This is a genomic window from Xanthomonas campestris pv. asclepiadis (genome assembly GCF_020784175.1).
GTDB classification, from domain to species: domain Bacteria; phylum Pseudomonadota; class Gammaproteobacteria; order Xanthomonadales; family Xanthomonadaceae; genus Xanthomonas; species Xanthomonas campestris_D.
Genome location: NZ_JAJGQM010000042.1, coordinates 1 through 42,493 on the forward strand (window position 1 = coordinate 1; position 42,493 = coordinate 42,493).

At 66.0% G+C, this 42,493-nt stretch carries 40 protein-coding genes, 1 other RNA gene and 1 pseudogene; 23 read left to right on the plus strand and 19 right to left on the minus strand.

Going from position 1 to position 42,493, the window contains the following annotated elements:
• Nucleotides 1–508 precede the first annotated feature (508 nt).
• Nucleotides 509–1,132: a thiamine phosphate synthase gene (thiE, locus tag LL972_RS16580; RefSeq protein ID WP_228328529.1), complete on the minus strand. Its 624-nt coding sequence runs from the start codon at nt 1,130–1,132 to the stop codon at nt 509–511.
• Between the two features lie 23 nt (nt 1,133–1,155).
• On the opposite strand from thiE, the gene LL972_RS16585 reads away from it, so the two are divergent.
• The gene (locus LL972_RS16585) at nt 1,156–1,395 is read left to right on the plus strand and encodes a rubredoxin (protein WP_228328530.1); all 240 of its coding nucleotides are present in this window, start codon (nt 1,156–1,158) and stop codon (nt 1,393–1,395) included.
• 98 nt (nt 1,396–1,493) lie between these two features.
• Here LL972_RS16585 and LL972_RS16590 read toward each other — a convergent pair whose 3' ends face one another.
• The 8 genes from LL972_RS16590 to LL972_RS16625 all read right to left on the minus strand — a co-directional run bounded on the left by LL972_RS16590 (nt 1,494) and on the right by LL972_RS16625 (nt 5,979).
• Nucleotides 1,494–2,375, minus strand: coding sequence for a SirB1 family protein (locus tag LL972_RS16590; protein ID WP_046344164.1), 882 nt, complete (start codon nt 2,373–2,375; stop codon nt 1,494–1,496).
• A gap of 40 nt (nt 2,376–2,415) precedes the next feature.
• The gene (locus LL972_RS16595) at nt 2,416–2,865 is read right to left on the minus strand and encodes a DUF192 domain-containing protein (protein ID WP_104555318.1); all 450 of its coding nucleotides are present in this window, start codon (nt 2,863–2,865) and stop codon (nt 2,416–2,418) included.
• Between the two features lie 163 nt (nt 2,866–3,028).
• The gene (gene rpiA / locus LL972_RS16600) at nt 3,029–3,676 is read right to left on the minus strand and encodes a ribose-5-phosphate isomerase RpiA (protein WP_228328531.1); all 648 of its coding nucleotides are present in this window, start codon (nt 3,674–3,676) and stop codon (nt 3,029–3,031) included.
• 176 nt (nt 3,677–3,852) lie between these two features.
• The gene (locus tag LL972_RS16605) at nt 3,853–4,323 is read right to left on the minus strand and encodes an EVE domain-containing protein (protein ID WP_016903558.1); all 471 of its coding nucleotides are present in this window, start codon (nt 4,321–4,323) and stop codon (nt 3,853–3,855) included.
• Nucleotides 4,320–4,910: a 5-formyltetrahydrofolate cyclo-ligase gene (locus LL972_RS16610; protein ID WP_047127172.1), complete on the minus strand. Its 591-nt coding sequence runs from the start codon at nt 4,908–4,910 to the stop codon at nt 4,320–4,322. The genes LL972_RS16605 and LL972_RS16610 overlap by 4 nt, the downstream gene beginning before the upstream one ends.
• 270 nt (nt 4,911–5,180) lie before the next feature.
• A non-coding RNA gene (gene ssrS, locus LL972_RS16615) (6S RNA) lies at nt 5,181–5,365 on the minus strand.
• Nucleotides 5,366–5,461: 96 nt separating this feature from the next.
• The gene (locus LL972_RS16620) at nt 5,462–5,761 is read right to left on the minus strand and encodes a cell division protein ZapA (protein ID WP_228328532.1); all 300 of its coding nucleotides are present in this window, start codon (nt 5,759–5,761) and stop codon (nt 5,462–5,464) included.
• Nucleotides 5,758–5,979: a TIGR02449 family protein gene (locus tag LL972_RS16625; RefSeq protein WP_024938110.1), complete on the minus strand. Its 222-nt coding sequence runs from the start codon at nt 5,977–5,979 to the stop codon at nt 5,758–5,760. The genes LL972_RS16620 and LL972_RS16625 overlap by 4 nt, the downstream gene beginning before the upstream one ends.
• Before the next feature lie 236 nt (nt 5,980–6,215).
• On the opposite strand from LL972_RS16625, the gene LL972_RS16630 reads away from it, so the two are divergent.
• Nucleotides 6,216–6,758, plus strand: coding sequence for a YecA family protein (locus tag LL972_RS16630; RefSeq protein ID WP_024938111.1), 543 nt, complete (start codon nt 6,216–6,218; stop codon nt 6,756–6,758).
• Between the two features lie 13 nt (nt 6,759–6,771).
• Entirely contained in the window at nt 6,772–8,112 is a 1,341-nt protein-coding gene (locus tag LL972_RS16635) for an aminopeptidase P N-terminal domain-containing protein (protein ID WP_228328533.1), read from the plus strand.
• A gap of 185 nt (nt 8,113–8,297) precedes the next feature.
• On the opposite strand, the gene LL972_RS16640 is transcribed toward LL972_RS16635, so the two are convergent.
• From LL972_RS16640 to rph, 8 genes and pseudogenes are all read right to left on the minus strand, one after another.
• Entirely contained in the window at nt 8,298–8,696 is a 399-nt protein-coding gene (locus LL972_RS16640) for an XVIPCD domain-containing protein (protein WP_228328557.1), read from the minus strand.
• A 33-nt stretch (nt 8,697–8,729) separates the two neighbouring features.
• Nucleotides 8,730–10,049, minus strand: a pseudogene (gene pepQ, locus LL972_RS16645) (Xaa-Pro dipeptidase); the annotation flags it as partial.
• A 65-nt stretch (nt 10,050–10,114) separates the two neighbouring features.
• Nucleotides 10,115–10,462 carry a PilZ domain-containing protein gene (locus LL972_RS16650; RefSeq protein WP_228328534.1) on the minus strand — a complete coding sequence of 116 codons (348 nt, stop codon included), beginning with the start codon at nt 10,460–10,462 and terminating at the stop codon, nt 10,115–10,117.
• Nucleotides 10,459–12,885 (minus strand): DUF1631 domain-containing protein, encoded by a 2,427-nt coding sequence (locus LL972_RS16655; RefSeq protein ID WP_228328535.1) that lies wholly within the window; start codon nt 12,883–12,885, stop codon nt 10,459–10,461. The genes LL972_RS16650 and LL972_RS16655 overlap by 4 nt, the downstream gene beginning before the upstream one ends.
• Nucleotides 12,886–13,109: 224 nt before the next feature.
• Complete coding sequence (hemW, locus tag LL972_RS16660; protein ID WP_228328536.1) at nt 13,110–14,267, minus strand: radical SAM family heme chaperone HemW; 1,158 nt, start codon at nt 14,265–14,267, stop codon at nt 13,110–13,112.
• 16 nt (nt 14,268–14,283) lie between these two features.
• A complete protein-coding gene (gene rdgB / locus LL972_RS16665; RefSeq protein ID WP_228328537.1) occupies nt 14,284–14,883 on the minus strand; it encodes an RdgB/HAM1 family non-canonical purine NTP pyrophosphatase in 600 nt (199 codons plus the stop codon).
• Entirely contained in the window at nt 14,880–15,272 is a 393-nt protein-coding gene (locus LL972_RS16670) for a VOC family protein (protein ID WP_228328538.1), read from the minus strand. The genes rdgB and LL972_RS16670 overlap by 4 nt, the downstream gene beginning before the upstream one ends.
• Nucleotides 15,269–15,994 carry a ribonuclease PH gene (rph, locus tag LL972_RS16675; RefSeq protein WP_228328539.1) on the minus strand — a complete coding sequence of 242 codons (726 nt, stop codon included), beginning with the start codon at nt 15,992–15,994 and terminating at the stop codon, nt 15,269–15,271. The genes LL972_RS16670 and rph overlap by 4 nt, the downstream gene beginning before the upstream one ends.
• 109 nt (nt 15,995–16,103) lie before the next feature.
• Between rph and LL972_RS16680 the strand changes: the two genes are divergently transcribed.
• The 9 genes from LL972_RS16680 to LL972_RS16720 all read left to right on the plus strand — a co-directional run bounded on the left by LL972_RS16680 (nt 16,104) and on the right by LL972_RS16720 (nt 26,164).
• On the plus strand, nt 16,104–16,964 hold the full coding sequence (locus LL972_RS16680; protein ID WP_228328540.1) for a YicC/YloC family endoribonuclease: 861 nt from the start codon (nt 16,104–16,106) through the stop codon (nt 16,962–16,964).
• Between the two features lie 112 nt (nt 16,965–17,076).
• Nucleotides 17,077–17,688, plus strand: a complete 612-nt coding sequence (gene gmk, locus LL972_RS16685; protein ID WP_039525672.1) for a guanylate kinase — start codon at nt 17,077–17,079, stop codon at nt 17,686–17,688.
• Between the two features lie 127 nt (nt 17,689–17,815).
• Entirely contained in the window at nt 17,816–18,115 is a 300-nt protein-coding gene (gene rpoZ, locus LL972_RS16690) for a DNA-directed RNA polymerase subunit omega (protein WP_002812428.1), read from the plus strand.
• Between the two features lie 127 nt (nt 18,116–18,242).
• Nucleotides 18,243–20,414 (plus strand): RelA/SpoT family protein, encoded by a 2,172-nt coding sequence (locus tag LL972_RS16695; protein WP_228328541.1) that lies wholly within the window; start codon nt 18,243–18,245, stop codon nt 20,412–20,414.
• 277 nt (nt 20,415–20,691) lie between these two features.
• Nucleotides 20,692–21,072 carry a RidA family protein gene (locus LL972_RS16700; protein WP_228328542.1) on the plus strand — a complete coding sequence of 127 codons (381 nt, stop codon included), beginning with the start codon at nt 20,692–20,694 and terminating at the stop codon, nt 21,070–21,072.
• 29 nt (nt 21,073–21,101) lie between these two features.
• Nucleotides 21,102–23,246: an ATP-dependent DNA helicase RecG gene (recG, locus tag LL972_RS16705; RefSeq protein WP_228328543.1), complete on the plus strand. Its 2,145-nt coding sequence runs from the start codon at nt 21,102–21,104 to the stop codon at nt 23,244–23,246.
• A gap of 145 nt (nt 23,247–23,391) precedes the next feature.
• Nucleotides 23,392–24,330, plus strand: coding sequence for a nucleoside hydrolase (locus LL972_RS16710; RefSeq protein ID WP_228328544.1), 939 nt, complete (start codon nt 23,392–23,394; stop codon nt 24,328–24,330).
• Between the two features lie 71 nt (nt 24,331–24,401).
• Complete coding sequence (locus LL972_RS16715) at nt 24,402–24,644, plus strand: type B 50S ribosomal protein L31 (RefSeq protein ID WP_024938126.1); 243 nt, start codon at nt 24,402–24,404, stop codon at nt 24,642–24,644.
• Between the two features lie 230 nt (nt 24,645–24,874).
• Entirely contained in the window at nt 24,875–26,164 is a 1,290-nt protein-coding gene (locus LL972_RS16720; RefSeq protein ID WP_039409911.1) for a citrate synthase, read from the plus strand.
• Between the two features lie 102 nt (nt 26,165–26,266).
• Here the strand turns inward: LL972_RS16720 and LL972_RS16725 are convergent, their stop codons facing one another.
• Nucleotides 26,267–26,917, minus strand: coding sequence for a hypothetical protein (locus tag LL972_RS16725; protein ID WP_228328545.1), 651 nt, complete (start codon nt 26,915–26,917; stop codon nt 26,267–26,269).
• A gap of 207 nt (nt 26,918–27,124) precedes the next feature.
• Nucleotides 27,125–29,551, minus strand: a complete 2,427-nt coding sequence (locus tag LL972_RS16730; RefSeq protein WP_228328546.1) for a penicillin-binding protein 1A — start codon at nt 29,549–29,551, stop codon at nt 27,125–27,127.
• Between the two features lie 215 nt (nt 29,552–29,766).
• Here LL972_RS16730 and LL972_RS16735 point away from each other — a divergent pair, with 215 nt between their 5' ends.
• The 11 genes from LL972_RS16735 (at nt 29,767) to LL972_RS16785 (ending at nt 42,046) form a co-directional block, all read left to right on the plus strand.
• The gene (locus LL972_RS16735; protein WP_343236566.1) at nt 29,767–30,825 is read left to right on the plus strand and encodes a pilus assembly protein PilM; all 1,059 of its coding nucleotides are present in this window, start codon (nt 29,767–29,769) and stop codon (nt 30,823–30,825) included.
• Nucleotides 30,825–31,598 carry a PilN domain-containing protein gene (locus LL972_RS16740; protein WP_228328548.1) on the plus strand — a complete coding sequence of 258 codons (774 nt, stop codon included), beginning with the start codon at nt 30,825–30,827 and terminating at the stop codon, nt 31,596–31,598. The genes LL972_RS16735 and LL972_RS16740 overlap by 1 nt, the downstream gene beginning before the upstream one ends.
• Nucleotides 31,595–32,260: a type 4a pilus biogenesis protein PilO gene (locus LL972_RS16745; RefSeq protein ID WP_228328549.1), complete on the plus strand. Its 666-nt coding sequence runs from the start codon at nt 31,595–31,597 to the stop codon at nt 32,258–32,260. Before LL972_RS16740 ends, LL972_RS16745 begins: the two co-directional genes overlap by 4 nt.
• A complete protein-coding gene (locus tag LL972_RS16750; protein WP_104584778.1) occupies nt 32,257–32,790 on the plus strand; it encodes a pilus assembly protein PilP in 534 nt (177 codons plus the stop codon). The genes LL972_RS16745 and LL972_RS16750 overlap by 4 nt, the downstream gene beginning before the upstream one ends.
• A 19-nt stretch (nt 32,791–32,809) precedes the next feature.
• Nucleotides 32,810–34,750, plus strand: coding sequence for a type IV pilus secretin PilQ (locus LL972_RS16755; RefSeq protein WP_228328550.1), 1,941 nt, complete (start codon nt 32,810–32,812; stop codon nt 34,748–34,750).
• 237 nt (nt 34,751–34,987) lie between these two features.
• Nucleotides 34,988–36,007 (plus strand): AAA family ATPase, encoded by a 1,020-nt coding sequence (locus LL972_RS16760; protein WP_228328551.1) that lies wholly within the window; start codon nt 34,988–34,990, stop codon nt 36,005–36,007.
• A 22-nt stretch (nt 36,008–36,029) separates the two neighbouring features.
• Nucleotides 36,030–36,992, plus strand: coding sequence for a DUF58 domain-containing protein (locus LL972_RS16765; RefSeq protein ID WP_228328552.1), 963 nt, complete (start codon nt 36,030–36,032; stop codon nt 36,990–36,992).
• Nucleotides 36,993–36,994: 2 nt separating this feature from the next.
• On the plus strand, nt 36,995–37,456 hold the full coding sequence (locus LL972_RS16770) for a DUF4381 domain-containing protein (protein WP_228328553.1): 462 nt from the start codon (nt 36,995–36,997) through the stop codon (nt 37,454–37,456).
• Entirely contained in the window at nt 37,453–38,460 is a 1,008-nt protein-coding gene (locus tag LL972_RS16775; protein ID WP_228328554.1) for a vWA domain-containing protein, read from the plus strand. The genes LL972_RS16770 and LL972_RS16775 overlap by 4 nt, the downstream gene beginning before the upstream one ends.
• Nucleotides 38,457–40,310, plus strand: coding sequence for a tetratricopeptide repeat protein (locus LL972_RS16780; protein WP_228328555.1), 1,854 nt, complete (start codon nt 38,457–38,459; stop codon nt 40,308–40,310). The genes LL972_RS16775 and LL972_RS16780 overlap by 4 nt, the downstream gene beginning before the upstream one ends.
• Entirely contained in the window at nt 40,307–42,046 is a 1,740-nt protein-coding gene (locus LL972_RS16785; RefSeq protein WP_228328556.1) for a BatD family protein, read from the plus strand. The genes LL972_RS16780 and LL972_RS16785 overlap by 4 nt, the downstream gene beginning before the upstream one ends.
• Nucleotides 42,047–42,493 lie beyond the last annotated feature (447 nt).

Consider the following 42,493-nt stretch of genomic DNA (forward strand, 5'->3'; position numbering starts at 1 on the left):
CCGCAAGTACGTCCTTGTAGGCTCTTACGCGGCATCCATGCCGCGTAAGGTCCCGCGACGGTGGGCGGGCAAGGACCGGTCAAGATGGTCGGTGTGCGTGGTTGCAAGCATGGCATGGCGGGCGCTGGTCGAATCACTATGCGTCAACCAGCTTCCCGCCACCTTCCTATCGCAAGCCGGGCAAGTGGAAAGGCTTTCAACACGCGACCTGCAAACGTCTGATCTGCCACCGCAAGCCGAGTAACAAGCTCTCAAGAAAACAGCCGGCAAATTTCCTGGTGCGGTGTCCTTGCCAATTGCGGGACCCTCGGCTGCAAGGATGCCGCCAAGGAGCCTCCACGGACGGATTCACGGCGTGTCCCGCGAGCGGTGAGGGCAATGCGTCCTCGACCCAACGAGCTTTTGACTGCATCTAATAAACGACGCAACGATGCTTCGACTCGAGTATCGGTCTCTTGCGTCTTCGCTTGCGCGTGTCGCCGGTAACTTCTGTCGTCTGTCAGCCACGCTAGCGTGCAAACCCGGCCCGATATGCCTGTACTGCTGCGAGCGGGTCCGGCGCGGCGTACACGCCGCTGACCACCGCAATCAATTCGGCACCTGCAGCCACCAAGCCAGGCACCTGCGCAGCCGCGATGCCACCGATCGCCACGCGCGGCACTCCCAGCGCTGCGGCTTGCTGCAGCAACGCCGACGTTGCGCGACGTGTCGTCACCTTGGTGGTGGTCGGGAAGAACGCACCGAAGGCCACATAGCTGGCACCGGCCGCGACCGCTGTGCGCGCGCGCGCGATCTCGTCGTAGCACGACACCCCGATGATGGCCTGTTCGCCCAATAGTTCACGCGCCACTGCCGCCTCGCCATCGTCTTCGCCCAGGTGCACGCCCTGCGCGCCCACCTGCAACGCCAGTTGCGCATCGTCGTTGATGATCAACGGCACGGCGTGCGCTGCGCAGGCCTCGTGCAGCGCGCCAGCCTGCTCCAGTCGCAGCGCCGCGGTGGCCTGCTTGTTGCGGTACTGCAGCCAGGCGACAGCGGGCAGCAGCGGCAAGGTGCGCGCGATCAGGCGGGCGGTGTCGGGCTCGTCGGGTGTGATGAGGTAGACGCCGCGGGCGTTGTGCAGGTCGGGCATGGCAGCGCTTCCGGAAGCGGTGGGTGGGATGGGACAATGCAGTCCCACCGTTGCGTGACCGCGATTATCCGATGAGCGAGACATCCACGACCACCTACCGCACCTGGATGTGCGTCGTCTGCAAGTTTCTCTACCACGAGGCCGACGGCATCCCCGAAGAAGGCATCGCCCCGGGCACCGCCTGGCAGGACGTTCCCGAGACCTGGACCTGCCCCGATTGCGGCGTGACCAAGGACGATTTCGAGATGGTCGAGATCGACTGAGGCCCTGGTTGCTCAGCTGTGTTGCTGCGTTTTTCGCGCCACAACATCGCCTGCGTCCGTTCGGGCGGGCGCTGATGACGAAGCGGCAAGCTGTGGTTTCAGTGTGCGCGCGCGCGCTGACTGTTCAGCTCGACCAGATGCTCATGTAGATTGGCCGCATCCTGCGCACTGGGGTTGAGCTGCAGGTAGCGCGACAGATCGTGGCGGGCACCGTTGCGGTGACCCAGATGCAGATAGGCCATGCCGCGATCGCGTAGTGCCTCGGGCTGGTCCGGCACCAGCTTCAGGATGCGGTCGGCACTGCGCGCGGCGCGGTCCCAGTGCTCGGCATCGGCGTAGACGCCGTGCAGATTGCGCAGGATGCGGATCAGGATCGCGCGGTGCGGCGCGGGGTCGAGGATCTGCGCCAGGGCGCGGTCGTCGGGGATCTCGCCACCCAGGTGCGGACGCGCGCGCTCGCGCAGCTCGTCCACGCCCAGCGGGCGGCCGCCGTTGAACGGATCCATGACCAGCACGCCGTCGTCCACTGGCAAACGCACCAGGAAATGCCCGGGAAACGACACGCCCGCCAGTGGAATGCCCAACCGGCGCGCAACTTCGATCTGCACCATCGCTAGCGAGATCGGGTTGCCCAGCCGGCGCTCGAAGACCTGGTTGAGGTAGCTGTTGCGCGGGTCGTAGTACTCGTCGTGATTGCCCGAATAGCCCAGCTCGTCGAACAGGTAGCGATTGACCGCGGCCATCTTCAGCGGCCACAGGTCGATCGCCTCCACCTCGCGGCGCAGGTGCTCGACGTGGCTTTGCACCAGCGTGTCGTACAGCTCGGCGTCCAGCTGCGGATACTCGTCACGCGCGATCAGCAGCGCGGTGGACATCAACGGCACTGCGTCGTCGTCCAGGCTGGCGAGCGCGGTCCAATGGGGAAGTGGGAGCATGTCGACCATGCTGCCAAGAGTGTCGGCAAGCGGCGCGTGGTTCAAGTCCGGTACTTCCTGACAGGCACGGCCTGTCGCGTGAGATTCACTTGAGCTTTGGGATGTCCGGGCTCAGGGTCAGGCTGGCGCCGTCCTGCAGGTTGAGCCTGGCGGCCTGGCCGGCATTGAGTTCCAGCACGTAACGGGCCGGGCGCTTGCTGGGGTAGGGCGGGCAGGCGTCGCCGGCCGAACACGGCGGCACGTCGCGCTGCTGCGAGACCAGCCGGCGCTCATTGTCGAAATACAGGATATCCAGCGCGATCTTGGTGTTCTTCATCCAGTACGCCAGCGGTTCCTGGCGGTCGTGGACGAACAGCATGCCGTGATCGTCGGCCATGGCATCGCGAAACATCAGGCCTTTGGCGCGGTCGGCATCGTTCTGCGCCAGCTCCACCTGGTAGCGCGTGCCGGCCAGTTCCACCCATGTGCCGCCGCCGCTGGCGCAGCCGCTGAGCAGGATCAACAACGCAAGGGCGAGGAGGCAAAGACGGCGCATGCGGCATACCAGTGGGCGGGGATGCCGCACCATCTGCCAAGCGGCCGCGTGCGTCAAGCCGCTGTGGTGCGGCGTACCGTCATCGCAGGTGACGGGAGTCCGGCCCGCTGTCGCTTCGCAACGCGGGCCGCAACTGCGTATGCGCGTGCTTGCACGCGATCGCTCAGATCACCCGCGGCGGCTCGCCACCGACGATCACCACATCGGCCGGGCGACGCGCGAACAGGCCCACGCAGACCACGCCGGGAATCTGGTTCAAGCTGCGCTCCAGCGCCACCGGGTCGGTGATCTGCAGGTTGTGCACGTCCAGCACCACGTTGCCGTTGTCGGTGACCACGCCATCGCGCCATACCGGCTGACCACCGGTGAGCGCCAGGATCTGGCGGGCCACCAGGCTGCGCGCCATCGGAATCACTTCCACCGGCAGCGGGAAATTGCCTAGCACCGGCACCTGCTTGCTCGGGTCGACGATGCAGATGAAGCGCTCGCTGGCCTCGACAATGATCTTCTCGCGCGTCAACGCCGCGCCGCCGCCCTTGATCAGGCAACGGTTCGGGTCGCACTCGTCGGCGCCATCCACGTACAGCGACAGATTGCCGGTGTGGTTGAGATCCAGCACCTCGATGCCGTGGCGCCTGAGCTGCGCGCTGCTCTGCTCGGAGCTGGACACCGCCCCCTTGATGCGGTGGCTGATGCGGCCCAAGGCATCGATGAAGTAGGCCACCGTCGAACCGGTACCGACCCCGACGATCATGCCGTCTTCCACGTAATCGATCGCTTTCTCGGCGGCCAGGCGTTTTGCTTCGGACATTTGGGGGCTCGGGATTGGGGAATCAGGAATCAGGAATCAGGAATCAGGAATCAGGAATCAGGAATCAGGAATCAGGAATCAGGAATCAGGAATCAGGAATCGGGATTGGGGAATCGCAAGAGCGGCTGGGCTGAGTGGGGATTTGCAAATCTCAAATCCCGAATCTCTACTCCCGGCTATTCCATCGCCAGCAACAATTTCCACTGCGCGGCGGTCACCGGCAGGATCGACAGGCGGTTGCCGCGGGCGATCAGTGGGAAGCCTTCGCCCAGGGCGTCGGCCTGCTGCTTGATTTCGTCCAGTGCGATCGTGCGCGTGAGTTTGCGCTCGAAGGCCACGTCCACCAGCATCCAGCGCGGATCTTCGCGGGTGGCCTTGGGGTCGTGGTAGTCGGACTTGGGATCGAACTGGGTGTCGTCCGGATATGCCGCGCTGGCGACCTTGGCGATGCCGACAATGCCGGGCACCTTGCAGTTGGAGTGGTAGAACAACACCCCATCGCCGACATGCATGCCGTCGCGCATGAAGTTGCGCGCCTGGTAGTTGCGCACGCCGTTCCACGGTTCGGTGCCGACCCGCTCCAGATCATCGATGGAAAACGTGTCCGGCTCGGACTTCATCAACCAGTAGCGCTTGCGGGCAGTCATACGGAAACGGCGTCGTCTTTCAGGAAGGTGGCGTGTTCGGTGCAGATCGCATCCACCGCCACGTCCCAGGATTCGGTGGGCAGGGCGGGTAGCTGCTGCGCGGCGAAGCCGACGCCGACCAGCCAGGGCGGCGGCGTCTGGCGGTGCCGGAACGCGAAGCTGCGATCATACCAGCCGCCCCCCATGCCCAGCCGCCGGCACTGCGCGTCGAAGCCGGTCAACGGCGTCACCACCAGCGTCATCTCCTCGGGTGCAAGCAGCTCGGCGCGCGCCACGTCCGGCTCGGGGATGCCGTAGCGGTTGCTGACCAGCCCCTGGCCCGGCCGCCACGGCGCAAAGCGCAGGACGCGCCCGTCCAGCACCGGCAGGCAATAGCGCACGCCGGCCGGCAGGCTCAGTTGCCAGCGGTGCAGCGCGATTTCGCCATCCATTGCCCAGTACCCGGCCACCGCACCGGTCTGCGGCGCGAACGGCAGCGCCAGCAGGCGCTCGGCCAGCGCATCGGCGGCTGCCAGGCGCTGCGCTGCGGGCAGGCTGCGGCGCAGCGCACGCAACTGCTGGCGCAAGGCGTCTCGGTCGTCGGTCATGGCGTCTCGCAGCGATAGGCAGGCCGGTATTGTCGATGGCGTGGATGCGCCTGCCTAGTGCGTGTGTATCGACGGATTTCCAGCTCCTGCACGGCTCTGGCCTGTCGCTGGGCGCATGTGCGTGAAGCGGTGGCCGGGTTGCGCGTCGCGCATGCGCGCATCATGTCCGGGCGCAGTGATCGCAGCAGTGGCGCAGCCACGCTGCGTGCACATGCCGGATGTTTCAGGCACACAAAAAGAAACGGCGCCCGAAGGCGCCGTTTCAGATTTGCATTCTCCGCCGTGAACGATGCGGGCGAAACGACCTTGAACCCGGGGTTCAAGTGGGGACGTTGTGAGGCCATCGGGCTTCCCGCTACAAGGCGGACTTGCACTCCCGGCTTCGTCGCGCCCCCGTGGTCGTAATTAAGGGACAAGGCGAATGTTTTGCACGCTGTCGTTTACAGCAGAGAACGCAGGTGAAGTATAGACCTCTGCTGCGCGATGGCTAGCCCATTCGTCGGCCGGCGCAATTGAAAGTTCATATTTGCGACGACAGTGCGAACTGCACCTCAACGCGGCGTGTCGGGCACGCTGTCCAGGCGGCGATTCAAGCTGTCTAGCGTGTTGGCCAATTCACGGTCGTATAGCGCTTGCTGATCGCGCAGCTGCTGCAATTCGTGCGCCAGGTTGAGTGCGGCCAGCACCGCAACGCGGTCCACTGCCGCCATGCGATTGCTGCCGCGAATCTCGCGCATGCGCAGGTCCAGCAGGCGCGCCGCAGCGGTGAGGCTCTCGCGTTCGTCGGCGGTGACGCCAACGGTGTATTCACGATCCAGAATACGCACGCTGACCGGCTCGTTGTTGCTCACGTGTGCTGCTCCAGGGATTTCAACCGCACGATCATCGCTTCCACGCGCGAGCGCGCCTGTTCGTTCTTGGTCAGCAATTGCGCGCGCTCGCCGATCAACTGCTCCTGCTGGTGACGCAGGCTGCGGTTCTCGTCGGTCAACCGCTGGCTGCGCTCGACCAGGGCCTCCACACGGGCGGCAAGTGCGCGGATCTGGGCGAGGGCAGCGGCGTTGTCCATGCGCTCACGATAGGGGCGCGTGCGCGCGGCGGTCAAGCGCCCGATCGCAGCCCGCTTACCCGCCGTCAGGCCAATCCCGACAAGGGCTTGCACCGCGCCCGGCGCGGCCGGCGTCACACGCGTGGAACCCGTATGAAACGCGCCGCTGGCGGCCGACGCGGGGTGCCTTGATACACTGGGAAGTCAAATCGTCGGCCCATGTGCCGGCACCTCCTGTTCCCAGCCTGGATGACCCGATGGATCTGCCTGATGTAACCGCGGTGCAAAACGAAAGTCGCCAGCTGGAGTTGGCTTCCTCCGCAGCGGAGTTGCATGGCGGGCTGTGCGGGTGGCTCTCCGGTGGCGGTGCCGACAGCGGCGACTGGCTGGCGCGCATTTTGGCCGACACCGCGCAGGTGGCGCCCAGGCAGGGCGGGGCGCTGGACCAGATGCGGCAGGCCACGGTGGCGCAGCTGGAAGACCGCGATTTCGCCTTCGAACTACTGCTGATCGACGACGGCGCACCGCTGGCGGCGCGCACCGATGCCTTGTTCGACTGGTGCCGCGCCTTTCTGGGCGGCTTCGGCCTGGCGGCGCAGCAGCGCCCGGCGCTGACCGAAGAGGGCGAAGAGGCGCTGCAGGACCTGGCGCGGCTGGCGCAGGCGTCCAGCGACGATTTCGATGCGGCCGACGAAGACGACACTGCCCTGGCGGAGATCGAGGAGTTTGTGCGCGTGGCAGTGCTGTTGCTGCATGGCGACTGCGTGATGGGGCCGCGCTTCCGCCAACGTCTGAACTGACCGCACGACCGCCATGAAGAAACTCACCGGGATCGGCGCGGCCGAGTACGCGCGTCGGCGCAAGCAGCTGATGCAGATGGCCGGCGATCAGGCCATCCTGATCCTGCCGGCCGCGCCCGAGCGGGTGCGTAGCCACGACACCCACTACCCGTACCGGCAGGATTCGGATTTCTGGTATCTGAGCGGCTTCCCCGAGCCGGAAGCGGTGCTGGTGCTGGTGCCGGGTCGCAAGCATGGCGAGGCGATCCTGTTCTGCCGCGAGCGCGATGCCGAGCGTGAGGCCTGGGATGGCCCGCGCGAGGGCCAGGAAGGCGCGGTGGAGCGCTACGGCATGGACGATGCCTATCCCATCGACGATGTCGACGAGATCCTGCCGGGCCTGCTGGAAGGGCGCAGCCGCGTCTATTACCACTTCGGGCGCGATGTCGATTTCGACCTCAAGCTGATCGGCTGGCTCAAGCGCGTGCGCGAGCAGGTGCGCCACGGCGCGCAGCCGCCGCACGAATTCCTCGAGCTCGGGCATCTGCTGCACGAGCAGCGGCTGTTCAAGTCGCGCGACGAAATCGCCTTGATGCAGCACGCCGCCGACGTCAGCGTGCGCGCGCATCGTGCCGCCATGCGGCTGGCGCGGCCGGGTGTGCACGAGTACGAACTGCAGGCCGAGGTGGAGTGCGCGTTCCGCGCCGCCGATGCGTGGCCGGCGTACGGCAGCATCGTCGGCACCGGCAGTAATGCCTGCGTGCTGCACTACCGCGCCAACAATGCGCGCAGCCGCGATGGCGAACTGGTGCTGATCGATGCCGGCGCCGAGTACCGCGGTTACGCGGCCGATATCACCCGCACCTTTCCGGTCAACGGCCATTTCACCCCGGCGCAGCGTGCGCTGCACGATCTGGTCGGCGCTGCGCAGGCTGCCGCGCTGGCGCAGGCGCGCCCCGGCGTGCCCTACGAAGCCGGCCATCTGGCCGCGGTGCAGACCCTGACCGAAGGACTGCTGCAGCTCGGCCTGCTCAAGGGCAAGCTGGAGCGCAATATCGCCGACGGTCATTACAAGCGTTTCTATCGGCACAAGACCGGCCACTGGCTGGGGCTGGATGTGCACGATGTGGGCGACTACCGGTTGGCTGGCGACTCGCGTCTGCTCGAGCCCGGCATGGTGTTCACCATCGAGCCGGGGCTCTACATCTCCGCCGACGACACCACGGTGGAGGCCAGGTGGCGCGGCATCGGCATCCGCACCGAAGACAATGTGCTGATCACCGCCGACGGCCATCGGGTGCTGACCGATGCGCTGGCGCGCAGCGCAGACGAGATCGAAGCGGAGATGGCGGACCGCGACGCGTTGCGCGCATAGCGCGGTCATGCCGCGATGAGCCGTCCTGGTCTGGATCGGTGCATTGCCCTGCACGCGACCCGCGCACGGCCGGTTTGGTTGGGATTGCGCGGCGTATTCGGCTGAGGGCGGCGGCGTCGCTCGACGCGCGCTTCGCCGGGCGCCTTGCAAACATGAGGCGCCCGGCCGCTGTGCTGCGGGCCGTTCTACTGGCCCAGTTGTGGTGTCTGGGTGCGTTCGGGCTGCTGGACCTGTTCGCCTGGCGTCACCAGTTGCTGCGCGCGTGCGAACGACTGCGCTTCCGGCGTGTTCAATGCCTGTTCGGTCTTCATGTGCGCGCGCAGATGCGCTGGGTTGGCCGGGTCGCCCTGCACCACGAACACGTTTTCGCCACCGTGCACGCCGCGATGGTTGGCCTCGCTCATCAGCACGTGGTCCACGCGCGACAGGCCGCCTTCCTTGGCCAGCGGCAACAGCGCCGCGCTGAGCCGGTCGCTGGTCTGGTCGGGTGCGCGTCCATGTGCCGCATCGATTGCATGCACGCCGCGCTGGATCTGTTGATACATCGGATGGTCGGGATGCGAGGGTTGGCGTGGATCGTGCATGGCAATGCTCCGTGCTGTGCAAAATGACTCAGGGGCGGCAAACACCGGGCGGGTCAGGTTTTCGGGCGCGCCATCGGTGCACACCACCTCGTCTTCGATACGGATGCCGCCGTAGGGTTTGAACTGCGCAATGCGTGCCCAGTCGACGCTGGCGGCGTGGCCGTTCTTCTTCACTTCGTCCAGCAACATGTCGATGAAGTACACGCCCGGTTCGATGGTGACCACCATGCCCGCTTCCAGCACGCGGGTCAGGCGCAGATACGGGTGGCCGGCGGGGCGTTCGATGCGGCCGCCGCGGTCGCTGGCCGCAAAGCCTGCCACGTCGTGCACCTGCAGGCCGATCAGATGGCCCAGCCCGTGCGGGAAGAATGCCGCGCTGACGCCGGTGGCGAGCGCGGCTTCCGGCGACACGGTGAGGATGCCGAAGTCCTTGAGGATGCCCATCAGGGCCAGATGGGCATCCACGTGCAACTGCTTGTAATCCAACCCGGCGCGCACGCTCTGGCCCATGCGCACCTGTGCGGCATCCACTGCATCGATCAGGGCCTGGAATTCGCTGCCGGGGTCGGCGGCATAGGTGCGGGTGATGTCGCTGGCATAGCCGTAGGCCGAAGCACCGGCATCGATCAGGAAGCTGCGCAGCGGCTGCGGCGGCTGCTGGCCGAGTTCGGTGTAGTGCAGCACCGCGCCGTGCTCGTTGAGCGCGATGATGTTGCCGTAGGGCAGCTCGTTGGCGTCCTGGCCGACGGCGGCGCAATAGGCCATGTGGATGCCGAATTCGCTCTGGCCGGCGCGGAAAGCCGCTTCGGCGGCGCGATGGCCGCGTACCGCCAGTTGCTGGGCGATGCGCAGCAAGGTCAGTTCGTAGGGCGTCTTGAAGGCGCGCTGATACTCCAGGTAATCGAGCGCCGGCTGCGGATTGTTCGGCACATAGGCACCGAGCGCGCTCTGCGCCTCGCCCAGGATGGCGCAACGTTCGATCTGCCTGGGCAGCAGCGCCAGGGCCTGGTCCGGGGTGCGGATGATGTGGATGTCGCAGTGTTCGACCCACCAGCCACTGGGGGCGTCGGGCACCACATGCCAATAGTCCAATGGCTGGCAGAAGATCAGCGTCGGGCGCTTGCCCGGTGTGTAGACCAGCCAGCTGTCGGGCACCCGCGTCAGCGGCACCCAGGCCTTGAACTGCGGATTGACCGCGTACGGGTAATCGCGGTCGTCAAACACCTGGTAATGCAGGCTGCCGCTGGGCACGACCAGGTGGTCGAAGCCACCGCGTTGCAGCGCCTCATCGGCGCGCGCGGTCAGCGTGCGCAGGTGGTCGGAATACATGTGGCTCAAGGACGGCTGGGGCATGCGGGACTCGATCGGCAATGCAAAGACAGGACGCAATTTTGCCGTAATCGTGGTGAAGCTGTCCCTCAGCTCAGCATGTGTTCCTCGGCGATCCAGGCGCGCAGGCGTTGGCGATGCGGCTCGGACATGGTCAGGAAGCGGAAGCCAGCCCAGGCCTGTCCGGGTGCGTGCGCGGCTTCGGTCCACAACAGATGCACGCCGACGTCGATCTCGGTTGCACGGCCGATGCGCTCGGGCAGGCTGAAGCGCAATTGATACAGGGCATCGTCCTGCAGCGGAACCGAGGCCAATAGCAGCATGCCGGTTTCCGAGACATTGCCGACCCGGCCGATCTGCGCCTCGCTGAGCATGTCGGTCACCGGTACCAGGTCAGAAGGCTGGCGGCGTGGTGCGCGGCGGGTGTCCTGGATCATGGCTTGACCTCCGTAGCGGGTGCCTGGCCAGCCAGGCTGCGCAGCGTGCGCACGGTGGCATGCCAGGCGCGGTCGATCAGGCGCGACTTCTCTTCGATCAGCAGGCGCGCCTGGCCGCCGGCCATCAGCCGCGCCAGGCCATCCAGCGATTGCTCGCCGACCTTTTGCCCACGCTGATTGACGAACAGTGCGTTGCCGGTCATCGGGCTGTACCAGGACAGCCGTTGCCGGCGCAGGTCGCCCTGCTGGTTGATCACGAACTCGAACCAGCTGCCGAACGGCAGGCTGCGTAGCTGCGTGTAGCACGCCTCCTCGGCCGGCGCGCGCGCGGTGGCGATGTCGCTGCGCGATGCGCTATCGCCTTGGTCGCCCAGCCGCGTGCGCGCCTTGAGCCTGGCGGTGAGCTCGGTGCGCGAGGTCATCTCGTCCTCGCCGCCCGGCGTGGACAGGCGCCGCGCGATCGCCGCCGCTTCGTCGTGGTGATAGCCGACCTGCAGCAGCGCGGTTTCGACCTCGCCACCGAGCGCGGTGTCGGTGGGTTGCCCCTTGCTGAGGCAGGTGACTTCGGCGATGCGCGCGGTCAGCGCCTGGCGCTCGTCCCATTCGGGCGATTGCTCGCCTTGGCGCAGCAGCGTCAGCGTGAGCACGTCCGACCACGCCTGACGCAGCAGCGCCTGCACGAAGCGCGGCGGGGCGCTGTGCTCGCACAGGTCCTCGATACGCGCCTCCGCCTGCTGCTTGGCCGACTCCAGCCGCTCCTTGCCGCGCGCGGCATCCACATGGCGCCGCTCGGCGACCTCGGCCTTGCGCGCCAGCGTGCGCAGATGCGTCTGGATCTCGTCGTTGGCTGCGGCGAAGACGGCCTCGTCGCCCTGATAGTCGTTGACGATCCTGTCTACCGCGCTGCCCAGCTTGAGCAGCAGCTGCGGGTCGACGTCGTCTTCGCCCAGCCATACCGCGCCGGACTCGGCCACGGTGTTGAGCAATTCGCGCACCGGGTGCTGGTCGCGCACGAAGAAATGCGTATCGGCCAACGCCGCGCGCACCACCGGGACCTGCAATTTGGCGAGCAGGGCCTGCGCCGGGGTCTGCGGGCGGACCTCGCATTGCATCTGCGCGTAGAGCAGGCCGAGCAGATCGAAGGTGTCGGTGTCCTGCGGCGACAGCGCGGCGTCGGGGCCGTGTTGGGCCCGCAGCAACGCCAGCACCTGGCGCTGCACCGCATCGATGCCGGTGGGCTGCGTCGATGCCGCTGCCTGCGCCGCCAGCGCGCCCTGCAGGCTGGCCAGTGCGTCGCCGAGGGCGGCTTTGGGCACGGCCGTGGAGGCACGCTGGGGAGATGCTTTTTCAGGTGTTGCCTGCGTGCTAGCCGCAGGCGCTGCGCCGTGATCTGCAGAGCTTTGATTCGCAGCTGCGCCAACGTTGCCCGCCGCCTGCGACTGCCGCGCCGACAACATCAGGCCGCCCAGCGCCTGTACTGCATCGCTCAGTGCAGGTGTCGCCTGCTCACCGTAGGTCGCCGTTGCCAGTGTCATCGGAACAGCGGGCGGATCCAGCAAGGCGCTCTGCCACGGTGTCGGTGCGGACTGCCCGCTCCAGCCGGTTGCTGGTCGCCCGTTGCGCGGCGGCGTCGCGCGCCCACTGGTGGCCGCAGCATCCTTCGCTGCGGTGGCTGATGCAGGCGTGGCGCGCCGGGTCTGCACCTGGGTGGGTTTGACCAGATACGGGTGATAGATCAGTCCCGGCAGGATGCCTTCCTGCGCCAGTGCGCCGTTGGCACGCTCGTACAGATCGTTCAAACGCTCGATCACCTGACGCTCGAACACGCGGTAGAGCGTCAGCTGCCCATCCAGGCTCAGTCCCAGCGTTTGGCCGCACTGGCGCAGCAAGCGGCACAAGGCGTACGGGCCCAGCGGCACTGCTTCCAGTTCGAATTCGGGCACCGCGCCGATCACCGCCAATCGCTGTGCCAGCAATTGCAGCGCATCGGCGCGGCGGGAGGTCTCGCGACGCGCAATCTCGTTGAGCACGATATCGCGATCGATATCGGTGTCTTCCACCAGGGTGAGCATCTGCGGATGCGCCGATGCATCGGCTGCTGGTGTCAGCGACGGGCGATCGCGCAACGCGGCCAGGTCCTGCGCCAGCTGCTGCAGGAACGCCTGCGGAAATCGATCGATGTGATCGCGCAGGCCGCGCATCTGCGCATAGGTCTCGCTCTGGATCTGGCTGTTGCGTGCATGCTCGGCCTGCTGCAGCAGCTCGCGTTCCAGCTCGACGATGGTCAGCCGTAGCGGCCCGCTGAGCGCTTGCATGCAGTGCGCGTGCAGTGCGGCAAGCAGGCGTCGCCCGCGCACGGAAACCGGCGCATCGGCGATCGGACCGCTGGGCGTGTGCTGCAGGGAAAAGGCGGGAGTGGACATCCGGGGAGGCGGGCTCGGTGCGAGGCGTGCGTTATTTAGCATGTTTTTCCATCGGTCAGCGACTGCGCGGCCGCAAGAAGCGCGTTGCCGGATGCGGTCGCCGCCCTGATGCGGGAGACGCGCGTGGCGCTAGATCGATGAATCTACGCGCCAGGGCGTCGCGTGCGCTACCGAATCATGGTGCGGCGTGACGGCTATGTAGTGCAGCCATGCGATTGCCGCGGTCAGGCCAGGAACAGCTCGACCACGTCATTGGTGAAGCGGCGGCCCAGCTCGGTCGGCACTACGCGTCCGTCCTGCTTGGTCATCCAGCCCCGCGCAATCGCGCGCGCCACGGGCAGGTCGATGACCGACGCCGCCAGCCCGGTGGAGACTTCGAAGTCGCGCAGAGCGAAGCCCTCGTGCAGGCGCAACAGGTTGAGCATGTATTCGAACGGCAGTCGCTCGCGCGGCACGATCTCGTCGCCGCCGATCGACGCCGCACTGCCGGCGCTGGCCAGGTAACTCTGCGGATGTTTGTGCTTCCAGCGTCGCAAGACGTGCTGTTCGGCGCCGGAACTGATCTTGCCGTGCGCCCCGGCGCCGATGCCCAGGTAATCGCCGAAGCGCCAGTAATTGAGGTTGTGCGCGCATTGCCGCCCGGGCCTGGCGTAGGCGCTCACCTCGTACTGCGCGTAGCCGGCCTCGGCCAGCAGACGCTGGCAATGTTCCTGCATGTCCCAGGCCGCATCGTCGTCGGGAATGCCCTTGGGCGGCCGCGCAAAGAACACCGTGTTCGGCTCCAGCGTGAGCTGGTAATGCGACATGTGGGTGGGCTGCAGCGCGAAGGCGCGTTCGAGATCGCGCTCGGCCTGCGCCAGGGTCTGCTCGGGCAGTGCATACATCAGGTCGATGTTGAAATTATCGTAGCCGGCATCCTGCGCCAGCTTGATCGCACGCTCGGCCTCGGCACTGTCGTGGATGCGACCCAGCCGCTGCAGCGCTACATCGTCGAAGGTCTGCACACCGAAGCTCAGGCGGTTCACGCCGGCGGCGCGATAGCCGTCGAAGCGGCCATGCTCGGCGGTGCCTGGATTGGTTTCCAGGGTGATCTCCAGATTCGGTGCGAAGCGCAGTCGCGCAGCAGCCGCCTGCAGAAACCGGTCGATCGCCTGGGGCGGAAACAGGCTCGGCGTGCCGCCACCGAAGAACACCGAATGCACCACACGTCCCCACACCAGGGGCAGATCCGCATCCAGATCGCGGATCAACGCATCCACATAGTCTTCGAACGGCAGCACGCCCTTGGCTGCATGCGAATTGAAGTCGCAGTACGGGCATTTGCGCACGCACCAGGGCAGGTGCACGTACAGCGACAGCGGCGGTGGAATCAGGTCGGGCACTGCATCAGGCCATCGTTCACAGCGACAGGGCGTGCAGCTTGTGCTGCAACGTGGCCAATGCCACCGCACGGTGACTCAGCCGGTTCTTCAACGCGGTATCCATTTCCGCAGCGGTCAGGCCATGCACCGGATCCAGGAACACCGGGTTGTAGCCGAAGCCGCCATCGCCACGCGGTTCGGTGGTGATCACCCCTTCCCAGCTGCCTTCGGCGATCAGCGGCTGCGGATCTTCCGGGTGACGCAGCAGCACGATCACCGCGTAGAACCGCGCGCTGCGGCGCTCGGCCGGCACTGCGCGCATGGCATCGAGCAACTTGGCGTTGTTGGCCTGCGCATCGGTCGGGCTGCCAGCGTAGCGCGCGCTGTACAGGCCGGGTGCGCCGCCGAGCGCATCGACGATCAGGCCGGAGTCGTCGGCCAGTGCCGGCAGGCCGGTGACCGCGCTGGCATGGCGCGCCTTGATCAGGGCGTTCTCGACGAAGGTCAGGCCGGTTTCCGGCACATCGTCCACGCCGAGCTCGCCTTGCGCCACGATGCGCAGCGGCAGGTCGGCGAGCATGGCGCGCAGTTCTTCCAGCTTGCCGGCGTTGCCGCTGGCCAGGACCAGTTGTTTCATTGCTTGGGCTCCAGCAGGTCCCACTTGGTGCCGTACAGATCGCGGAACACCACGACCGTGCCGTACGGTTCCTCGCGCGGGGGTTCCAGGAATTCCACCCCGAACGCCTGCATCGTCGCGTGGTCGCGCCAGAAGTCGTCGGTGTAGAGAAAATGATCCACCCGCCCACCGGTCTGGTCGCCGATGCGCGCGCGCTGAGCGGCGTCGGCCGGCTGCGCGAGCAGCAAGCCGGCGTCCTGCGCGCTGCCCGGGCCGATCACCACCCAACGCTTGCCGTCGCCAAGTGCGCGATCCTCCAGTATTTGGAACCCCAGCGCACCGGTGTACCAGGCGATCGCCGCATCGTAATCGGCGACCAGCAAGGTGGTCAGGGCGATGCGCCGGCTCATCCGGCCAGCGCAGCGCGTTGCAGCGCGAACAGTTCGCTCATGCCTTGTTCGGCGAGTGCGAGCAGCGCGTTGAGTTCGTCGCGGCTGAAGGCGTGGCCTTCGGCGGTGCCCTGCAGCTCGATGAAGCCGCCGCCGTCGTTCATCACCACATTCATGTCGGTGTCGCAGTCGCTGTCTTCGGGGTAGTCCAGATCCAGCACCGGCTCGCCGCGATAGATGCCCACCGACACCGCGGCCACGGCGCCGATCAGCGGATGCTTCTTGATGTCGCCACGCTTGAGCAGCAGGTTCACCGCATCGGCCAGCGCCACGTAGGCGCCGGTGATTGCGGCGGTGCGGGTGCCGCCATCGGCCTGCAGCACGTCGCAGTCCAGGGTGATGGTGCGCTCGCCCAGGGCATTGCGATCCACGCAGGCGCGCAGTGCGCGGCCGATCAGGCGCTGGATTTCCAGCGTGCGGCCACCCTGCTTGCCGCGCGCGGCTTCGCGATCGGACCGGGTGTGGGTGGAGCGCGGCAGCATGCCGTATTCGGCGGTCACCCAGCCTTCGCCCTTGCCGCGCAGGAATCCGGGTACGCGGTTTTCCACGCTGGCGGTGCACAGCACGCGGGTGTCGCCGAAGCTGACCAGCACCGAGCCTTCGGCGTGACGGGTGAAGGCGCGTTCGATGCGCACCGGGCGCAGCTGGTCGGCCGTGCGGCCGCTGGGACGGGAAAAGGTCATGCGATGAGTCCGGAAGTCGGGAGGTGGGTCTGGGGCGGCGCGTGGCGGGGCGGTCAGCCAGCGCGGGCCGCTAGGGTACCATTCGCGCTTTGAAGGTACGGGACTGACGATGATTCGAAGCATGACCGCGTTTGCTGGTGGCGAACGCATCACGCCCTGGGGCACGCTCGGCTGCGAGCTGCGCTCGGTCAACCATCGGTTTCTGGAAGTGGGCGTGCGCCTGCCCGAAGAACTGCGCGCGCTGGAGCCGCTGCTGCGCGAGCGCGTGGCGGCGAAAAACAGCCGCGGCAAGCTGGATCTGGCGTTGCGCCTGCGCGCGCCGGACAACGCGCAGACCCTGGCCGTCAACGAATCGCTGCTGCAGGAACTGGGCGCACTGGCCACCCGCCTTGACGGCATGTTCCCCAAGCTGCAGGTCGGCTTCACCGATCTGCTGCAGCTGCCCGGCGTGCTGCAGGTGCAGGACGTGGACGCACCGGCGTTGCAGGCGCAGGCCCTGGCATTGCTGGACGAGGTGGTGGACAGTTTCGTCGCCGCGCGCGAGCGCGAAGGCGGCAAGCTGGCCGAGGCGATCAGCGAGCGGGTCGATGCGATCGAACGCATCGCCGCCGAGGTGCGCACGCTGATTCCCGTCATCCGCGAAGGGCAGCGTGCCAAGCTGGCCGCCCGTCTGGCCGATCTGCCGCATCCGGTCGATCCCGGTCGCGCCGAACAGGAACTGGTGCTGTGGCTGCAGAAGCTGGACGTGGACGAAGAGCTCGACCGCCTGTCCAGCCACATCGCCGAGATCCGCCGCGTGCTCAGGCAGCGCGAGCCGGTCGGCCGTCGCCTGGACTTCCTGCTGCAGGAATTCAACCGCGAAGCCAACACGCTCGGCTCCAAGTCGGTGGACAGCCGCACCTCCAACGCCGCCGTGGATCTGAAGGTGCTGATCGACCAGATCCGCGAGCAGGTGCAGAACATCGAGTAGCCGGGAATAGGCAATCGGGAATGGGGAATCGTCAAAGCAGGTACGATTCACCCCTGGCCTGCTTGCTTGGCGCGGTGCCCCATTCTCAATTTCCGACTCTCTATTCCCTAAAATGCGCGGCACCCTCTATATCGTTGCGGCCCCTTCCGGCGCCGGCAAGAGCAGCATCGTCAACGCCACCCTGGCGCGTGATCCCAAGATCGCCTTGTCGATCTCGTTCACCTCGCGCGCGCCGCGGCCGGGCGAGCGGCATGCCGAGCACTACCATTTCGTCTCCGCCGACGAGTTCCAGGGCATGATCGAGGCGGGCGACTTCTTCGAATACGCGTTGGTGCATGGCGACTGGAAGGGCACCGCGCGGCAGTCGGTGGAGCCGCAGCTGGCCGCCGGTCACGACGTGCTGCTGGAGATCGACTGGCAGGGCGCGCGCCAGGTGCGCCAGAAAGTGCCTGACGCGGTCAGCGTGTTCATCCTGCCGCCGTCGCGCCAGGCGCTGGACGAGCGCATGCGCAAGCGCGGGCAGGACAGCGAGGACGTGATGGCGCAGCGTCTGGCCGCCGCCCGCGAAGAGATGCTGCACTTCGAGGAATTCGATTACGTGATCATCAACGAGACCTTCGACACGGCTGTCTCGGAGATGTGCGCGATCTTCACCGCCAGCCGGCTGCGCCGGCAGGCGCAACAGCAGCGACATGCGGAGTTGATCCGGGCGCTGCTGGACTGATCGGCTCAAATCCCTGATTCCAAAGGAAACTGAATAGGCCCAGGTTGCCGTGACAGCGGCCCGGGCGTACACTCCGCCCCCTTTCCCTCATTCGATGCGCGGCCGTTGCTGGTCGCCGGGAGCCCGCATGGCCCGCATTACCGTAGAAGATTGCCTGGAAGTCGTGAACAACCGTTTCGAGCTGGTCATGATGGCGTCCAAGCGCGCCCGTCAGCTCGCCAACGGCGTGCAGCCGTTGATCGAAAATGCCGACGCCAGCGACAAGCCCACCGTGATGGCACTGCGCGAGATCGCCGCACGCCGGATCGACAACGCGCTGATCGACGAAGTCGAGAAGGCCGAGCGCGAGCGCGCCGAACGCGAAGCGCTGGAATGGGCCGCTGCCGAAGTCGTCGCCGACGAAGACATGTCCAAGAACGACGATTGATCGTCCGCATCGCTGCGATCGATCTGAACAGCCCGCCGCGTGCGGGCTGTTTCCGTTTCAGGCCCGCTTTGCTGCGTGCAGCGTGCAAACGTTTGCCGTGACTGCGTTGCTGGCATAGTCTTCCGGCATGAACCCAGGCCCCACTGCCCAGGCGACCGTCGTGACGTCTCCGTCTTCCGACCAGGCCATCCCCGACTACGTCCTGCACCTCGAACGCGCGGCCAGCTACCTTCCCAAGGAGCAGCTGCCGATCCTGCGCCGTGCCTGGGAAGTGGGCGCCACCGCGCATGCCGGCCAGACCCGCAAGTCGGGCGAGCCGTACATTACCCATCCGGTTGCGGTGGCCGGCGTGCTCGCCGAGCTCGGCCTGGACATGGAATCGCTGATCGCCGCGATCCTGCACGACACCATCGAAGACACCCCGCTGACCCGCGAGGAGCTGGCGTCGGAATTTGGCGAAGCGGTGGCCGAGCTGGTCGATGGCGTCACCAAGCTGGACAAGCTCAAGTTCCGCGACCGCCAGGAAGCGGCGGCGGAAAGCTTCCGCAAGATGCTGCTGGCGATGTCGCGCGACCTGCGCGTGATAATGATCAAGCTGGCCGATCGCCTGCACAACATGCGCACGCTGGGCGCGCAGAGCAGCGAAGCGCGTAGCCGCATCGCGCGCGAAACGCTGGATATCTACGCGCCGATCGCCCAGCGCCTGGGCATGAGCCTGATCAAGTCCGAGCTGCAGAACCTGGGCTTCCGCGCGCTGTATCCGTGGCGTCACGCCATCATCGAAAAACATATCCGCAGCCAGCCGGTGGTGCGGCGCGAATCGATGGCGCAGGTGGAGGTGCAGCTGTCGCAGCGGCTGGCCAAGGAAGGGCTGGAACATCGCCTGGTCAGCCGCATCAAGACGCCCTGGAGCATCTATTCCAAGATGCACGAAGAGAACAAGTCCTTCGACCAGGTGATGGATGTGTTCGGCTTCCGGCTGGTGGTGCGCTCGGTGGCCGATTGCTATCACGCGCTGGGCGCGGTGCACGCCACCTTCAAGCCGCTGGACGGTCGCTTCCGCGATTTCATCGCCATCCCCAAGGCCAACGGCTATCAGTCGCTGCACACCGTGTTGTTCGGCCCGTACGGCTCGCCGATCGAGGTGCAGATCCGCACCGAGGAGATGGACCTGATCGCCGAACGCGGCGTGGCCGCGCACTGGACCTACAAGGTCGGCTCGGCCTCGCCCAATAGCGCGCAGAGCCGTGCGCACGACTGGATCGTGGAGCTGATCGATTCGCAGCGCGCGGCAGGCTCGTCGCTGGAGTTCCTGGACAACGTCAAGGTCGACCTGTTCCCGGACGAGGTCTACCTGTTCACGCCCAAGGGCAAGATCCTGGCGTTGCCGCGCAACTCCACCGCACTGGATTTCGCCTACGCGGTGCACACCGACGTGGGCAACCGTGCGGTCGCCTCGCGGGTGGACAAGAAACTGGTGCCGCTGCGCACCAAGCTGGTCAGCGGCCAGGCGGTGGAGATCATCACCGCGCGCTCGGCCACGCCCAAGCCGCAGTGGCTGGAGTTCGTGGTCAGCAGCAAGGCGCGTACCGCGATCCGCCACCAGCTCAAGCAGCTCGAACACGAAGATGCCGTGCAGCTCGGCCACCGCATGCTCGATCGCGCGCTGGAAGCGATGGACAGCTCGCTGGAACGCTTGCCCAAGGGGCGCCTGGATGCCTTCCTCACCGAGCATCGCTATCCACGCCTGGAAGCGCTGCTGGCCGATGTGGCGCTGGGCAACTGGATGCCGACCCAGGCCGCGCAGGCACTGATGGCCTACGCCGAATTGCGCGGTGGCGGCCACTCCAAGCATTCGCACGAAAAGATCCTGATCGACGGCAGCGAGCGTGGCGTGATCAGCTTCGCCAACTGTTGCCAGCCGATTCCCGGCGACGAAATCATGGGCTACCACACCGCCGGCAAGGGCATCGTGGTGCACCGCCTGGATTGCCCGAACCTGGCCGAGCTGCGCAAGTCGCCCGAGCGCTGGGTGCCGATCGACTGGGATTCCAGCGTCAGTGGCGACTACGACACCGCCCTGATCGTCGAGGTGGAAAACCGCACCGGCGTGCTGGCCCAGTTGGCCGCGGCAATCGCGCAAAGCCAGTCCAATATCGAACGCGTGGATTACCTGGACCGTGATTTCAATGCCGCAGTGCTGCGCTTCAACATCCAGGTGCGCGACCGCCGCCATCTGGCCGAGGTGATGCGCCGGCTGCGGCGCCTGCATGTGGTGCAGAGCGTGGGGCGGCAGTAAGGACTCCATATCCTGCCGACAGGCAGCACCGAGGCCGCGCCAGGGAAGGGCGTGCGTTGAGAGTCGCCCCCCTCACGTCCGGTGCGACAGCACGTGGCATGCGTCGTGCGCGTGCATGGTCCGGCTCCACGCCGCCATTGCCGCGCAATCTGTTTGACACGGCAGCACGGTGTCCAGCGAGCTTTGCAAGACGCGCCGCAACAAGATCGTGCGCAACAGTCGAGCAAATCCGCACAAACGCCTAAACTGCTGCACACACCTTTGCAGTGGAGTTCCCATGTCCCAGATCATCCATACCGATCAGGCGCCTGCCGCCATCGGTCCGTATTCCCAGGCCGTGCGCGCCGGCAACACCGTGTATTTCTCCGGGCAGATCCCGCTGGACCCGGCCACCGGCGAGATCGTGCCCGGCGACATCGGCGCGCAGGCACGCCGCGCGTTCGACAACCTCAAGGCAGTTGCGGAGGCGGCCGGCGGCTCGCTCGACAGGATCGTGCGACTGGGCCTGTACCTCACCGATCTGGGCCAGTTCGCCGCCGTCAATGCGGTGATGCAGGAGTATTTCCAGGCGCCGTTCCCCGCGCGTTCGACCATCGAGGTCTCCAGCCTGCCCAAGGGCGCCGGCTTCGAGGTCGATGCGGTGATGGTGCTCGACTGATCCAGCTCGGCTGATCCGAGCGCCCTGCCGTGCCGCGCGCAGCGACCGTCACCCCACGCCTGGCCGTCGCAGGCCAGGCCTCGCTTGCCAGCCTGCCCGGCGTCGGCCCGAGAGTGGCCGAGAAATTCGCTGCGCGCGGCATTTTGACGCTGCAGGATCTGTGGTTGCATCTGCCGTTGCGCTACGAAGACCGCACGCGGCTGACCACGATCGCGCAGCTGCAAGGCGGTGTGCCGGCGCAGATCGAAGGGCGTGTGGACGCGGTGGAGCGCGGCTTCCGTTACCGGCCGATGTTGCGGGTGGCGGTCTCGGACGAGTCGCATGGCAGCGTGGTGCTGCGCTTCTTCCATTTCCGCGCGGCGCAGGTCGCGCAGTTCGTACCGGGCGCGCGGTTGCGGGTGTTCGGCACGCCCAAACCGGGGCAGAACGGCTGGGAAATCGTGCATCCCAGTTACCGCGTGCTGGCACCGGGCGAGGATGCCGGGCTGGGCGACAGCCTGGACCCGGTCTATCCGGTCCTGGAAGGCGTGGGCCCGGCCACGCTGCGCAAGCTCATCGGCCAGGCGCTGGAGCGGTTGCCGGAAGAGGCCGCGCTAGAACTGCTGCCGCCGCACTGGTTGCAGGACCAACAACTGCCCTCGCTGCGCGCCGCGCTGCTGACCATGCATCGCCCGCCGGTGAACACCGACCCGCAGCAGTTGCTCGCCGGTGGGCATCCGGCCCAGCAGCGTCTGGCGATCGAAGAACTGCTGGCGCATCAGCTCAGCCTGCGCCGCCAGCGCATCGCCCTGCAGCGCTTCCGCGCGCCGCTGCTGCCGGGCAACGGCACCCTGGTGCAGCAACTGCGTGCGGCATTGCCGTTCCAGCTCACCGGCGCGCAGCAGCGCGTGTTCGCACAGATTGCCCGCGACCTGGCCAAGCCGTCGCCGATGCTGCGGCTGGTGCAGGGCGATGTCGGCAGCGGCAAGACCGTGGTTGCCGCATTGGCGGCGATGCTGGCGGTGGAGCAGGGCAAGCAGGTCGCACTGGCCGCGCCGACCGAGCTGCTGGCCGAGCAGCACCTCACCAATCTGCGCGGCTGGCTGGAACCGCTGGGCGTGCGCATTGTCTGGCTGGCCGGCAAGGTCACCGGCAAGGCGCGCGCCGCGGCGATGGCCGAGGTGGCCTCCGGCCAGGCGCAGGTGGTGGTCGGCACGCACGCCTTGATGCAGGAGGCGGTGGTCTTCCACGATCTCGCGCTGGCCATCATCGATGAGCAGCACCGCTTCGGCGTACATCAGCGCCTGGCCTTGCGCGACAAGGGTGCGGCCGCCGGCAGCGTGCCGCATCAGTTGGTGATGACCGCCACGCCGATCCCGCGCACCCTGGCGATGTCCACCTATGCGGATCTGGATGTCTCGGCCATCGACGAACTCCCGCCCGGGCGCACGCCGGTGCAGACCATCGTGCTCAGTGCCGAGCGTCGGCCGGAGCTGGTCGAGCGCATCCGCGCGGCTTGCGCCGAAGGGCGCCAGGCCTACTGGGTGTGCACCTTGATCGAAGAAAGCGAGGAGCCCGGCAAGGGCGCGCCCAGTGGCCCGCCAAGGATCGAAGCGCAGGCGGCGGAGGTCACCTTCGAAGCCCTATCCGCGCAATTGCCCGGGGTGCGTGTGGCGCTGGTGCACGGGCGCATGAAAGCGGCCGAAAAACAGAAGGCCATGCTGGATTTCAAGCAAGGCCGCACCGATCTGCTGGTGGCCACCACGGTGATCGAGGTCGGCGTGGACGTGCCCAATGCCTCGCTGATGATCATCGAGAATGCCGAGCGCCTGGGTCTGGCGCAGTTGCACCAGTTGCGCGGCCGGGTCGGCCGCGGCGCGGCCGCGTCCAGTTGCGTGCTGCTGTATCAGGCCCCGCTATCGATGATGGCGCGGCAACGCCTGGAAACCATGCGCCAGACCAACGACGGCTTCGTGATCGCGGAAAAGGATCTGGAGTTGCGCGGCCCCGGCGAATTGCTGGGCACCCGCCAGACCGGCCTGGCCAGTTTCCGCATCGCCGATCTCAGCCGCGATGCCGGGCTGCTGCCGCGCGTGCAGGTGCTTGCCGAGCGGCTGCTGGCCGAAGCGCCGGAGATTGCCGACCGTGTGGTCGCGCGCTGGATCGGCAGTGCGGTGCGTTATGCCGCTGCTTGAGCGGCGGGGATTGGGGAATCGGGAATCGGGAATCGGGAATCGTAAAGGCAGGGCTGCTGCGTCCTGGGCGTCCCGGTGATTCGCTTGGCCGGCTGATCCTTGCGAAGATGCGGCAACGAATCCCGAATGCCCAATCTTCAATCCCATGACAAAAAAGATACCGCTGCTGATCGACACCGACCCGGGCGTGGACGACGCGCTGGCCTTGCTGATGGCCTTCAACGACCCCCGGCATGACGTCGTTGGCCTGACCATCGCTGCCGGCAACGTCGGCCTGGAGCACACCGTGCGCAATGCCTTGAAGGTTTGCGAGATTGCCGGGCGTGAGGATGTGCCGGTCTACGCGGGTTGCCCGCAGCCGCTGCTGCACCCGTCGGTAGACGCGGCGCATGTGCATGGTGTCGACGGCTTTGGCGATGTCGGCCTGGCGCCGGCCAGGCGTACTGCCGAGACGGAGCACGCCGCGCTGGCCATCCTGCGCCTGTCGCACGAATACGCCGGCGAACTGCTGCTGGTGGCACTCGGTCCGCTGACCAATCTGGCGCTGGCGCTGACGCTGGATCCGACCCTGCCGCAGCGGGTGGCGCGGCTGGTGGTGATGGGCGGGGCGCTGACCGGGCACGGCAACATCACCGCGGCGGCCGAATTCAACATCGGCTTCGACCCGGAAGCGGCGCATATCGTGTTCCGCGGCTTTCCGCGTTTCGACGTGGCCGACTGGGAAGCCACCATCGCGCACGGCCTGCTGCATCGCGATGTCGAACAATGGCTGGCGGCCGACTCGGCGCAGGCACGGTTCTACGAGGAAATCTCGCGCAAGACCCGCCTGTGGTCCGAAGACAGCCGCGGCGAGTACTGGTACGCCGCCGACGCACTGGCGATGGCGTTTGCGCTGCACCCGGAAGGTGCCCAGCGGCTGGAGCAGCGCCCGGTCCATGTCGAGTTGACCGGTACGCATACCCGCGGGATGACCCTGGTGGACTGGAACCGGCAGGGTGGCACGCCCGACAATGCCAACCTGCTGCTGGAATACGACCGCCGGCAGTTCTACGGTCTGGTCGGGGCGGCGCTGGCGGCGGGTTAGGGTGATCTTGCGCCGGGCGTCTGGAGGCCGCTATAATGCCGGGCTTATCCAGGCAGCCCGGCGCCAAGTCCATGAAAGATAACGTTCATCCCAGCTACAACGACGTCGTCTTCCACGACGTGACGTCCGATTTCAAGATTCTGACCCGTTCCACCATGAGCTCGAAAGAGACCGTGAAGTGGGAAGACGGCCAGGAATACCCGCTGATCAAGGTGGATATCTCCTCGGCCTCGCACCCGTTCTATACCGGCAAGCACAAGGTGATCGACACCGGCGGCCGGATCGACAAGTTCCAGAAGCGCTACGCGCGCTGAGCTTGCAGGACGGGCTGTACCGGCAGCGGCCGCGCATTGCGCGGCCGTTGTTTTTTGGGGCGTTGGCAACTTCGTTTTCACGCCTCCGATAGGGGCGTCTACGACTTCTGTCCAAGCGACGGCCAAAATGCTGCTGTGCGATAATGACGTGATCCGGGGCGATGCCCTGGACTTCCATCACGTGCCTGCCCATCCGGTGACAGGCGCCTTCCACTGAAGGAGCGTACACAGTGTCCGATCTTGATCAGGTCACGCTCAACGCCGGCGACAAGTCGGTCGTTCTGCCGGTTCTCAAGCCCACGCTTGGCAATGATTGCGTCGATATCTCAAAGCTGACCAAAGAAACCGGTCTGTTCACCTACGACTCGGGCTTCACCGCCACCGCCAGCTGCAAGTCGGCCATCACCTACATTGATGGCGACAACGGCGTGTTGCTGTATCGCGGCTACCCGATCGAACAGTTGGCCGAGAAGTCCAGCTTCCTCGAAGTCTCGTACCTGCTGATGAACGGTGAGCTGCCGACCGCGGACGAGTTCAAGAAGTTCGACCACGAAGTCACGCATCACACGATGATGCACGAGTCGCTGAAGAACTTCCTCGGTGGCTTCCGTCATGACGCCCATCCGATGGCCATGCTGGCCGGTTCGGTCGCCTCGCTGTCGGCGTTCTATCACGACACCCTGGACCTCAACGATCCGGAGCAGCGCCGTCAGGCCGCCATCCGTCTGATCGCCAAGGTGCCGACCCTGGCTGCTGCCGCGTACCGCTATTCGATCGGCTGGCCGATCCGCTACCCGCGCAACAACCTCAACTACGTCGACCGCTTCCTGCACATGATGTTCGAAGTGCCGAGCGAGCCGCTGGAGATCAATCCGGTGGTGGCCAAGGCGCTGGATCTGCTGTTCATCCTGCATGCCGATCACGAGCAGAATGCTTCGACCTCGACCGTGCGTCTGGTTGGTTCGACCGGTGCCAATCCGTACGCCTCGGTCGCAGCGGGCATCACCGCGCTGTGGGGCCCGGCACACGGCGGCGCCAACGAAGCCGTGCTGAAGATGCTGGAAGAGATTGGCACCGCCGACAACGTCGAGTCCGCCGTGGCCAAGGCCAAGGACAAGAACTCCTCGTTCCGTTTGATGGGCTTCGGTCACCGCGTCTACAAGAACTTCGACCCACGCGCCAAGATCATCCGCGAGATGACCCACAAGGTGCTGGGCGAGCTGGGCGTCAACGATCCGCTGCTGGAAGTGGCGTTGAAGCTGGAAGAAGCCGCGCTGAAGGACGACTATTTCGTGCAGCGCAAGCTGTACCCGAACGTCGACTTCTATTCCGGCCTGATCTACAAGGCGCTGAATATTCCGGTGGAGATGTTCACCGTGATGTTCGCCATTGCACGCACCGCCGGCTGGGTGTCGCATTGGCTGGAGCAGCAGGTCGACCCGGAAATGAAGATCGGCCGTCCGCGCCAGATCTACACCGGCTACGACAAGCGCGACTACACCGACAGCGCCAAGCGCTAAACGCTTGCGGTTTTCTGCTTGAACGAACGCCCCGCATTGCGGGGCGTTTGCTTTTACGGGGCGGGCGTCATGCCCACGGTCGCGCGTACTGTCGTATGGCGATCAGCGCGCGTGTCGCGGGGCGTGGCCACCGTCGTCTTCTGCCAACAGCTGACGCAGCTGGGCGGCCGAGGCGCGCTGCATCGGTTTTTCGTCCAGCTGCGACAACGGCGCCTGGCGCAGGGCGTCGTACGGCAGCACGGTCAGGTCGAAGGTCAGGTCCTCGGCACTGAACAACCACACCGGGAACTCGGCAGTCCGCTCGCGGTCCAGGCGCAGCCGGCGCGTCCGCAATTCGGCAGGGATGCGGTGTTCTTCCAGAAACCGCTGCACGGCATCGGCATCGTCGCTGTGCAGCTGCAATTGCACCGGGGCATTGGCATCGGCCGTGCCATCGAGCACCGGGCCGGTCAGGCGCGGCTGGAACCGGCTGAGAAACTCCAGCGCGCGCAAGGCGGCTTCGCGGCGCTGGCGCAGCCGCAGCCCGTGCGCAGGTCCGGCAAACAGGCTTTGATGTTCGCGCAGTGCATCTTCGATCTCGCGATTGCGCGGTAGCGATGCGTCGTCGTGGATGCCCAGCCGGCTGGCTGCCTTGAGCTTGGCCTGATGGAAATCGCGGATGCCACCTTCGGCCATCAGTCGGGCTGCTTCATGCGCCAGACGGTGGCGACGTTCTCGGGTTCGCGTATCGGCGTGTTCGCGCGCGTGATGCATGACCGGGCTCCCCTCATGAACCTGGTTCGACTCTACAACAGCGGCATGACGGCGTGGCGAAAGTCACACGGCGCAGGCCCGACGGACAGTGTCCGATCACAGCAACCACGCCATGGCATGCGTTGCACCATCGCTACCGCTACGTGTCGAACCCAGGGAATCGGCCGGCCTGCGCCGTTCCGATTCCCCATTCCCAAATCCCGGCACTCAGAAAATATCGAACGCCTTCTCGTCCTGCTGCTCCTGCAGGCCGTAGTCGTAATCCTGCAGGCGATCCAGGTCCTCGTTCTTCACCCATTCCACCGCGCCATTGATGGTGGCCTGGGTCATGCCGTCGGGCGGGTCGTTGGCGGCGATCGGCTTGTCCTTCAAGGCCACGCGCATGTAGTCGATCCAGATCGGCAGTGCGGCCTTGCCGCCGTACTCGCGATAGCCCAGCGAACGGAAGTCGTCGCGGCCCACCCATACCGTAGTGGCGTAGGGGCCGCCGAAACCGGAGAACCAGGCGTCACGGTGATCATTGGTCGAGCCGGTCTTGCCGCCGACGTCCTCGCGCCCCAGTACCTTGGCTGCGGTGCCGGTGCCGCGCTGAACCACGTCGCGCATCATCGACACCAGCTGGTAGGCAGTGCGCTCGTCGATGGCGCGCGGCGCGATCTTGGTTTCGACAGTGGCCGCCGGGGCGGTCTCCGCTGGCGTGGCCGGCGTCGCCGTGGTGGGCTCGATCGACTTGGGCAGCGCCGGGGCGCCGAAGTTGAAACCGTCCACCACCTGGCTTACCGGTGCGACATTGCCGCCCTGCAACGCGCAGGTACGGCAGGCCACTGCCGGCACTTCCTTGAAGACGACATTGCCGTCGCGGTCCTTGACCTCGTCCACGATCCAGGTGTCCACACGCGAACCGCCGTTGGCGAACACCGCATAGCCACGCGCGACCGACAATGGCGTCAGCGACGCGGTACCCAGTGACATCGACAGATTGGGCGGCAGCTCGGCTTCCTGGAAGCCGAACTGGCTGATGTATTTACGTGCGAAATCCACGCTGATCGCGTCCAGCAAGCGGACCGACACCAGGTTGCGCGATTGCACCAAGGCCTCGCGCAGCCGCATCGGGCCGCGGAAGCCGCCGCCGTCGTTCTGCGGCGACCAGGTCTTGCCGCGACGGTCGCGGAACACGACCGGCGCATCGAGCACGATCGAGGCGGGATTGAAGCCCTTTTCGAACGCAGCCGCATACACGAACGGCTTGAAGCTCGAGCCCGGCTGGCGGCGCGCCTGGGTGGCACGGTTGAACTTGTTGCCGGCAAAGCTGAAACCGCCGACCAGCGCGCGCAGCGCGCCGCTATTGGCGTCCAGCGAGACCAGTGCGGCCTGGCCGCGCGGCAACTGGTCGATGATCCATTCGCCGTCTTTCTCGCCGGCGCGGATGCGGGTCAGGTCGCCGCGCGTCAGCAACTTGGCCGGCGTCTTGTTGGTCCAGCGGCTGGCGCTGGCCGGCAAGGTCAGCTCGGTCTTGTCACTCTGCACGATGGTCACGCCGCCGTCGGCATTAGTGCGCGCCACGATCACCGCGCGCAGGCCGCCCTGGGTGAATACGCCCGACAGATGCTTGGCCAGTGCCGCTGCATCCGCATCGGCGGCGACATCGAAATGCTGCTCCACGCCATGCCAGCCATGCCGGTGGTCGTACAGGCGCAGGCCTTCGGCAACCGCCGCATCAGCGCCGGTCTGCAGGGTGGCATCGATGGTGGTGGTGACGTGGTAACCCTTGTTGAGCACATCGCCGCCGTACTTGGCGATCATTTCCTGACGTACCAGCTCGGCCACGTACGGGGCGTAGACCTCGACCGGTGGCTCGTGCGGCTTTGCGTGCATCGGCACCGCCTTGGCGGCATCGGCTTCAGCCTGGCTGACAAAGCCCAGGTCGGCCATGCGTTGCAGCACGTAGTAATCGCGACGTTCCTGCGCACGCTCCGGGTTGCTGATCGGGTTGCCGCTGGACGGGAACTTGGGGATGCCGGCCAGCGAGGCTATCTCGTCCAGGCTCAGTTCGCTCATCTTCTTGCCGTAGTAGTACTCGGCCGCTGCACCCACGCCGTAGGCGCGGTTGCCGAAGAAGCTCTTGTTGAGATACAGCTCGAAGATCTCGTCCTTGCTCAGCTCACTTTCGATCTTGCGCGCCAGCAGGATCTCGGCGAGCTTGCGGGTGTAGCTGTACTCGGAACTGAGGAAGAATTGCCGCGCCACCTGCTGGGTGATGGTCGAACCACCCGGCACCCGCTTGGCGTCGGTGCTGGTCAGCAGCCACACCGCGCGGGCGATGCCCTTGTAATCCACGCCGCCGTGCTCGTAGAAGCGCGCATCCTCGGTCGCCAGGAAGGCCTGCTTCAGGCGCAGCGGCACGTCCTTCATCTGGATGGGGTAGCGCCGGGTCTCGCCATAGACGGCCATCAGGCGACCGTCGCTGGAATAGACGTACATCGGCTCCTGCAGCTCGACCTGCTTGAGCGACTGCACGTCCGGCAACTTGGAGGAAACGGCGTAATACAGGCCGCCGGCAGCAATAGCGCCAAGCAGGGCGAGCACTACGAACGCGGCCAGGATCCAGCCCAGCCAACGACGAATACGGGGCATGTTAAAAGAGATTCCGATTGCAGATTTCTTGGTCACAGAGTATAGATGACGCCGGGTTTGGCTGGGGCCGAACTCTGGGGATCGCAGCAGACAGCGCTGGGGATCACGTCGCGGGGCCATTGCCTTGCGCGTGAAGGGCTTGTCAACTGTTAAAATTTGATTATTAATACGAGGGCGCAGACAGCGTCCAAGTGCCCATCGGCAGGGGAGTTTCCGTGGGGCTTCTACCCAAGAGTCAGTCGCCACTTATCGGTGTCGATATCAGTTCCACTGCGGTCAAGCTCTTGCAGCTGTCGCGCAGCGGGAACCGCTTCCGCGTGGAACATTACGCGGTAGAACCGTTGCCGCCGAATGCGGTCGTGGAAAAGAACATCGTCGAAGTGGAGGCGGTGGGCGAAGCCATTCGTCGCGCCGTCAACCGTTCCGGCAGCAAGGCCAAGAATGCCGCAGCGGCAGTGGCCGGGTCGGCGGTGATCACCAAGTTGATCCCGATGCCGGCCGATCTGGACGACAGCGATCTGGAAGCCCAGGTCGAACTGGAGGCCACCAATTACATCCCGTACCCGATCGAGGAAGTGAATCTCGACTTCGAGGTGCTCGGCCCGATGCCCAACAGCCCGGACATGGTCCAGGTGCTGCTGGCCGCCTCGCGTTCGGAAAATGTGGAACTGCGCCAGTCTGCGCTGGAACTGGGTGGCCTGACCGCCAAGGTCATGGACGTGGAGGCCTTCGCGGTCGAAAACGCCTTCGCGCTGGTCGCCAGCGAGCTGCCAGTGGCTGCCGATGGGGTGGTTGCGCTGGTGGACATCGGCGCGACCATGACCACGTTGAGCGTGCTGCGTGCCGGTCGCAGTCTGTATAGCCGCGAGCAGGTCTTCGGCGGCAAGCAGCTCACCGACGAGGTGATGCGCCGGTACGGGCTGACCTACGAAGAAGCCGGCCTGGCCAAGCGTCAGGGCGGTTTGCCGGAAAGCTACGAGGTTGAAGTGCTGGAGCCGTTCAAGGAGGCGACGGTGCAGCAGATCAGCCGTTTGCTGCAGTTCTTCTACGCGGGCAGCGAATTCAATCGCGTCGACTGCATCGTGCTGGCCGGTGGTTGCGCGGCGCTGTCGCGCCTGCCGGAAATGGTGGAAGAGCAGCTCGGCGTGACCACCGTGGTCGCCAACCCGCTTGCGCAGATGACGCTGGGCCCGAAGGTCCAGGCCCATGCGCTGGCGCTGGATGCACCTGCATTGATGATTGCCACCGGCCTGGCCCTGAGGAGCTTTGACTGATGGCAAGAATCAATCTATTGCCCTGGCGCGCCGAGCGCCGGAAGGCGCGCGAGCGTGAGTTCTATTCGATGCTGGGCTTTGCCGCGTTGGGCGGGGTGCTGCTGTCTGGATTGATCTGGTTCTACTACGACGTGCAGATCAGCGGCCAGACCGAGCGCAATGCGTTCCTGACTACCGAAATCGACAAGGTCAAGGCGCAGAACGAAGAGATCAAGGAACTCGACAAGAAAAAGGACCGTCTGCTCGCCCGCAAGAAGGTGATCGAGGAACTGCAGGCCAATCGCTCGCAGATGGTGCATCTGTTCGATTCGCTGGTGCGCACCATTCCCGATGGCGTGGCCTTGACCAACATCAAGCAGGACGGCGATATCCTGACCCTGGAAGGTCGCTCGCAGTCCAATGCGCGCGTCAGTGCCTACATGCGCAACCTGGAAGGTTCGGGCTGGATGACCAATCCGGACCTGTCGATCATCGAGGCCAAGAGCCAGGACAAGACCGGGCAGCCTGCTGCATCGTCGATGGATACCAAGACGCTGCCGTACGTGTTCACGCTCAAGGTCAAGCTGGCCAATCCGAACGAGGCTGACAAGAACGGCACCGCGCCGGTCGATGCGCAAGCGCCGGGTGCAACGCCGGCCGGGACGTCACCTGCGGGCGCGCCAGCGGCGACACCCGCAGCGCCTGCGCCTGCGACGCCGCCGGCCGCTGCGCCTGCACCTGTGCAGCCAGCGTCGGCGCCAGCCAATCGGCCGCAGGAGGGGGCGGCGTCATGAGTAAGAAAGCATTCAAGCTCAGCGATCTGGATTTCAACAACATCGGCGGCTGGCCGCAGCAGGCGCGCATCGTGTTCTGCGTGGTGGTCGGCCTGTTCATCATGGTGCTGGCCTGGTTCCTGTTGATCAGCGGCAAGCGTGATGAACTCGAAGCCCTGGAAGGCACCGAAACGCAGCTGCGCACCGAGTTCGAGACCCAGCAGGGACGTGCGGTGAATCTGGAGCCGCTCAAGCAGCAGCTCGCGCAGATGGAGCAGGTGCTGCAGCAGATGCTGCGCCAGTTGCCCAGCAAGACCGAAATGCCGGACCTGATCATCGACATCTCGCAGACCGCGCTGTCCAGCGGCCTGTCCAACGAGTTGTTCCAGCCGGGCCCGGAGTCGCCGAAGGAGTTCTACGCCGAAAAGCCGATCGCCCTGCGCATGGTGGGCAGTTACCACCAGTTCGGTGCCTTCGTCAGCGGTGTGGCGTCGCTGCCGCGCGTGGTGATCCTGACCATGCACGACATCAACCTCAAGCCGAAGGACCCCAAGGCCGGCATCACGCCGCGCGGGGCGCTGGAACTGTCCGGCACGGTCAAGACCTATCGTTATCTGGACGATGAGGAAATGGCCGAGCAGGAGAAGGCTGCGGCCGACGCTGCAAAGAAGGGCGGCCAATGACCATGAGACTGCTCAAGATCCTGTCCTGCGTGGCGCTAATGGCTGTATTGCCGGCGTGTACGCGCGGTGTGACCAGCACACCGGGCGATGCGCCGAACCTGGAAGCCTGGGTTGCCGAAGTGCGCGCACGTCCGGCGCCGCCGTTGGAGCCATTGCCGGTGATGCAGCAGTTCGAGACGTTCGAATATGCGGCGCAGTCGATGCGCGACCCGTTCAGCGATGCCTGGGTCAGTGCCGAAGGCGGCAATGGCACGCGTCCGGACCCGAACCGGCGCAAGGAGCCGTTGGAAGCCTACCCGCTCGACGCCCTCGACATGGTGGGGACCATTGGCGGCGGCGCGGGCCTGGTCGCCCTGGTCATGGCACCGGACAAGGTGACCTACCGGGTACGGCCGGGTGTGTATCTTGGACAGAGCGATGGCCGGGTCACCGGGGTCTACGAAGACCGCATCGAGCTGATTGAACTTGTGCCGGACGGTGCGGGTGGATGGCTTGAACGGCCGGCCGCGCTCGCGCTGGATGATCAATAAAGTGATAGGGGATAGCACGATGACGTTTTCCAATGCCCAGCGGCTGCGTCCGGTTCGACGCCACGTGGCACTTCGGGCCTGCGCGTTGGGGTTCGCGCTGGCGCTGGCGAGTGGTGGCGCGGTCGCGGCGGCGGCACTGAAGCAGCCCGCGCAGGATCCGGCCAAGACCGCTCCGGCGAGCCTGGCGGTGTCCAAGATCGATTTCAAACGGGGCGAGGATGGCACGGGTCGTCTGATCCTGCAGTTCGACGGCCAGGGCGCCAGCCCGGATCTGCGGACGCAGGGCGACAACGTGCTGGTCGACATCAGCAACGCGCGGTTGCCTGCCGAACTGCAGCGCCCGCTCAACGTCACCGACTTCGCAACCCCGGTGCAGCGTGTCGAGGTCAAGCCGTCCGGTTCGGGTTCGCAGCTGGTGCTGTCGACCAAGGGCGCGTTCGATTCGCTGGCCTACCAGACCGGCAACGAATACGTGGTCGAAATCACTCCGCGCAAGGGCCAGCCCGCGGTCGGGGGCGTCAGCGCCGCAGCTGTCAGCCAGGCCGCTGCGCAGATCGCTGCGCGCGGTTACAGCGGCCGCCCGGTGACGTTCAACTTCCAGGACGTACCGGTACGCACCGTGCTGCAGCTGATCGCCGAGGAATCCAACCTCAACATCGTCGCCTCCGACACCGTGCAGGGCAACGTCACGCTGCGGCTGATGAATGTGCCGTGGGACCAGGCGCTGGACATCGTGCTGCGCGCCAAGGGCCTGGACAAGCGTCGCGACGGCGGTGTGGTATGGGTCGCCCCGCAGCCGGAGCTGGCCAAGTTCGAGCAGGACAAGGAAGACGCCCGCATCGCGATCGAAAACCGCGAGGATCTGATCACCGATTACGTGCAGATCAATTATCACAACGCAGCAGTGATCTTCAAGGCGCTGACGGAGGCCAAGGGGATTGGTGGCGGCGGTGGTGGTCAGGGCGGTGGCGGCGGTGCTGGGCAACAAGACAACGGGTTTTTGTCGCCGCGTGGTCGTCTGGTTGCTGATGAGCGCACCAATACGTTGATGATCAGCGATATTCCGAAGAAGGTCGCGCAGATGCGCGAGCTGATCTCGCATATCGATCGCCCGGTGGATCAGGTGTTGATCGAGAGCCGTATTGTGATCGCGACGGACACGTTTGCGCGCGACCTTGGTGCGCGATTCGGAGTCACCGGTGCAACGGGGCGGGGTATCTTGAGTGGCTCGCTGGAAAGTAACGTCAATTACCTCAACACCTCTGCACAATCTCGTTTGGAACAAGCCAACGGCGGTACGGTCACGACGCTGCCGGCGCATCTGTTTCCCTCTGGTCTGAATGTTGATCTGGGAGCTGGCGGCTTCACGAACAGTGGTGCGGCTGGACTCGCCTATACGCTGTTAGGCTCGAACTTCAACCTGGATATCGAGCTGTCGGCGATGCAGGAAGAAGGCCGAGGCGAAGTCGTTTCCAATCCGCGCATCGTGACTGCCAATCAGCGCGAAGGCGTCATCAAGCAGGGCCGCGAGATCGGTTACGTCACAATCAGCGGTGCGGGTGTTGCAGGCGGTGGGTCACAGGCTAACGTACAGTTCAAGGAGGTCCTGCTTGAGCTGAAAGTGACGCCAACCATTACCAATGACAATCGCGTCTTTCTCAATATGAACGTCAAGAAGGACGAAGTCGCCCGTTTCATTACCTTGCCGCAGTACGGCACGGTGCCGGAAATCAATCGTCGTGAAGTCAATACGGCGGTTCTGGTGGCAGATGGTGAAACGGTGGTGATCGGTGGCGTTTACGAATTTACTGATCGGGAAAGCGTTTCGAAGGTTCCATTTTTGGGAGACATCCCGTTCCTGGGCAATTTGTTCAAGAAGCGTGGGCGTAGCAAGGAAAAAGCCGAGCTACTGGTCTTTGTAACTCCCAAGGTATTGCGGGTCGCAAACGCAGCGCGGTAAACGCGCTGGAGACTATGGATGCAAAGGAAGGCCGCGAAAGCGGCCTTCTTCTTTTTGTCATGTGTGCTCCGGATTAAAGGCGTGGTGAAACCATGTCCTTCCCCAACGGGAAGGCTTGCGGAGTGCCGCAGGGGCCGGCCATCCGCGGTGTGGCCGGCAGCATGACCCTGGTCACTCACTGAACATCTTCCTGGCAGGCAGTGAACCAATCGCGCTCGAATCGGTCACACTGGGCCTATGAACGCACCGCCACTGTTGCCCCCAGAAGCCGCTGCCGCGCCCGCCGAGGACCGGTTGCATCGTCAATTCACCTTGCTGCGCGAGTCGCTGACACAGCGCATCGTGGGCCAGTCTGCGCTGGTCGAACGCTTGCTGATCGCCTTGCTGGCCGATGGTCATTTGCTTGTCGAGGGCGCGCCCGGTCTGGCCAAGACCACCGCGATCCGTTCCTTGGCCTCGCGGCTTGAAGCGGATTTCGCGCGGGTGCAGTTCACCCCGGATCTGCTGCCTTCCGATCTGACCGGCACCGAGATCTGGCGGCCGCAGGACAGCCGGTTCGAGTTCATGCCCGGGCCGATCTTCCATCCGATCCTGCTGGCCGACGAGATCAATCGTGCACCGGCCAAGGTGCAGTCGGCGCTGCTGGAAGCGATGGGCGAGCGCCAGGTCACCGTCGGGCGGCACACCTACGCGTTGCCGCAGCTGTTCCTGGTGATGGCCACGCAGAACCCGATCGAGCAGGAGGGCACGTTCCCGTTGCCCGAGGCGCAGCTGGATCGCTTCCTGATGCATGTGCGTATCGGCTATCCGCAGGCCGATGCCGAGGCCGAGATCCTGCGTCTGGCACGTGAAGCCGCGCGCGATACCCTGGAAAAGCACGAGACGGTGCCCGACAAGATTCCGCTGGAAGATGTCTTTGCTGCGCGACGTGTCGTGCTGGACGTGCATCTGGCGCCGCAGCTGGAGCGCTATCTGATCGAGATCGTGCTCGCGTCGCGCGATGCCCAGCGTTATGACCCGGCATTGGCGCGGCGGATTGCCTGGGGCGCAAGCCCGCGTGGGTCGATTGCGCTGGAGCGCTGCGCACGTGCGCGTGCATGGCTGGCCGGGCGCGATTACGTGACCCCGGACGATATCCGCGCAATCGCCCCGGACGTGCTGCGTCATCGCGTGCTGCCCAGCTACGAAGCCACCGCCGAAGGCTGGGATGGCGAACGTCTGGTCGCCGCCCTGCTGGAAAAGATTCCGCTGCCCTGATCGGGTAGCGTGTCGCCGAGGTATGCCGTCCTCTGAACAGAATCCGATGTCTTCGATGCCATCTTCTTCCCCTGTCACCGCGCCGTCGTCGATCGCCGGCGATGGACTGTGGCCGACGCTGGCGGAGCTGATCGCGCTGCGCGGCACCACGATCCATCGCGGGCAGCCAGGGCGTGGCCGCCATGGACTGGTCGGGCCGGTGCCCGCGGCAACGCGCGGGCGCGGAATGGAATACGCCGAGTCGCGCGAGTACGTGGCTGGCGACGATGCGCGGCACATCGATTGGCGCGTCACCGCGCGTACCGGGCGCGCGCACACCAAATTGTTCCAGGCCGAGCGCGAACGCTTGAGCCTGATTGTGGCCGATACCGCGCCGGCGCTCTTCTTCGGTACGCGGGTGCGCTACAAATCGGTGCAGGCCGCCCGTGCCGGCGCGGTCGCGGCGTGGCTGGCGCAGCGGGAGGGCGACCGGATCGCCGCGCTGCGTGGCACTGCCAGCGAGGCGCCGATTGCACCGCGCTCGGGGCAACGCGGCGTGTTGCCGGTGCTGGATGCCTTGGCGCGCTGGTATGCCCAGCCACCGTCCGGCGACGCGGGCCTGGAGGTGGCACTGGACCATGCCGCGCGGCTGCTGCGCCCGGGCGCGCGGCTGACCGTGCTGGCCGATGCGCGCAGCGCCAGCAGGATTTCTGCCACGCGCTGGTCGGGGCTGGCCTTGCATCACGAGGTGGTGGTGATCGTGCTGGTCGACCCCCTGGAACTGGCGCCACCGGCCCACGCACTGAGCTTCGATGTGCGTGGCGAGCGCATTGCGATCGATCTGTCCACGCAGGCCGGACGGGCGCGCTGGCAGGCCGAATTCGTGGCGCCGCTGGAGCAGTTGACCTCGGTCTTGCAGGCACGCGGCGTGCGCCTGCACCGCCTGTCTACCGACGATGCCAGCGATGCCTGGCTGGGCGGCGGCGCTGCCGCGCGGAGCCTGTGACGATGGCACCGCAATCGCTGCCGCTGCGCGATGTCCATCTGCCGCCGTCACCGTCGTGGTGGCCGCTGGCGCCGGGCTGGTGGCTGGTGATTGCGGCGGTGATGCTGGTGCTTGGGACGGTCGGCTGGTGGTGGTGGCGCCGCCGTCAGCAGCAGCGTCTGTGGCTGGCGGCATTCGATGCCGAACTGCAGCGCGCAACGACTCCCGCACAGCGCCTGGCAGCGTTGTCGGTGTTGTTGCGACGCGCAGCGCGCAGCGTCGATGCGCAGGCCGACCGGCTGCAGAGCGAGGCATGGCTGCAGTTTCTGGACGGGCGCAAAAGCAAGATGCAGGCCTTTTCGCAGGGACCGGGGCGCGCGCTGCTGGACGGCGGCTTTCAACGTGCGCCGGCGGTGACCGATCTGGATGCGGTGCAGGCGCTGGCGCGGCAGCGGTTTCTGAGTCTGATGCGAGGCCGGCGATGAACTGGCTGCAATGGTCGCAATGGCAGGATGCGCTGGCGCACTGCGCATGGCCGTGGGCATGGTGGTTGATGCCGTTGCCGTTGCTGATGTGGTTCTGGCCGCAGCGCCGTGCCGATACGGCGGCGCTGCGTGTGCCTTACGCCGATCAACTGCATGCGGTTGCGCAGGCAAACAGTACACCGGCACTGCGGGTGCCGCGCTGGCTTGCCTGGTTGGGCTGGTTTTTCCTGTGCGCGGCGCTCGCGCGCCCGCAGCAATTGGGCGATGTGATCCAGCCGCCGCGCGAGGCACGCCAGATGATGCTGGCGGTGGATCTGTCCGGCAGCATGAGCGAGCCGGACATGGTGCTCGGTGGCAAGGTGGTGGACCGCCTGACGGCGGCCAAGGCGGTGTTGTCGGACTTTCTGGATCGTCGCGACGGCGATCGGGTCGGCTTGCTGGTGTTCGGTCAGCGCGCCTACGCGTTGACGCCGTTGACCGCCGACCTGACCTCCGTGCGCGACCAGTTGGCCGACAGCGTGGTCGGACTGGCCGGGCGCGAAACCGCGATCGGCGATGCGATCGCGTTGTCGGTCAAACGGCTGCGCGAGCAGAAGCAGGGCCAGCGCGTGGTGGTGTTGCTCACCGATGGCGTCAACACCGCCGGCGTGCTCAATCCGCTCAAGGCCGCCGAGCTTGCCAAGGCCGAAGGCGTGCGCGTGCATACGATCGCCTTCGGCGGCAACGGCGGCTATTCGTTGTTCGGCGTGCCGATTCCGGCCACGGGCAACGACGATATCGACGAAGACGGCTTGCGCAAGATCGCCGCGCAAACCGGTGGACGCTTTTTCCGTGCCCGCGATACCGAAGAACTGGCCGGCATCTATGCCGAACTGGATCGGCTGGAGCCGGTCAAGGCGCTCGGCCCCTCGGTGCAGCCGCGCGTGGAACGCTATTACTGGCCGTTGGGCGCTGCCATCGTGATTGCGCTGCTGGCCTATGTGTTGCCGCGGAGATGGCGATGAACGCGCTGACCGAACTCGCAGGCTGGCTGCAGTCGCTGCATCTGCTGCGCCCGGGGTTGCTGTGGGCGCTACTGGCGATCGTGCCGGCGGCAGTGCTGTGGCAGTTGCGTCGACGCGCTGCGGACGTGTGGCGGCAAAGCGTGGATGCGCATCTGTTGCCGACCTTGCTGGTGTCCGGCAGTCGGCGTGGATGGCTGGGATTCGTACTGGCTGCGCTGACCTATGCGCTGGCGGTGCTGGCGATGACCGGGCCGAGCTGGCGGCAGACCGAGCGGCCGGTGTATCACTCCAGCATGCCGCTGGTGGTGGCGCTGGACCTGTCCTCCAGCATCACCGCCAACGACCTGCCGCCATCGCGTCTGCTGCAGGCGCGGGCCAAGTTGGCCACGTTGTTACGCAAGCGGGCCGGAGGCGAAGTCGCATTGCTGGTCTATGCGGGCGAGAGTTTCACCGTTGCGCCGTTGACCGAAGACACCGCCAACGTGGCGTTGTTTCTGGATGCGCTGTCGCCATCGGTGATGCCGGTGGACGGCAAGCGCGCCGATGCGGCGATCGACGCGGCCACGCAGTTGCTGCTGCAGGCGGGCTTCAAGCAAGGCGACATCCTGCTGGTCAGCGACAGCGCCGATCGTGCGGCCGGAAGTTCCGCACGGCTGGCGCGCTCACGTGGATTCAGCGTGTCCGCGCTCGGCGTGGGGAGCGCGCGCGGCGCGGCCTATCGCACCACGACCGGTGAGATTGCGCAGACAAAACTGGATGAAGGCAGCCTGCGTGATCTTGCCGGGCAGGGCGGTGGTCGCTATGCGCGCATCACCGCCGACGATGCGGACCTGCGTGCGCTGGGCGTGCTCGACCCGGCGCAACAGCCGCTGACCGATGAAACCGCCGAATCCACTGGCGGCAAGACCTGGCTGGACGAGGGCTACTGGCTGCTGCTGCCGGTGATGCTGTTGGCACTGCTGGCGTTCCGGCGGCGTACGGTTGTGGCAGCACTTGCCTTGGTGTGCGTGTTGCCGTTGGCCCAGCCCGCGCATGCTGCCGACGGCACCTTGTGGCAACGCGCCGACCAGGTGCAGCAGCAACGTCTGGATGCCGGCGTGCAGGCCTATCGCAAGGGCGATTTCGCCGCGGCACAAAAAGCCTTCGAAAATGTGCCCACCGATGAGGGGCTGTACAACCTCGGCAATGCGCTGGCCAGGCAGGGCCAGTACGACGAAGCGATTGCAGCTTACGACCGGGCGCTCAAGCAACATCCGGAGCAGCCCGACGCCATTGCCAATCGTGCGGCGGTGGATGCGGCGCGCAAGCGTCAGCAGCAGAACAACAAGGAGGGTAAAGGCAAGGACGGCAAAGGCCAGTCCAAGGACCAGAAGCAATCCGGTCAGAACAGCGCCGGCCAGAATCAGTCCGGACAGAACAAGCAGAACGATCCAAAGCCCGGCCAGGACGGACAAGGCAGGCAGGATGCGCAAGGCAAACAGGACGGCAAGGACCAGCCGTCTGCGCAGACGCCGCAGGACGCAGCCTCGCAGAACCAGCAGTCCAAAAACGGCCAGGGCGAGCAGAGCAAGCAGGACGCAGCGCCGCAATCGGCCGACGCCAAGGCGCAGCAGCAGGCCGATGCCGCGCAGCGGCAAAAGATGCAGCAGGCGATGGCGCAGGCTGGCGACAAGAGCGCCGATGCAAACGGCAAGCAGGCCGCTGCGGCAACGGCGAACGAAACGCCGGAGCAACGCGAGCAACGTCAGGCAGTGGATGCCTGGTTGCGGCGGGTGCCGGACGATCCGGGCAGCTTGCTGCGCACCAAATTCAGGCTGGAACACGAACGCAGGCAACGGGACGGACGATGATCGGCACACACCATTTGCGCCGCGCGGCGATCGGCATGTTGACCGGCGTGATGCTGCTCACCTGTGCACCGGTGGGTGCCGTCACGCGCGCGTGGCTGGACCGCGACAGTGCCAATGCCGGCGACGTGGTGATGTTGAATATCGAAACCGATCAACGCGGTGTCGATCCGGATTACACGCCATTGCGCAATGACTTCGCGCTGGGAGCCAAGAGCGCCAATCAGCAGATGCAGGTGACCAATGGGTCGGTGACGGTGCGCGCACTGTTCGGTGTGGTGCTGACGCCGCGCAAGAGCGGCGAGCTGATCGTGCCGGCGATCCGCGTCGGTAACGAGCGCACCGAACCGTTGCGGTTGCAGGTGGGCGCTTCGGCAAGCGATGCCGGCAGCAGCGCGCCCGGCGCAGCAGCTGCGGCGCAAGGCAATGAAGATGCCTTTGTCCAGACGCAGGTGGACGATCCGCAGCCCTATGTGCAGCAAAGTGTGGGCGTGGTGGTGCGGCTGTATTTCGCCACGCAGCTAGCGTCCGGTGAGCTGGATCTGGAAGCGCCCGATGGTGCATCGCTGCAGCGCATCGGCGATGACGTCAGTTCGGTCAAGGTGCTCAACAACCGTCAATATAACGTGGTCGAACGACGTTACCTGCTGGTGCCCGAGCGCAGCGGTCGCCTGGTGTTGCCGTCGGCGCGCTTCAACGGTCGGTCGGTCGGTGGCTTCTTCGACGACTACTTCGGTCGCGGCAATGGCGAGCTGAGCGCGCGCAGCGCCAGCATCCCGCTGCAGGTACGCGCACAACCGGCCAATGCGCCGCAGCCGTGGTTGCCGCTGCGCAGCCTGCAGTTGCGGTATACGACCACGCCGCAGCGCGCCACCGCCGGCGAAGCGGCGCAGATCGTGGTGGAGGCCAGCGCACGCGGTGCCACCCAGGCGCAATTCCCGGAATTGCCGACCCCGAGCGTGCCCGACGCGCAGGTGTTCGCCGAGCCGCCGCAGTACGAAGAACGCTTCGTGGATGGTTCGCCGCAGCTGCGGCTGACCCGCCGCTATTCGATCGTGCCCAACCGCGCCGGCCCGCTGGTGGTGCCCGGCTTGCAGGTGGCGTGGTGGGATGTGGGCGCGGGGGCAGCCAAGACCGCTGCGTTGCCGGACCTTACGCTGGATGTGGCGGCAGGCAGCGGTGCGTTTGCGGCGCCCGCGCCCGCGCCAACGGCTGCAGCCAGTCCATCACCGGATAACGCTGCGCCAACCGCTGCGGCCGGCACGCTGAGTCTGCAGCAGGCTGCGGCCACGCAACGGCCATGGGGCTGGATCGCTGCGGCGATCGGTTTTGCGCTGCTGTGGATTGCCACCCTGGTCTGGGCGTTGTCACGGCGTCGCGGTGGTTCGCACGGCGCGCCGGTGCTCAACCCCAGCGATGCAGCTGCGCCCGGCCGGCGTGCGACCCACGGTGTGGCCGAATTGCGACGCGCGCTCGACACCGGCGGCATGGACGACGTGGCCGCAGTGCTATGTGGCATGGCCGGCGTTGCCGACATCGACAGCGTGCTGGCCGCGCTGAGCGACCCGGCGCAGCGCGCGGCGGTGGCGCAGATGCAGCGTGCCCGCTGGGGCGGCGATGGTGACGTGACCAGTGCACGTTCGGCATTGCGCGAGGCCTTCGCCAAAGGTCCGCGTTGGCGGCACGCCACCGCTGCGGAGCCGGAAGTATTGGCGCCGCTGTATCCGCCGGTGCCTTGATCGGTGTCGCTGCATCGTTAGCGGCAGGCAGGTCCTGGATAGCCAGCGTGCTGCGCCTCGTTTTGACGCGCTGACTGCGGTTCTTTAGCTGTGCTACTTAAAGCAAGGCGTTTTTCAAGGCACGGCGTTGGGTCTGCGGCCTGGCTGCATTGCCCTTGACCGCCCACCATCGCGGGACACGCTGCAAGTAAGTCCTTGTAAGCTCTTACGCGGCATCCATGCCGCGTAAGGTCCCGCGACGGCGGGCGGGCAAGGACCAGTCGAGATGGTCGGTGTGCATGGCTAAGAGCAGTGCTGGATGCGCCTTGTTCCACCATGAAGCATCGGCTCCACGTCCGGTGCACACCGCACGAGAGACAGCTTTTCAGATGAGCGCCGACCAACTGTCTGGTGCGGTGTCCTCGCCGGTTGCGGGACCGTGTGGCGGCATGGATGCCGCCACCGAGC

Coding starts and splice junctions, on each gene's coding strand:
- LL972_RS16755 (WP_228328550.1), top strand. CDS start 32,810: ATGACGTTTTCCAATGCCCAGCGGCTGCGTCCGGTTCGACGCCACGTG.
- LL972_RS16715 (WP_024938126.1), top strand. CDS start 24,402: ATGAAAGATAACGTTCATCCCAGCTACAACGACGTCGTCTTCCACGAC.
- LL972_RS16750 (WP_104584778.1), top strand. CDS start 32,257: ATGACCATGAGACTGCTCAAGATCCTGTCCTGCGTGGCGCTAATGGCT.
- LL972_RS16610 (WP_047127172.1), bottom strand. CDS start 4,910: ATGACCGACGACCGAGACGCCTTGCGCCAGCAGTTGCGTGCGCTGCGC.
- LL972_RS16730 (WP_228328546.1), bottom strand. CDS start 29,551: ATGCCCCGTATTCGTCGTTGGCTGGGCTGGATCCTGGCCGCGTTCGTA.
- LL972_RS16775 (WP_228328554.1), top strand. CDS start 37,453: ATGAACTGGCTGCAATGGTCGCAATGGCAGGATGCGCTGGCGCACTGC.
- LL972_RS16695 (WP_228328541.1), top strand. CDS start 18,243: ATGAACCCAGGCCCCACTGCCCAGGCGACCGTCGTGACGTCTCCGTCT.
- LL972_RS16650 (WP_228328534.1), bottom strand. CDS start 10,462: ATGATCCAGGACACCCGCCGCGCACCACGCCGCCAGCCTTCTGACCTG.
- LL972_RS16630 (WP_024938111.1), top strand. CDS start 6,216: ATGGATCTGCCTGATGTAACCGCGGTGCAAAACGAAAGTCGCCAGCTG.
- LL972_RS16760 (WP_228328551.1), top strand. CDS start 34,988: ATGAACGCACCGCCACTGTTGCCCCCAGAAGCCGCTGCCGCGCCCGCC.
- rph (WP_228328539.1), bottom strand. CDS start 15,994: ATGACCTTTTCCCGTCCCAGCGGCCGCACGGCCGACCAGCTGCGCCCG.
- LL972_RS16785 (WP_228328556.1), top strand. CDS start 40,307: ATGATCGGCACACACCATTTGCGCCGCGCGGCGATCGGCATGTTGACC.
- LL972_RS16680 (WP_228328540.1), top strand. CDS start 16,104: ATGATTCGAAGCATGACCGCGTTTGCTGGTGGCGAACGCATCACGCCC.
- gmk (WP_039525672.1), top strand. CDS start 17,077: ATGCGCGGCACCCTCTATATCGTTGCGGCCCCTTCCGGCGCCGGCAAG.
- LL972_RS16780 (WP_228328555.1), top strand. CDS start 38,457: ATGAACGCGCTGACCGAACTCGCAGGCTGGCTGCAGTCGCTGCATCTG.
- LL972_RS16710 (WP_228328544.1), top strand. CDS start 23,392: ATGACAAAAAAGATACCGCTGCTGATCGACACCGACCCGGGCGTGGAC.
- LL972_RS16635 (WP_228328533.1), top strand. CDS start 6,772: ATGAAGAAACTCACCGGGATCGGCGCGGCCGAGTACGCGCGTCGGCGC.
- LL972_RS16700 (WP_228328542.1), top strand. CDS start 20,692: ATGTCCCAGATCATCCATACCGATCAGGCGCCTGCCGCCATCGGTCCG.
- rpoZ (WP_002812428.1), top strand. CDS start 17,816: ATGGCCCGCATTACCGTAGAAGATTGCCTGGAAGTCGTGAACAACCGT.
- LL972_RS16625 (WP_024938110.1), bottom strand. CDS start 5,979: ATGGACAACGCCGCTGCCCTCGCCCAGATCCGCGCACTTGCCGCCCGT.
- rpiA (WP_228328531.1), bottom strand. CDS start 3,676: ATGTCCGAAGCAAAACGCCTGGCCGCCGAGAAAGCGATCGATTACGTG.
- LL972_RS16770 (WP_228328553.1), top strand. CDS start 36,995: ATGGCACCGCAATCGCTGCCGCTGCGCGATGTCCATCTGCCGCCGTCA.
- LL972_RS16640 (WP_228328557.1), bottom strand. CDS start 8,696: ATGCACGATCCACGCCAACCCTCGCATCCCGACCATCCGATGTATCAA.
- LL972_RS16655 (WP_228328535.1), bottom strand. CDS start 12,885: ATGTCCACTCCCGCCTTTTCCCTGCAGCACACGCCCAGCGGTCCGATC.
- LL972_RS16740 (WP_228328548.1), top strand. CDS start 30,825: ATGGCAAGAATCAATCTATTGCCCTGGCGCGCCGAGCGCCGGAAGGCG.
- LL972_RS16725 (WP_228328545.1), bottom strand. CDS start 26,917: ATGCATCACGCGCGCGAACACGCCGATACGCGAACCCGAGAACGTCGC.
- LL972_RS16765 (WP_228328552.1), top strand. CDS start 36,030: ATGCCGTCCTCTGAACAGAATCCGATGTCTTCGATGCCATCTTCTTCC.
- rdgB (WP_228328537.1), bottom strand. CDS start 14,883: ATGAAACAACTGGTCCTGGCCAGCGGCAACGCCGGCAAGCTGGAAGAA.
- LL972_RS16595 (WP_104555318.1), bottom strand. CDS start 2,865: ATGCGCCGTCTTTGCCTCCTCGCCCTTGCGTTGTTGATCCTGCTCAGC.
- LL972_RS16605 (WP_016903558.1), bottom strand. CDS start 4,323: ATGACTGCCCGCAAGCGCTACTGGTTGATGAAGTCCGAGCCGGACACG.
- LL972_RS16670 (WP_228328538.1), bottom strand. CDS start 15,272: ATGAGCCGGCGCATCGCCCTGACCACCTTGCTGGTCGCCGATTACGAT.
- LL972_RS16745 (WP_228328549.1), top strand. CDS start 31,595: ATGAGTAAGAAAGCATTCAAGCTCAGCGATCTGGATTTCAACAACATC.
- thiE (WP_228328529.1), bottom strand. CDS start 1,132: ATGCCCGACCTGCACAACGCCCGCGGCGTCTACCTCATCACACCCGAC.